The organism is Bradyrhizobium sp. CCBAU 25338, from assembly GCF_028128965.1.
GTDB classification, from domain to species: domain Bacteria; phylum Pseudomonadota; class Alphaproteobacteria; order Rhizobiales; family Xanthobacteraceae; genus Bradyrhizobium; species Bradyrhizobium liaoningense.
In genome coordinates this window covers 56,957-113,438 of sequence record NZ_LFKY01000030.1, presented here as the reverse complement: position 1 = coordinate 113,438, position 56,482 = coordinate 56,957, and the positions used below count along the sequence as shown (strand labels likewise).

Annotated in this window: 52 protein-coding genes, 1 tRNA gene and 1 pseudogene (1 of these 54 only partly in view); 28 read left to right on the top strand and 26 right to left on the bottom strand. The window is 64.7% G+C overall.

The window, feature by feature from the left end; genetic code table 11:
• The 3 genes from ACM42_RS11315 to ACM42_RS11305 form a co-directional block, all read right to left on the bottom strand.
• Positions 1 to 642: the start of a polyhydroxyalkanoate depolymerase gene (locus ACM42_RS11315; RefSeq protein ID WP_271528005.1), read on the bottom strand. It extends 687 nt beyond the left edge of the window; only the first 642 of its 1,329 coding nucleotides appear in the window; its start codon is at positions 640 to 642; its stop codon lies off the left edge, out of view.
• A gap of 121 nt (positions 643 to 763) precedes the next feature.
• The gene (locus tag ACM42_RS11310; protein ID WP_271528004.1) at positions 764 to 1,582 is read right to left on the bottom strand and encodes an ABC transporter permease; all 819 of its coding nucleotides are present in this window, start codon (positions 1,580 to 1,582) and stop codon (positions 764 to 766) included.
• 208 nt (positions 1,583 to 1,790) lie between these two features.
• Positions 1,791 to 2,594 (bottom strand): ABC transporter ATP-binding protein, encoded by an 804-nt coding sequence (locus ACM42_RS11305; RefSeq protein ID WP_271528002.1) that lies wholly within the window; start codon positions 2,592 to 2,594, stop codon positions 1,791 to 1,793.
• Between the two features lie 108 nt (positions 2,595 to 2,702).
• Here ACM42_RS11305 and ACM42_RS11300 point away from each other — a divergent pair, with 108 nt between their 5' ends.
• The 3 genes from ACM42_RS11300 (at position 2,703) to ACM42_RS11290 (ending at position 6,034) form a co-directional block, all read left to right on the top strand.
• On the top strand, positions 2,703 to 4,025 hold the full coding sequence (locus ACM42_RS11300; protein WP_271528001.1) for an ActS/PrrB/RegB family redox-sensitive histidine kinase: 1,323 nt from the start codon (positions 2,703 to 2,705) through the stop codon (positions 4,023 to 4,025).
• 102 nt (positions 4,026 to 4,127) lie between these two features.
• Entirely contained in the window at positions 4,128 to 4,682 is a 555-nt protein-coding gene (locus tag ACM42_RS11295; protein ID WP_028176842.1) for an ActR/PrrA/RegA family redox response regulator transcription factor, read from the top strand.
• Between the two features lie 362 nt (positions 4,683 to 5,044).
• Positions 5,045 to 6,034 (top strand): c-type cytochrome, encoded by a 990-nt coding sequence (locus tag ACM42_RS11290; RefSeq protein WP_271527999.1) that lies wholly within the window; start codon positions 5,045 to 5,047, stop codon positions 6,032 to 6,034.
• A 66-nt stretch (positions 6,035 to 6,100) separates the two neighbouring features.
• On the opposite strand, the gene ACM42_RS11285 is transcribed toward ACM42_RS11290, so the two are convergent.
• The gene (locus ACM42_RS11285) at positions 6,101 to 6,592 is read right to left on the bottom strand and encodes an MmcB family DNA repair protein (RefSeq protein ID WP_271527998.1); all 492 of its coding nucleotides are present in this window, start codon (positions 6,590 to 6,592) and stop codon (positions 6,101 to 6,103) included.
• A gap of 99 nt (positions 6,593 to 6,691) precedes the next feature.
• Positions 6,692 to 8,293, bottom strand: a complete 1,602-nt coding sequence (locus ACM42_RS11280) for an alpha-amylase family glycosyl hydrolase (RefSeq protein ID WP_271527997.1) — start codon at positions 8,291 to 8,293, stop codon at positions 6,692 to 6,694.
• A gap of 183 nt (positions 8,294 to 8,476) precedes the next feature.
• On the opposite strand from ACM42_RS11280, the gene ACM42_RS11275 reads away from it, so the two are divergent.
• Complete coding sequence (locus ACM42_RS11275) at positions 8,477 to 9,157, top strand: MBL fold metallo-hydrolase (protein ID WP_271527995.1); 681 nt, start codon at positions 8,477 to 8,479, stop codon at positions 9,155 to 9,157.
• Positions 9,158 to 9,219: 62 nt separating this feature from the next.
• On the opposite strand, the gene ACM42_RS11270 is transcribed toward ACM42_RS11275, so the two are convergent.
• Both ACM42_RS11270 and ACM42_RS11265 read right to left on the bottom strand, forming a co-directional pair.
• A complete protein-coding gene (locus tag ACM42_RS11270; protein WP_271527994.1) occupies positions 9,220 to 10,395 on the bottom strand; it encodes an extracellular catalytic domain type 1 short-chain-length polyhydroxyalkanoate depolymerase in 1,176 nt (391 codons plus the stop codon).
• Between the two features lie 141 nt (positions 10,396 to 10,536).
• Positions 10,537 to 11,949, bottom strand: a complete 1,413-nt coding sequence (locus tag ACM42_RS11265) for an MFS transporter (RefSeq protein ID WP_271527992.1) — start codon at positions 11,947 to 11,949, stop codon at positions 10,537 to 10,539.
• Between the two features lie 273 nt (positions 11,950 to 12,222).
• Between ACM42_RS11265 and ACM42_RS11260 the strand changes: the two genes are divergently transcribed.
• A complete protein-coding gene (locus ACM42_RS11260) occupies positions 12,223 to 13,464 on the top strand; it encodes an LLM class flavin-dependent oxidoreductase (RefSeq protein ID WP_271527991.1) in 1,242 nt (413 codons plus the stop codon).
• 184 nt (positions 13,465 to 13,648) lie between these two features.
• Positions 13,649 to 15,025 (top strand): cytochrome P450, encoded by a 1,377-nt coding sequence (locus ACM42_RS11255; protein ID WP_271527990.1) that lies wholly within the window; start codon positions 13,649 to 13,651, stop codon positions 15,023 to 15,025.
• A gap of 138 nt (positions 15,026 to 15,163) precedes the next feature.
• Here ACM42_RS11255 and ACM42_RS11250 read toward each other — a convergent pair whose 3' ends face one another.
• Complete coding sequence (locus ACM42_RS11250) at positions 15,164 to 16,003, bottom strand: SDR family NAD(P)-dependent oxidoreductase (protein WP_271527989.1); 840 nt, start codon at positions 16,001 to 16,003, stop codon at positions 15,164 to 15,166.
• Positions 16,004 to 16,182: 179 nt separating this feature from the next.
• Here ACM42_RS11250 and ACM42_RS11245 point away from each other — a divergent pair, with 179 nt between their 5' ends.
• The 12 genes from ACM42_RS11245 (at position 16,183) to ACM42_RS11190 (ending at position 32,695) form a co-directional block, all read left to right on the top strand.
• On the top strand, positions 16,183 to 17,148 hold the full coding sequence (locus ACM42_RS11245) for a sensor histidine kinase (protein WP_271527988.1): 966 nt from the start codon (positions 16,183 to 16,185) through the stop codon (positions 17,146 to 17,148).
• A 319-nt stretch (positions 17,149 to 17,467) separates the two neighbouring features.
• Entirely contained in the window at positions 17,468 to 19,204 is a 1,737-nt protein-coding gene (locus tag ACM42_RS11240; RefSeq protein WP_271527987.1) for a putative bifunctional diguanylate cyclase/phosphodiesterase, read from the top strand.
• Between the two features lie 258 nt (positions 19,205 to 19,462).
• Positions 19,463 to 20,905, top strand: a complete 1,443-nt coding sequence (locus tag ACM42_RS11235) for a sigma-54 interaction domain-containing protein (RefSeq protein WP_271527986.1) — start codon at positions 19,463 to 19,465, stop codon at positions 20,903 to 20,905.
• A gap of 241 nt (positions 20,906 to 21,146) precedes the next feature.
• Positions 21,147 to 23,171, top strand: a complete 2,025-nt coding sequence (locus ACM42_RS11230; RefSeq protein ID WP_271527985.1) for an acyl CoA:acetate/3-ketoacid CoA transferase — start codon at positions 21,147 to 21,149, stop codon at positions 23,169 to 23,171.
• Positions 23,172 to 23,278: 107 nt separating this feature from the next.
• Positions 23,279 to 24,463 carry a substrate-binding domain-containing protein gene (locus ACM42_RS11225; protein ID WP_028176856.1) on the top strand — a complete coding sequence of 395 codons (1,185 nt, stop codon included), beginning with the start codon at positions 23,279 to 23,281 and terminating at the stop codon, positions 24,461 to 24,463.
• A gap of 171 nt (positions 24,464 to 24,634) precedes the next feature.
• A complete protein-coding gene (locus ACM42_RS11220) occupies positions 24,635 to 25,411 on the top strand; it encodes an ABC transporter ATP-binding protein (protein ID WP_271527984.1) in 777 nt (258 codons plus the stop codon).
• The gene (locus ACM42_RS11215) at positions 25,408 to 26,130 is read left to right on the top strand and encodes an ABC transporter ATP-binding protein (protein WP_271527983.1); all 723 of its coding nucleotides are present in this window, start codon (positions 25,408 to 25,410) and stop codon (positions 26,128 to 26,130) included. Before ACM42_RS11220 ends, ACM42_RS11215 begins: the two co-directional genes overlap by 4 nt.
• Entirely contained in the window at positions 26,127 to 27,137 is a 1,011-nt protein-coding gene (locus ACM42_RS11210; protein WP_028176859.1) for a branched-chain amino acid ABC transporter permease, read from the top strand. The genes ACM42_RS11215 and ACM42_RS11210 overlap by 4 nt, the downstream gene beginning before the upstream one ends.
• Positions 27,134 to 28,219 (top strand): branched-chain amino acid ABC transporter permease, encoded by a 1,086-nt coding sequence (locus ACM42_RS11205; protein ID WP_271527981.1) that lies wholly within the window; start codon positions 27,134 to 27,136, stop codon positions 28,217 to 28,219. The genes ACM42_RS11210 and ACM42_RS11205 overlap by 4 nt, the downstream gene beginning before the upstream one ends.
• 174 nt (positions 28,220 to 28,393) lie before the next feature.
• Positions 28,394 to 31,504 carry a bifunctional diguanylate cyclase/phosphodiesterase gene (locus tag ACM42_RS11200; protein ID WP_271527980.1) on the top strand — a complete coding sequence of 1,037 codons (3,111 nt, stop codon included), beginning with the start codon at positions 28,394 to 28,396 and terminating at the stop codon, positions 31,502 to 31,504.
• Positions 31,504 to 32,559, top strand: coding sequence for a sensor domain-containing diguanylate cyclase (locus ACM42_RS11195; protein ID WP_271527979.1), 1,056 nt, complete (start codon positions 31,504 to 31,506; stop codon positions 32,557 to 32,559). Before ACM42_RS11200 ends, ACM42_RS11195 begins: the two co-directional genes overlap by 1 nt.
• A gap of 59 nt (positions 32,560 to 32,618) precedes the next feature.
• Positions 32,619 to 32,695: transfer RNA gene (locus tag ACM42_RS11190), tRNA-Arg, on the top strand.
• Positions 32,696 to 32,723: 28 nt separating this feature from the next.
• On the opposite strand, the gene ACM42_RS11185 is transcribed toward ACM42_RS11190, so the two are convergent.
• Both ACM42_RS11185 and ACM42_RS11180 read right to left on the bottom strand, forming a co-directional pair.
• Complete coding sequence (locus ACM42_RS11185) at positions 32,724 to 32,933, bottom strand: hypothetical protein (protein WP_271527978.1); 210 nt, start codon at positions 32,931 to 32,933, stop codon at positions 32,724 to 32,726.
• 95 nt (positions 32,934 to 33,028) lie between these two features.
• On the bottom strand, positions 33,029 to 33,472 hold the full coding sequence (locus ACM42_RS11180) for a TspO/MBR family protein (RefSeq protein WP_271527976.1): 444 nt from the start codon (positions 33,470 to 33,472) through the stop codon (positions 33,029 to 33,031).
• Between the two features lie 43 nt (positions 33,473 to 33,515).
• Between ACM42_RS11180 and dinB the strand changes: the two genes are divergently transcribed.
• Together dinB and ACM42_RS11170 are read left to right on the top strand one after the other, a co-directional pair.
• Positions 33,516 to 34,616, top strand: coding sequence for a DNA polymerase IV (gene dinB / locus ACM42_RS11175; protein ID WP_271527975.1), 1,101 nt, complete (start codon positions 33,516 to 33,518; stop codon positions 34,614 to 34,616).
• 105 nt (positions 34,617 to 34,721) lie between these two features.
• Positions 34,722 to 36,134: a sensor histidine kinase gene (locus ACM42_RS11170; RefSeq protein ID WP_271527974.1), complete on the top strand. Its 1,413-nt coding sequence runs from the start codon at positions 34,722 to 34,724 to the stop codon at positions 36,132 to 36,134.
• A gap of 98 nt (positions 36,135 to 36,232) precedes the next feature.
• On the opposite strand, the gene ACM42_RS11165 is transcribed toward ACM42_RS11170, so the two are convergent.
• Together ACM42_RS11165 and ACM42_RS11160 are read right to left on the bottom strand one after the other, a co-directional pair.
• Positions 36,233 to 36,532, bottom strand: a complete 300-nt coding sequence (locus tag ACM42_RS11165) for a hypothetical protein (RefSeq protein ID WP_271527973.1) — start codon at positions 36,530 to 36,532, stop codon at positions 36,233 to 36,235.
• Positions 36,533 to 36,740: 208 nt separating this feature from the next.
• The gene (locus ACM42_RS11160; RefSeq protein ID WP_271527972.1) at positions 36,741 to 37,427 is read right to left on the bottom strand and encodes a DNA-3-methyladenine glycosylase I; all 687 of its coding nucleotides are present in this window, start codon (positions 37,425 to 37,427) and stop codon (positions 36,741 to 36,743) included.
• 157 nt (positions 37,428 to 37,584) lie between these two features.
• Between ACM42_RS11160 and ACM42_RS11155 the strand changes: the two genes are divergently transcribed.
• Positions 37,585 to 38,412, top strand: a complete 828-nt coding sequence (locus ACM42_RS11155; RefSeq protein ID WP_271527971.1) for a metallophosphoesterase family protein — start codon at positions 37,585 to 37,587, stop codon at positions 38,410 to 38,412.
• Here the strand turns inward: ACM42_RS11155 and ACM42_RS11150 are convergent.
• The 4 genes from ACM42_RS11150 to ACM42_RS11135 all read right to left on the bottom strand — a co-directional run bounded on the left by ACM42_RS11150 (position 38,351) and on the right by ACM42_RS11135 (position 40,691).
• A complete protein-coding gene (locus ACM42_RS11150) occupies positions 38,351 to 38,836 on the bottom strand; it encodes a Crp/Fnr family transcriptional regulator (protein WP_271527970.1) in 486 nt (161 codons plus the stop codon). The genes ACM42_RS11155 and ACM42_RS11150 overlap by 62 nt on opposite strands.
• A 104-nt stretch (positions 38,837 to 38,940) precedes the next feature.
• Complete coding sequence (locus ACM42_RS11145) at positions 38,941 to 39,681, bottom strand: di-trans,poly-cis-decaprenylcistransferase (protein ID WP_271527969.1); 741 nt, start codon at positions 39,679 to 39,681, stop codon at positions 38,941 to 38,943.
• Between the two features lie 31 nt (positions 39,682 to 39,712).
• Entirely contained in the window at positions 39,713 to 40,087 is a 375-nt protein-coding gene (locus ACM42_RS11140; RefSeq protein ID WP_028181243.1) for a transcriptional regulator, read from the bottom strand.
• Positions 40,074 to 40,691 carry a hypothetical protein gene (locus ACM42_RS11135; protein ID WP_271527967.1) on the bottom strand — a complete coding sequence of 206 codons (618 nt, stop codon included), beginning with the start codon at positions 40,689 to 40,691 and terminating at the stop codon, positions 40,074 to 40,076. The genes ACM42_RS11140 and ACM42_RS11135 overlap by 14 nt, the downstream gene beginning before the upstream one ends.
• 204 nt (positions 40,692 to 40,895) lie before the next feature.
• On the opposite strand from ACM42_RS11135, the gene ACM42_RS11130 reads away from it, so the two are divergent.
• Entirely contained in the window at positions 40,896 to 42,143 is a 1,248-nt protein-coding gene (locus tag ACM42_RS11130; RefSeq protein ID WP_271527966.1) for a S1C family serine protease, read from the top strand.
• On the opposite strand, the gene ACM42_RS11125 is transcribed toward ACM42_RS11130, so the two are convergent.
• The 5 genes and pseudogenes from ACM42_RS11125 to ACM42_RS11105 form a co-directional block, all read right to left on the bottom strand.
• Entirely contained in the window at positions 42,055 to 42,276 is a 222-nt protein-coding gene (locus tag ACM42_RS11125; RefSeq protein WP_271528032.1) for a DUF899 family protein, read from the bottom strand. The genes ACM42_RS11130 and ACM42_RS11125 overlap by 89 nt on opposite strands.
• Positions 42,277 to 42,306: 30 nt before the next feature.
• Positions 42,307 to 42,642: pseudogene (locus ACM42_RS11120) on the bottom strand (SRPBCC family protein); the annotation flags it as partial.
• 8 nt (positions 42,643 to 42,650) lie between these two features.
• Positions 42,651 to 43,103, bottom strand: coding sequence for an ArsR/SmtB family transcription factor (locus ACM42_RS11115; protein ID WP_271527965.1), 453 nt, complete (start codon positions 43,101 to 43,103; stop codon positions 42,651 to 42,653).
• Positions 43,104 to 43,199: 96 nt separating this feature from the next.
• Positions 43,200 to 43,478, bottom strand: coding sequence for a DUF3551 domain-containing protein (locus ACM42_RS11110; RefSeq protein WP_442868920.1), 279 nt, complete (start codon positions 43,476 to 43,478; stop codon positions 43,200 to 43,202).
• Between the two features lie 151 nt (positions 43,479 to 43,629).
• Positions 43,630 to 44,604, bottom strand: a complete 975-nt coding sequence (locus ACM42_RS11105; RefSeq protein ID WP_271527964.1) for a Bug family tripartite tricarboxylate transporter substrate binding protein — start codon at positions 44,602 to 44,604, stop codon at positions 43,630 to 43,632.
• A gap of 119 nt (positions 44,605 to 44,723) precedes the next feature.
• On the opposite strand from ACM42_RS11105, the gene ACM42_RS11100 reads away from it, so the two are divergent.
• Both ACM42_RS11100 and ACM42_RS11095 read left to right on the top strand, forming a co-directional pair.
• Positions 44,724 to 45,143 (top strand): VOC family protein, encoded by a 420-nt coding sequence (locus ACM42_RS11100; RefSeq protein WP_271527962.1) that lies wholly within the window; start codon positions 44,724 to 44,726, stop codon positions 45,141 to 45,143.
• A 168-nt stretch (positions 45,144 to 45,311) separates the two neighbouring features.
• On the top strand, positions 45,312 to 46,892 hold the full coding sequence (locus ACM42_RS11095) for an AMP-binding protein (RefSeq protein ID WP_271527961.1): 1,581 nt from the start codon (positions 45,312 to 45,314) through the stop codon (positions 46,890 to 46,892).
• 193 nt (positions 46,893 to 47,085) lie between these two features.
• Here the strand turns inward: ACM42_RS11095 and ACM42_RS11090 are convergent, their stop codons facing one another.
• The 3 genes from ACM42_RS11090 to ACM42_RS11080 all read right to left on the bottom strand — a co-directional run bounded on the left by ACM42_RS11090 (position 47,086) and on the right by ACM42_RS11080 (position 51,338).
• A complete protein-coding gene (locus tag ACM42_RS11090) occupies positions 47,086 to 48,180 on the bottom strand; it encodes an HD-GYP domain-containing protein (protein WP_271527960.1) in 1,095 nt (364 codons plus the stop codon).
• 384 nt (positions 48,181 to 48,564) lie between these two features.
• Positions 48,565 to 50,850: a xanthine dehydrogenase family protein molybdopterin-binding subunit gene (locus ACM42_RS11085; protein ID WP_271527959.1), complete on the bottom strand. Its 2,286-nt coding sequence runs from the start codon at positions 50,848 to 50,850 to the stop codon at positions 48,565 to 48,567.
• Positions 50,847 to 51,338: a (2Fe-2S)-binding protein gene (locus tag ACM42_RS11080; RefSeq protein ID WP_271527958.1), complete on the bottom strand. Its 492-nt coding sequence runs from the start codon at positions 51,336 to 51,338 to the stop codon at positions 50,847 to 50,849. The genes ACM42_RS11085 and ACM42_RS11080 overlap by 4 nt, the downstream gene beginning before the upstream one ends.
• Before the next feature lie 358 nt (positions 51,339 to 51,696).
• On the opposite strand from ACM42_RS11080, the gene ACM42_RS11075 reads away from it, so the two are divergent.
• The 3 genes from ACM42_RS11075 (at position 51,697) to ACM42_RS11065 (ending at position 53,691) form a co-directional block, all read left to right on the top strand.
• Positions 51,697 to 52,461: an alpha/beta fold hydrolase gene (locus ACM42_RS11075; RefSeq protein WP_271527957.1), complete on the top strand. Its 765-nt coding sequence runs from the start codon at positions 51,697 to 51,699 to the stop codon at positions 52,459 to 52,461.
• Positions 52,462 to 52,485: 24 nt separating this feature from the next.
• Positions 52,486 to 52,821: a hypothetical protein gene (locus ACM42_RS11070; protein ID WP_271527956.1), complete on the top strand. Its 336-nt coding sequence runs from the start codon at positions 52,486 to 52,488 to the stop codon at positions 52,819 to 52,821.
• A gap of 198 nt (positions 52,822 to 53,019) precedes the next feature.
• Complete coding sequence (locus ACM42_RS11065; protein WP_271527955.1) at positions 53,020 to 53,691, top strand: dienelactone hydrolase family protein; 672 nt, start codon at positions 53,020 to 53,022, stop codon at positions 53,689 to 53,691.
• A gap of 135 nt (positions 53,692 to 53,826) precedes the next feature.
• On the opposite strand, the gene ACM42_RS11060 is transcribed toward ACM42_RS11065, so the two are convergent.
• Complete coding sequence (locus ACM42_RS11060) at positions 53,827 to 54,570, bottom strand: polysaccharide biosynthesis/export family protein (RefSeq protein WP_271527954.1); 744 nt, start codon at positions 54,568 to 54,570, stop codon at positions 53,827 to 53,829.
• A gap of 135 nt (positions 54,571 to 54,705) precedes the next feature.
• Entirely contained in the window at positions 54,706 to 55,023 is a 318-nt protein-coding gene (locus ACM42_RS11055; RefSeq protein WP_027563964.1) for a hypothetical protein, read from the bottom strand.
• 422 nt (positions 55,024 to 55,445) lie between these two features.
• Between ACM42_RS11055 and rpsT the strand changes: the two genes are divergently transcribed.
• Positions 55,446 to 55,712 carry a 30S ribosomal protein S20 gene (gene rpsT / locus ACM42_RS11050; protein WP_035704405.1) on the top strand — a complete coding sequence of 89 codons (267 nt, stop codon included), beginning with the start codon at positions 55,446 to 55,448 and terminating at the stop codon, positions 55,710 to 55,712.
• The last annotated feature ends 770 nt before the right edge of the window (positions 55,713 to 56,482 follow it).

Here is a 56,482-nt window from a genome sequence, read left to right as displayed (position 1 = left end):
CTCCATGATCGAGACGGCCGCGACGACGGGCACGGAGGGCTGGCACACCGCCATGACATGGGTGTTGCCGCCGAGGACGTGCAGCATCTCGATGACATAGTCGATGTAGTCGTCGAGATCGAAGCGGCCTTCACTCAAGGGGACCATGCGGGCATCGGCCCAATCGGTGATGTAGACCTCATGCGCCGGCAGGAAGGCCTCGACGGTGCCGCGCAGAAGCGTCGCATAATGGCCGGACATCGGGGCCACGATCAGCACGCGCGGCTGCGGGCTACGCAGCGGGCGGGTGAATTTGCGATCGAAATAGAGCAGCCTGCAGAACGGCTTTTCCCAGACCGAGCGGATCTCGACGGGGACGCGGATGCCGTTGACCTCGGTGTCGTCGAGACCCCATTCCGGCTTGCCGTAGCGGCGCGTGGTGCGCTCGAACAATTCGCAGGCCGCGGCGACCGACTTGCCGACCTCGGTGCGCGCCCAGGGGTTGAGGGGATTCTGAAACAGCAGCTTGGTCGCGTCGGTGACCGCACGTGCCGGATTGAGAGAGGCATGAGCCATCTCGTACATCCAGTACATCGGCGTCGTCAGGACCGGACTGCCTTCTGCCGCCAGCGGCGGCGCGCCGCCGAACTCACCAATGGGCATCGCTATATTCCTCTTCGCATCGCAACATACTGCCGAATGCGTAATATTGCGTCAATGCATGGTTCCGTACATCTACGTAGCCGAAGCGGCCAAACCAGCCTGAATCCACGGGAAAGTGACGTTATTCGCCGCCTGCCAGCAGCGAGCCGTGCTTTCTGGCGCTGCGCAAAAGGGCAAGGAATGCCCCAAAAGATGCAACCAGAAGCACCCCGTTGATGGCCAACGCAGCCAGCATCAGGTCGGTCCTGAAGGTGCGCTCGATCAACAGGGCCCGCATTCCCTCGAACACGTAGGTCGGCGGCAACGCCCAGGCGACGTATTGCAACCAGACCGGCAGCACGCTGACGGGATAGTAGACGCAGGCGAGCGGCATGACCGCGAACATCAGGGTCCAGACGATGCTTTCGGCGCCAAGGCCGTTTCGCAGCACCAGACCCGAGACGAAGATGCCGACCGACCAGCTCGTGAAGATCAGATTGCAGAAGAAGGCGATCAGCGGCAGGCCGAGGGCATAGACGTTGAAGTGAAACAGGAACAGCGCGAGCAGCGTCATCGGGATGACGCCGATCGCGAGCCGGATCAGGCTCATGACCATCAGCGACAGCAGAAACTCGATCGGCTTGAGCGGGCTCATCATGAGATTGCCGAGGTTGCGCGCCCACATCTCTTCCAGGAACGAGATGGAGTAGCCGAGCTGCCCCCGGAACAGGATGTCCCAGAGGATGACGGCGCCGATCAGCGTGCCGCCGGCGCGCGCGAAGAAACTGGCGTTCTCGGCGATGTAGAGCTGGAGGAAGCCCCAGGTGATGACCTGCAGCGCCGGCCAGTACAGCAGCTCGAGCAGCCGCGGCCAGGACGACAGCAGGAGATACCAGTAGCGCAGGATCATCGCGCCGATGCGATGGACGGAGATGCCGCGATGGAGGGAGAGCTCGGTCATCGCACCCTCGCGTAGCCCGGATGAATCCTGTCATCCCGGGGCGCGACATAGTCGCGAGCCCGGGATCCATAACCACAGGATTGAGTTTGGCGAAGACTGGGTCTCGGCCCATAACCGCCGCTTGTGGTTATGGATTCCGGGCTCGCGCTCCGCGCGCCCCGGAATGACGGTAATCCATCATGGCTGCGGTCGAGACGTGAGACCTCCCTCATCGCGCCGGCTCCTTCGCGCCATTCACCCGGCCACGCGCGACGTCCAGAAACACCTCTTCCAGGGTGGTGCGGTTGTAGCGGGCCATGATCGCTTCCGGCGCGCCGTCGTCCTCGATGCGGCCGCGCTTCATGATGATGACGCGGTCGCAGAGCCGTTCGACCTCGAGCATGTTGTGCGACGCCAGGAGAATGGTGGCGCCGTTGTCCCGGCGGTAGCGTTCCAGGTGCGCGCGCACCCAGTCGGCGGTATCCGGGTCGAGCGAGGCGGTCGGCTCGTCCAGGAGCAGCAGCTCGGGCTGGTTGATCAGCGCCTTCGCCAGCGCGACGCGGGTCTTCTGACCGGCCGAGAGCTTGCCGTTGGCGCGGTCGATGAATTCGGTGAGGTCGAGATCCTCGGCGAGCTTCGCGATGCGGTCAGAGAGATTCTTCACCGCATAAAGCTTGCCGAACACGGTGAGGTTCTGCCGCACCGTGAGCCGCATCGGCATGTCGACATAGGGACTCTCGAAATTCATCCGGCCCAGCACGGCCGCGCTCTCCTCGGGCATGCGATGCCCCAGCACCTGCACGCGGCCGGAGGTCGGCAGCACCAGGCCCATGATCATCGCGATGGTCGTGGTCTTGCCGGCGCCGTTGCCGCCGAGAAGGCCGGTGATGCTGCCGCGCGGAAGCGAAAAGGAGATATCGTCGACGGCGCGGGTCTGCTTGTAGACCTTGACGAGGTGATCGACCGCGATTGCCGCGGACGAGCTGCGATCCGCGACAGTCGGCCGACTTGAAGCCTTGTCATTCTCGGTCATGCTGGCCGTTCTTCTGCTATTGCAGCCGATAGCGCAAGGCTTGTAATGCCTGCGTGGTTCCGCGAGCCCAGCGTTTGTGATCGAGAAAGCACCAGCACATTGTCCGATATGAACGAAATTGCCGCTTCCGACTTCCGCCACGCGCAGCGGCACATCCGGTTGGACACGATCCTGCGGCTGCGCTGGCTCGCGGTGCTGGGCCAGCTCGCCGCAATCTTCATCGTGGCACAGGGGCTGGAGTTCAACGTCGAGATCGTCCCCTGTGTCAGCATCATCGCTTTGTCGGCGGCGCTCAATCTGGCGCTTCAGACCGCGGCCAATCCGATGCAGCGACTGGAGCCGATGCAGGCGGCCGGGCTGCTCGCGCTGAACATCGTGGAGCTGGCTGGCCTTTTGTTCTTCACCGGCGGCCTGCAGAACCCGTTCTCGTTCCTGTTCCTCGCGCCCGTGCTGATCTCGGCCACCGCGCTGCCGGCCCGTTTCACCTTCGGCCTCGGCCTGCTCGCGGTCGCCTGCGCTTCGCTCCTGTTCTACTTCCATTTTCCGCTGCCGTGGGATTCCGACGATCCGCTGGTGCTGCCGCCGATCTATCTCGTCGGCGTCTGGCTCTCGATCGCGCTCGCGATCGGCGTCACCAGCCTCTACTCGTTCCAGGTCACCGAGGAGGCGCGCAAGCTCGCGGACGCACTGGCCGCGACCGAGCTGGTGCTGACGCGCGAGCAGCATCTGACCCAGCTCGACGGACTCGCCGCCGCCGCCGCGCACGAGCTCGGCACCCCGCTCGCGACGATCTTCCTGATCTCGCGCGAACTGGAAAAGACGGTGAAGGATCCAAGCTTTGCCGCCGACCTGAAGACCTTGCGCGAGCAGACCCAGCGCTGCCGCGACATCCTCAGCAAGATCACCCAGCTCTCCTCCACCGGCGCGCCGTTCGACCGCATGAAGCTGTCGGAGCTGATCGAGGAGGTGGTGGCGCCGCACCGCGATTTCGGCGTCGAGATCAAGGTGCGGATCGCGGTGGCCGTCGCGGCCGAGCCGGTCGGCTCGCGCAATCCGGCGATCCTCTACGGCATCGGCAACATCGTCGAGAACGCGGTCGATTTCGCCCGCACCACCGTCGAGGTGAACGCATGGTGGAACAAGGACACTATCGAGCTCGTGATCTCCGACGACGGACCGGGCATTCCGCCCGACATCCTCAACCGGATCGGCGAGCCCTATCTGTCGCGGCGCCGTACCCAGGACGATGGCGGCGGCGGACGACGCGGCCTCGGCCTCGGTGTGTTCATCGCGCGTACCTTGCTGGAACGCACCGGCGCCAAGGTCTCGTTTACCAATCGGACCTTTCCGGAACACGGCGCAGTGGTCCAGATCTCATGGCCCAGGCAGCGTTTTGAGGCTATCGAGACGCACGAAGAAACAATAGGATAGCCGCGACCTTGCGTCGCACAACAGGGCCGATCGACTATCGGCGACCTTGGCACCGCGTGATTGCGAGGCCATATGTCGATGCGCTGGAGAGAGGACAAAACCTTGAACGCCATTGCCGAACTGAACGAACAGAGCGACCGCTCGCTTCTCATCGTGGAAGACGACAAGCCGTTTCTGGAGCGGCTGTCGCGCGCCATGGAAACGCGTGGCTTCTCGGTGACATCGTGCGACACCGTCTCGGACGGACTTGCGCAGATCGGCAAGTCGGCGCCGGCATTCGCGGTGGTGGATTTGCGGCTCGGCGACGGCAACGGCCTCGACGTGGTCTCGGCGCTGAAGAAGAAGCGCCCCGATGCACGCGCGATCGTGCTGACCGGCTATGGCAACATCGCCACTGCCGTTACCGCGGTGAAGATGGGCGCGATCGATTACCTCTCCAAGCCCGCGGATGCCGACGACGTCGTCGCGGCACTGCTGTCGACCAGCGCGGAGAAATCCGAGCTGCCGACCAACCCGATGTCGGCCGATCGCGTGCGCTGGGAGCACATCCAGCGCATCTACGAGATGTGCAACCGCAACGTCTCGGAAACGGCGCGCCGGCTCAACATGCACCGTCGCACGCTGCAGCGCATTCTGGCCAAGCGCGCGCCGAGATAGTCTCGGCGTTCACTCTTGAGAACGCAGATCTCCGGCCTCTGAGGCTGAGGCGGGGATGCCTGGCGTGGTCAAGGCGTTGCCGTTGATCCGGGATGGTCGTTTCCGCGGAGGTAATCGGCGGCAGCGAAAGCCGGGTCAGCTGCGGATTTCGCAACTCGACGGACGCCGCCCCCATGACTCACATGCCGAAGTCGGTCGGCCCCTGAACGCGCCCGGCCTGACGTCCCAGCGTAGTGTCGGTAAACCCGGGTGTTGGCCTCGCGAGTTCGTTGAACCCGGCGTTAACCTCGGACGGCCGATCATAGTGCCGACCTGGCGCATCGAATTGGCGCATCGAATATCCACCTGATGTCGAGAGATCGATGGTTCACCCTACACCGCTTCTTGCTTTGCTTTGCTTCTGGACGGTGCGCGCGGTGGCCGTCGCTGTCATCGCCGTAGCCGCGCCGGCCGCGGTGCGAGCGCAGCAGGTATCCGCTCCAGTCTGGACGGTGCCGGAAATCGGCGCGCTGCCTGATGACGCTCATGGCCGGCTCGTGCGGCGCGGGCGCGACCTCATCACTGCGACCTATGCCCATATCGGGCCGGAGGTGCCGGATCCAGCCAAGCGTTATGCCGGCAACAATCTCGCCTGCAGCAACTGCCATCTCGAAGCCGGTACGAAAAAATTCGGCTTGCCGATCTTCGGATTGGTCGAGCTCTTCCCGCAATACAGCGCCCGGCTCGGCGCCGAGATCACGATTGAGGACCGAGTGAACTCGTGCATGACGCGCAGCATGAATGGCCGCGCGCTGCCACTCGAGAGTCCGGAAATGCAAGCCATCGTGGCTTACATCAAATTTCTGTCGTCCGGCGTGCCAGCCGGCAAGGCATTGTCAGGACTCGGCGCCGGATCGATGCCTGAGCTCGATCGGGCGGCCGACCCGGTTCGCGGCAAGGCGATCTATGCGAAGGCTTGTCTTTCCTGTCACAATGAGGACGGCTCCGGAATACGCCGCAGCGTGCCGAGCGTCGATCTCGGCTACATGGTGCCGCCGCTCTGGGGCCCGGATAGTTTCAATGATGGCGCCGGCATGGCGCGGTTGATTACCGCGGCGAACTTCGTGCACTTCAACATGCCGCACGGGACGGACTATCTGAATCCGCAGCTCACGGTCGAGCAGGCATGGGATGTGGCTGCTTATATGATCTCTCAACCGCGTCCGAAAAAGGCCGGTCTCGACAAGGACTATCCAGACCTTTCGACCAAGCCGGTCGATGCGCCTTACGGACCGTACGCCGACGGCTTCGATCAGCAGCAGCATATGTACGGACCTTTCGGTCCGATCCGGGCGGCGCACGCCAAAAAGTAGTCCCGGCGGAAGGGAAACCGGCGACCTCGCATCACGAGGAGACCGGATCACGCCGCGCTTCGCCGCCTATTCCCAGAAATCCGCGTGGCCCTGCGGGTCGACCAGCCGGTTGATCCGCAAGGCTGCCGCCATCGCGAACCGCACGGTCATCTGCTTGCGCGTCGGTGCTGCCATCTTGTGCTCGGGCGCCTCGCAATGCAGATGCGCGCCATAGGCGTCGGCGATGATCAGGCCGGTGCCATCAGGGAAGATCTCGCACGGCAGATCCTGCGTGAAGGCGAAGAACAGCCGGTCGCAATGGGCGCGGTATTCGTGCCATTTCTGGTCGGCGCGCAGATCCTCCACCGATGATTTGATCTCGACGATCCAGATCTCGCCGCGCTCATTGAGCGCCACCAGATCGGCACGGCGGCCCGACGGCAGCGGCAATTCGCTGATGCAGGAGAAGCCGAGCGAACGTAACAGCCGCGCCGTGCCGCGCGCGATGGCGAGCGCGGTCTCAGACTGGCGACGGTCCGGCGGCGGCACGAGGGCGATGTTGCGAGCGGTGTTGTCCATGGAGGGAGAATAGCCGATTCCGGTCGTGTGCACACGGCCCGATAGAGGTAAGTCGCGGCCGCATTTTCCACTGCCGTGCCGCGTTTGCGGGGACGACAGTCAGGCGGGCGGCGCCACCACGACGCCCTCGTTGCCGCGCAAATTCAGCACGCCTTCGGTCCCCTCACCTTCGCGATCCAGAAACGTCGACAGCAATATCTCGCTGCCGAATCGGATCGCGCTGGTGGTCACAGCGACCGGCTCGGGCCCGAGATTGAGCGCTACGATGACCGCCCTGCCGCCGGCGTCGCGGCGGTAGATCAGAAGATCGCCTTGCGCCGAGATCGGGTGGTAGTCGCCCGCGATCAACGGGGGGCAGTTCCTCCGCAGGGCGATCAGGCCCTTGTAGAGATTGAGGATCGAGCGCGGATCGGCTTCGAGATTGGCGACATTCTCGCGGATATGATCCTCCGGCAGCGGAAGCCACGGCCTCACCTGCGAAAAACCGGAGAAGCTCGACGAATCCCATTGCATCGGCGTGCGGCAGCCATCGCGGCCGACGCCGATGCCGGGCACGTTCTTCTCGAATGGATCGCGCACGTCCTCCGGCGCGATCGCGAGCTGGTGCATGCCGATCTCGTCGCCGTAGTAAAGCGTCGGAGTGCCGCGCAGCGTCAGCAGCAGCATGGCCGCGACGCGGGCCTGCTCGGGACCGACGCGGCTCGCCACGCGCGGCCGATCATGATTGCCGAGCACCCAGTTCGGCCAGGCGCCCTTCGGCAGCGCCTTCTCGTAGTCCTCGATGATCTTCTCGATCGAGCGTGCGCTCCAGAACGTCGAGAGCAGCGCGAAATTGAACGGCATCTGCGCGCCGGTGAGATCGTTGCCGTAATAGGCCATGAGGCGGTGCAGCGGCAGATAGATCTCGCCGATCAAGACGCGGGCGCCGTAAGTATCCGTGACGCGCCGCATCTCGGCGATCACGTCATGCACTTCCGGCTGGTCGGTCGAGTACTGCGTCAGGATCTTCTCGTTGGGCGGCCGGCCCTCGACATAGTGCGGGTTGGGCGGGTTGTCGCGGAATTCGGCGTCCTTGATCAGGTGCCAGATCACGTCGACACGAAAGCCGTCGACACCCTTGTCGAGCCAGAACCGCATCACATCATAGATCGCGGCGCGGACATCCGGATTGCGCCAGTTCAGGTCCGGCTGCCGGGCGAGGAAGGCGTGGTAGTAATATTGACCCGTGGCCTCGTCGAATTGCCACGCGCTGCCGCCGAACTCGGACAGCCAGTTGTTGGGCACGCCGCCATCGGGGGCCGGATCGCGCCAGATGTACCAGTCGCGCCTGGGATTGTCGCGCGACGACCGGCTCTCGATGAACCAGGGATGCTGGTCCGAAGTGTGGTTCGGCACGAGATCGAGGATCAGCTTCAGGCCATTGTCATGGGCGGTCGCGAGCAACGCATCGAAATCGGCCATCGTGCCGAACAGCGGTTCGATGCCGGTATAGTCGGAGATGTCGTAGCCGAAATCCGCCATCGGCGAGGGAAAGATCGGCGACAGCCAGATCGCGTCGACGCCGAGCGATTTGACGTAAGGCAGCCGCCTGAGGATGCCGGCGAGATCGCCGACGCCGTCGCCATCGGAGTCCTGAAACGAGCGCGGATAGATCTGATAGAAGATGCCGTCGCGCCACCAATTCTCGTTGCCTTGAGCCATGCCGAAGACCACCCAAAATCTGCGCCTTGCGCGGGAGAGCGCGACAGCATCGCCCCGGTTCAGATTGGCAGGCCAATTGGGACGGCCGTGTGACGAGAACCGCGGCTGTTCCCGAACCTCTCGGACCGAGTCTTTTGCGAATCTTTTGCTTGGCGGACCGACAAAAATCGGCATTGTGGCGCCATGACCGAGCAAACTGACACCCAGGACTCCTCGCCACCCAAGGCGGGCGCGATCATCGTTCCCGTGACGCTGTTCGAGCAGAACTGCACCATCATCTGGGACGAGCCCGGCAAGAAAGCCGTCGTGATCGATCCCGGCGGGGACGTGCCGAAGATTCTGGACGCGATCAAGCAGACCGGCGTCACCGTGGAGAAGATCTGGCTGACTCACGGCCACATCGATCACGTCGGCGGCGCGGCCGAGCTGCGCGAGGCGCTGAAGGTGCCGATCGAGGGCCCGCATGTCGCGGACAAGTTCCTGCTCGACAATGTCGTCGCGAGCGGCGCGCGCTTCGGCATGACCGGCGTGCGCGATTTCGCGCCGGACCGCTGGCTCGACGAAGGCGACACCGTGTCGATCGGCGAACTATCCTTCGACATCCTGCACTGCCCGGGTCATTCGCCCGGCAGCGTGGCGTTCTTCAACAAGGCGTTACGTTTCGCCCATGTCGGCGACGTCCTGTTTGCGGGCTCGGTCGGGCGCACCGATCTGCCCGGCGGCAGCCACGCCACGCTGATCAATTCCATCAAGACAAAACTGCTGCCGCTTGGCGACGATGTCGGCTTCATCTGCGGCCATGGCGCTGGCTCGAGCATCGGCCAGGAGCGGATGACCAATCCGTTCATCACCGGCGAGATGTAGCCACAAGCTCCGCTGGCGTCCCGGACAAGCGTCAGCGCAGATCCGGGACGAAAGGGCGGGAGCTACTTCATCAATCCCGCGGCCGTGAGCGCGCGCGTGATGATCTGGCCGAGATCGAAGCCGCGAGCGTTCTCGCGCTGCGGCTCCGCCGGCTCTTCGGCAATTGCTGCACGGATCGAGCGGGCGAGATGCGGCGCGGGCGACAGCGCCGGCTTCATTGCAGGCTTGGCCTCCGCCTTCTTCGTCGCGGCGTCCGGAATCCAGCCGGTGAGGCCGAAGAACTTTGCGATGTGGTAGGACGAGGAAATGCCGGCCTCGATCAGGAATGCGCCTTCGACGCCGTAGCGGTGATCGTTGTCGGCCAGCCCGAGCGGCGTGCCATGCGCCATATCGGCGATGGCGAAGGATTCGACCAGCGTCTCGCCGTCCTTGTTCCACCAGGCCTGGCGCGGATGGCCGTCGACGACCGTCTCCGCCATCGGCGCGTCAGGCAGGTCGTGCAGGTCGAGCCATTGCTTGACGATCTCGTTGGCATTGCCGGGATTGACGGTGCGGTCGGCGCTGCCGTGCCACACGGAGACCTTCGGCCAGGGCCCGCGATGATCAGAGGCGCTGCGCACGAGATCGCCGAGCTCGCGCGCGGGACGCGCTGGGGAATGAAACATGCCGTCGAGCGCCTCGCGCAGATTCGAGGCGATGCCATAGGGCAGTCCGGCAATGACCGCGCCGGCCGCGAAGACTTCCGGATAGGTCGCGAGCATCACCGACGTCATGCCGCCGCCGGCCGACAGGCCGGTGATGAAGACACGCCTGGAATCGATGCGGTGCGCCTCGACCATGTGCGCGATCATCTCGCGGATCGAATGCGCCTCGCCGCCGCCGCGCACGGTGTCTTCCGGATTGAACCAGTTGAAGCAGGTGTTGCCGTTGTTGACACGCTGCTGCTCGGGCATCAGCAGCGCGAAGCCATAGTGCCTTGCCAGCGTCGACCAGCCCGCGCCGAGATCGTAACCGGCTGCCGTCTGCCCGCAGCCATGCAGCACGACGACCAGCGCGCGCGGCTTCTGCAGGTGCGCCGGCACGAACGTGAACATGCGCAAGGCTCCGGGATTGTCGCCGAAGCCAAGCACCTCCTCCAAGGGGCTCGATGATTCAGCGCTGCGGCCGAGCTCGGCAAAGCGCAGTCCGTCCAGCCTCGGCAGACGTCTCAAGAGATCGATATTCTTGGCTAACGACACGGCAACTTCCTGGTGAGCGACGTTCAACGTCCAGCCCAACCAGATAGTTGCTGCATTGCAAAATAAAAAGACCGTGCGCTGTCAATCTCGCGAAAAGGCCACGGATTCCCGCAGGAATCCCCACGTATTAACCGCAATGCCTCAACATCGTGCAGATGCACGGCGCATCCACGCCAGAAATGCGGCGCAGATCATGATCAATGTCACAAACAGCACGAGCGACGCGAGGAATCCTGCGCGCGCTGATTGCAAGGCTTCGACCGCGAAGAATACCGCGCCGATTGCGGCCACTCCGGCCGCATTTCCGACCTGCGCCGTCGTGCCGTAGATGCCGGAGGCCGAGCCTGCGGCGACAGGCTTCACCGTCGAGAGCACGGCGCCCGAGAGCGGCGCCATCACCAGTCCTTGACCATAGCCGAAGACGATCGTGGTGAGCGCGAGCAGGAGCGGCGACGGCGCATCGATACAGCTCACAACAAGCGCCAGTGCGACGAGGCCGACGATCTGAAGCGCGCAGCCTTCGAGCAAAACCCTGGTGCCGCGATGGCGCGCCCGCACCCCGCTGTGGCGCGAGGCCACGACGAAGGCGAGCGCGAGCGGAATGAAGGACATGCCGGCCGCGAGCGGCGGGAACTTCAGGCCGCGCTGCATGAACAGCGTCATCACCAGATAGAACGAGAGATTGGCGACGAAGAAAAAGAAGGCGGCGCCGAGGCCGCGCAGAAAGGCGGCGTCCGCCAGCAGCGTGAGATCGATCAACGGCATGCCGCCGGCGCGTGCGACCACTTGCTCCAGCTTCAGGAACGCGGCGAGGATCATGCCGCCAGCCGCCATCACCGCCCACAGCCACGGCGCCCAGCCGACATCGTGACCGAACAGCAGCGGGCCGATCAGGCACAACAGCCCCGCGAACAGCACCACACTGCCCTTGATGTCGAGCCTCGTACCGGCCCGCCGCGATGACGATGGCATGATGCGCCATGCGGCAGCCGCGATGACGACGCCAAACGGTACGTTGACGAAGAACACCGAGCGCCAACCAGTGCCGGCGAGGTCGATTGTGACGAGAAGACCGCCGAGCAGGAAGCCTGCGGCGCCCGCAAGCCCGAGCACGATGCCGTAAATAGCGAAGGCGCGGTTGCGCTGGCCATCGGTGAACAAGAGATGCAGCGTCGCAAGCACCTGCGGCACCATCAGCGCCGCGGTCGCGCCCTGCGCCAGCCGCGCGACGATCAGTTCCGCCCCAGATTGCGAGAGGCCGCACCAGAGCGAGGTCAAGGTGAAGCCGAGCAGGCCGGCCAGGAACACGCCCTTCGTGCCGTGGATGTCGCCGAGCCGGCCGCCGGTCACGACCAGCGTGGCATAGGCGATCAGGTAGATCGCGATGATGGCTTCGATCTGGGCCGGCGAGGCCTTCAGGTCGACCGCAATCGTGGGAATGGCGACGTTGACCACGAAGGCATCGACGCCGAACATGAACTGGGCGGCCACGACGATTGCGAGGACCCACCAGCGGCGGGAAGAATCAGTTTGTTTTGTGATGATTTGATGCATTGGCGCGCGGATCTGGACTCGTGACCCGATGATTTCAGACCGCGTGCGGTGTCGCTATTACCTCACAGGTAGGATTCGTGTGCGCTTAGCCACTGGCGGAGGGGAAAGCCCGGCCATGGTGGTGCGGAGCGCCTGCACGCAAGCACGAGAGCAGGAAGAAGTCACACGCATGCCTGCATTCCGCAACACGGGACATCGTGCGATTGCCTTCGTGCCATCGGGCACGTAGCCTCCCCCTCTCAACAAACAGAAAATTCAGCCGGAGAGACCGCCATGGCGCGCCTGAAGTTCGGAGCCTTCCTTGCCCCGCATCACCCGATCGGGGAGCACCCAATGCTCCAGTTCCGGCGCGATCTGGACCTCGTCGAGCAGCTCGACGCGCTGGGCTATGACGAGTTCTGGTGCGGCGAGCATCATTCGTCCGGCTGGGAGATGATCGCCTCACCCGAGATGTTCCTGGCTGCGGCCGGCGAGCGTACCAAGCGGATCAAGCTCGGCACCGGCGTGGTGTCGCTGCCCTATCACCATCCCTTCAACGTCGCCCAGCGCATGGTGCAGCTCGACCACATGACCGGCGGCCGCGCCATCTTCGGCTCCGGCCCCGGCGCGCTCGCCTCGGATGCGCACACGCTCGGCATCGATCCGATGACGCAGCGCGACCGCCAGGACGAGGCGATCGGCATCATCCGCCGCCTCTTCAACGGCGAGCGCGTCACCGCCAAGAGCGACTGGTTCACGATGAACGACGCCGCGCTGCAGATCCTGCCCTTGCAGGAGGAGATGCCGTTCGTGGTGGCCTCGCAGATCTCGCCCTCCGGCATGACGCTGGCCGGCAAATACGGCATCGGCATCATCTCGCTGGGCTCGATGACGACGCAGGGCCTGATGTCGCTGCAGCAGCAATGGCAGTTCGCCGAGGATGCCGCCAGGAAGCACGGCACCAAGGTTAACCGTGCCGACTGGCGCGTGCTGCTGACCTTCCACATCGCGGAGACCCGCGAGCAGGCGCGCCGCGAAGCGGGCGCCGGGCTGATGCGTTGGCACAACGAATATAATGTCGGCACGTTGCAGCGGCCGGGCCTCACCGCGTTCTCCTCACCCGACGAAGCGGTCGACAAGACCGCCTTCGTCGAGGGCGCCGCGTCCACCATCGGCACGCCCGACGATCTCGTCAAGACCATCAAGAACGTGATGCAGGTCTCCGGCGGCGTCGGCGCCATCATCGGCTTCGTGCACGACTGGGCCAATCCGGAAGCGACGCGGCGGAGCTGGGACATGGTGGCGCGCTACGTCGTGCCCGAGATCAACGGTTACATCGACGGCCTTCGCAAATCGCAAAAATTCGTGATCGAGAACCGCGCGATCTTCGAGCGCGCGGGGCAGGCCGTGATGGCCAAGATCATGGAGAACGAAAAAGCCGCCGAGGCGCTGAAGGTCACCGGCCCCGGCCGCGTCGCCATTCCCGCAGTCAACGCCCCGGATCTGCAGAAGGAAGCGGCGAAGCGGCAGGCCTAAAGCGATGTAAAATCGGTACGAGCGGTTGGCTGGGTTCACCTCTTCCTACGGGAGAGGTGAATCGCGCGCCCGCGGCGCTTTTGCACGTGAGAGCCGCCACATCATCCTCGTCAAATCGTGCTATGCTGTCTCTCAGTCGAGCGCGATCGCGCGCCTGTTTGGTCAGCCAACCGGAGCAATCGTCATGTCGATGCAGAATGTGGCCGTCCCCGCGCTTCAGTTCAGCCCGCCCAGACGCAATGAGCTGACCCACATTCCTGGCGACGAAGGCTGGCCGATCATCGGCAAGACGTTTCAGGTGCTCGCCGATCCCAAGGGCCATATCGAAGCGAACGGCGCCAAATACGGCCTGGTCTACCGTACGCATTTCTTCGGCGAGACCAATGTCGTGCTGCTCGGGCCCGAGGCCAACGAGCTCGTGCTGTTCGACCAGCAAAAGCTGTTCTCCTCGACGCATGGCTGGAACAAGGTTCTGGGCCTGCTATTTCCGCGCGGATTGATGCTGCTCGATTTCGACGAGCATCGCCTGCATCGCAAGGCGCTGTCGGTGGCGTTCAAGTCCGGGCCGATGAAGTCCTATCTCGGCGATCTCGACCGCGGCATTTCTGCGCGCGTCGCGCAATGGAGGGCAAAGCCCGGCGAGATGCAGCTCTATCCCGCGATGAAGCAGCTCACGCTCGATCTCGCTGCGGCTTCGTTCCTCGGCGCCGATATCGGGCCTGAGGTCGACGAGATCAACCGCGCCTTCGTCGATATGGTCGCCGCCTCCGTCTCGCCGGTCCGCCGCCCTCTGCCCGGCACCCAGATGGCGCGAGGGGTGAAGGGACGCAAGCGCATCGTTGCCTATTTCCGGGAGCAGATTCCGCTCCGCCGCGGCAATCATGGCGGCGACGATCTGTTCTCGCAGCTCTGCCGCGCCACCCATGAGAACGGTGCGTTGCTCTCGGAGCAGGACATCATCGACCACATGAGTTTCCTGATGATGGCGGCGCACGACACGCTGACGTCGTCGCTGACGTCCTTCATCGGCGAGCTCGCCGCCAATCCGGACTGGCAGGACAGGCTGCGCGCGGAGGTGCTCGCGCTCGGGCTTGCCCCGGGGGCGCCGAGCAGCTTCGACGATCTCGAGAAGATGCCGCTGTCGGAGATGGCGTTCAAGGAAGCGCTGCGGATCAGGCCGCCGGTGCCGTCGATGCCGCGCCGCGCGATGCGCGATTTCAGCTTCAAGGGCTTTGCGATCCCCGCCGGCACGGCGGTCGGCATCAATCCGCTCTATACGCACCACATGAAGGACATCTGGCCGGAGCCGGGCCGCTTCGATCCGCTTCGCTTCACCGAGGAAGCGCAGCGCAACCGCCACCGCTTCGCCTTCGTGCCGTTCGGCGGCGGCGCGCATATGTGCCTCGGCCTGCACTTCGCCTACATGCAGGCGAAATGTTTCGCGCGGCACTTTCTGCAGAACATCGAGGTGTCGCTCGCGCCCGGCTACAAGCCGGACTGGCAGATGTGGCCGATCCCGAAGCCGCGGGATGGGCTGCGGGTGACCGTGAAGGCGGTTTAGCCTCGCCTCTCGTGTCCCGGACGCGCGAAGCGCGAGCCGGGACCCAGAAGCAGACGCGGTCGGCTGCGGCGAGATGGGCCCCGGCTCTGCGGGGCGGCACTTCGCGCCGCACCGCGTCCGGGGCACGAGACCTATCCGCTACGCCCCCTGATCGAACGCCTTGCGCAGCGCCACGTAGCCCTGCTGCTGCTGGCTCCAGTTGCGGCCGCCGGTGATGGCGCCGTCGACGACGAGGTCGTGGCCGTTGACGAAGCTGGATTCGTCGCTGGCCAGGAACACCGCGGCCTGGGCGATGTCGTCGGGAAGGCCGGCACGCGGGATTGGCTGCGCGGTCTTGTAGACCTCGCGCATCACCGCCGGCGTCTTCTCCGCTGCGTCGGTCGAGAGCCCCAGCGCCTTGCCGAAGATGCCCGTTGCGATCGCGCCCGGCGAGATCGAGTTGACGCGGACGTTGGATTCGCCGAGCTCCATCGCCACGCATTTGGTGAGATGGATCACCGCCGCCTTGGCCGCGCTGTAGACCATCGACGACGAGAAGCCGGCGAGGCGGCCGGCGATGCTGCCATTGTTGATGATGCTGCCCGCCCCCTGCTTCTTCATGTAGGGCGCGGCGTGCTTCATGCCGAGCATGACGCTGCGCACCAGCGTCGCCATCGCCGCGTCGAACCGCTCGGCCTCGAGGCCCTCGATGCCGCCGGTCTGCGCCGGCCCGCCGGCATTGTTGAACAGGCAATCGATCCTGCCGAACTTGTCGACCGCGAGCGCGATCAGCGCCTGCATCTGCGCCTCGACCGTGACGTCGGTCTGGCGGAAGATGCAATTGGCCCCGAGTTGCTTTGCCAGTGCCTCGCCTTCCGGTACGCGCCGGCCCGCGATCACAATTTTGGCACCTTCGGCAACGAAGACTTCCGCAGTGCGCAATCCGATCCCGCTCGTCGCCCCCGTGATCACCGCAACCTTGCCGTCCAGCCTGCCCATGGAATGTTCCTGTTTTCGAGTGATTTGATGCCAAATGGCGCATGTCGGCCGCCGCCGTCGCCGGAGCGGCCACTATCCCTGCCCGCTTCCGACAAGGCAAGCTATGCTTGTGCGGGCGGCATGCGTAACGTTCTCACGGGCCGCTCGATGTTCGAACGCATATCGCAACTGGGCTGCGCATGGGGAAGCTGATCGACGAGTTCCGCAAGGGCTGGCAGGGCGCGGCGCCGCCCTCGCTCGGTCTGAGCATCTCGTTTGCGATAGTCTGCCTGTTGGCCGCAACCCTGGTCCGCTGGGGGCTCGCTCAGGTTCGCCCCGACATCTACTTCACGCCGTACTTTCCGGCCGTGTTCTTTGCAGCTGCCCTGGGAGGATTCCGGATCGGCGTGGTCACGGCGCTGATCGGCGGCGTGCTTGGAGTCGTCCTGAATTTCGGCGATGCCTTTGCCGATCGCGCTCGGTTTGCCCTGCTGGCCCTTTACTGGGCCGTCTGCGCGATCACCATCTGGGGTGTCGAGCACTATCGTACCATGCTGGCAGAGCAGCGCCGGATCTCCAAACGCCTGATCGAGGAAGAAGAGTATCGCAAGCTGCTGGTCGAGGAGCTGCAGCACCGGCTGAAGAACAAGCTGTCGACTGTGCATGCCGTGCTGCACCAGGTGCTGCACGACCACCCGCAGGTCTGGGCCCGGGTCGATCCCCGGCTGCGCTCGCTGGCCGCAACGGACGATCTGATCTCGCGGATCGACAAGGGCGGCTGCGATATCCGCGACCTCCTGATCTCGGAGCTCGGCCCCTATGGCCATGTCCGCTTCACCCTCAATGGCGATCGATTGTTCCTGCCGCCGAAGCTCGCGGTCACGCTGTCATTGATGTTTCACGAGCTTGCCACCAATGCGGGCAAGTATGGCGCATTCTCCTCGCCGCGCGGCCTGTTGCAGGTGTCCTGGACCATCAGCGACGATCGCCTGACCATCACCTGGGACGAAACCGAGGGGCCGAGCGTGGACAAGGTGTCCGAGCCCGGTTTCGGCACCAAGTTGCTGAAATCAGCATTGTCGTCCTTCGATGGCAGGACCGAGATCTCGTATCTGAAGACCGGGCTGCATTGCATCATGCACTGCCGGGTCCCGCGCAGCGAATAGAGAATGATGAAACGGCCCCGCCCCCGGATCACCTTTCCGCAGCGGAGAAGGGTGTCGACTGCGGCTCGCACCGTTCAATCAAGGTTCATACGCAGCCGGACTCGATCCAAGCGAAAGCGCAGCCACGCCCTCCGTTCGCAGTTTCACTTGACGCGTTGACCCTCTGTTAATGACGATCGTCAGCGCGCGTCGCATCGTCGCAAGTTTTCTCCAAAACACCCCCGTATTTCTCCCGCCCCCTTAACCAAACTTAAGAGGGAGCTGCGCAAGATCGCGCCCATTGCAAAGGCGCGCCGAAACAACAAGATTCATGACTTGTATGAACGACAATCAATATTCCGGCGCGACTGAAGCCGAGCTCAGTTTTCTCAAGGAAATCGTTAGAATGCTGCCGGCCGGCCTCACCGTGCAGGACGCGCATGGCGAGCTTCTGCTGGTCAACGATGCCGCCGCCGCCCAGCTCGGCATGGACGGCAGCCGCCCCTCACCCGATCTGACTCCGCGACACGAAGCCTGCCGGCAGGCACTGAGCGCCGGCCAGGCGGTCGTGACCGAGGAGGCGCTTCACGTCGGCGCCGCACGCCAGGTGCTGCTCACGACCCATCGTCCCGTTCGCCTCGCCGGACGCGAGCTCCTGATCTCGGCGTCCTCCGACATCACCGAACAGAAGAATTTCGAAGACCAGCTGTTCCGCTCGGCCTACTTCGACGAGCTGACCGGATTGCCCTCGCGGCGCGTGATCGAGCATCACGCCAATAATCTGCTCGCGAACGGTCGTGGCGGCGAGCGTTTCGCGCTTGCCTTCCTCGACGTCGACAATTTCAAGCACATCAACGACTATTACGGCCACTCGGTGGGAGACGCGCTGCTGGTCGAGCTGTCGAGGCGGCTCGGGCGCGACCTGCGCGATTCCGACATGCTGTCGCGCATCTCCGGCGACGAATTCCTGCTGCTGCTCTCCCCGATCCAGAGCCAGGAGGAAGTCGCCGAGTTCATGCAATCGACGCTGGAACGGCTGACCGCACCGTTCTTCATCGACAATTCGGAAGTCTTCGCCTCGACCTCGGTCGGCATCAGCCTCTATCCCGACCACGGAAGCAGCTTCGAGACGCTGCGGCAGAACGCCGACATCGCGATGTACCGCATCAAGAACAACGGCAAGGGACTGGCGGCCTTCTTCGACACCGGCATGGAGCGCGAGGCGCAGGCGCGGATGAAGGTCGAGCAGTCGCTGCGGCTCGCTATCCTGGAAAAGCGCTTCTGCTGCGCCTTCCAGTCCAAGGTCGACATCCGCACACAGGCCGTGAAGGGCATCGAGGCCCTGGTCCGCCTGCGCGACGACGAAGGCGTGATCCAGGCGCCCGGCTCGTTCATCAATCTTGCCGGCGAGCTCGGGCTGATCGACGAGCTGACCCATCTCGTGCTCGCCGAGATCGTCAAGTCGATCGACCTGATCAACGACACGTTCGGCGCGGATGCGACCATCAGCATCAACGTTGCCGCCAAGCAGGCCGGCAATCCCGAATTCATGCGCAGCTTCGCGCGGGCGCTGGACGACACCGGCTTTCCCCAGCGCTTCATGATGGAGGTGACGGAAGACGCCTTCGTCGCCAAGAATCATTTCCAGGCCGAGATCCTGCCGATGTTCCGCAAGCTCGGCGTCGGCATCTCCATCGACGATTTCGGCACCGGCTATTCCTCGCTCTCGGCGCTGGCCGACATCACCGCGGACGAGATCAAGATCGACCGCTCCTTCATCACCGACATCCATAAGCGCCCGCGCAGCCAGGGTATCCTGCGCGCGATCGAATCCTTGAGCGAAGCGCTCGGCATGACGGTGATCGCCGAAGGCCTCGAATCCTACGAGGAGCTCGCCTACCTCCAGGCGGCAACGAAGATCCGCTACGCGCAGGGCTACTACTTCTCCCGGCCGATCTTCCTGGAGGAGCTGAAGCTCGCAACGCCCGTCTCCAGCGAGGCGCGGATCAGCGTGGCGAGCCGCCCGATGCAGCAAAACCGCCAGGGCTATTCGCGGGCGAGCGGGTATCGGCGGTAGGGCTAAAGCGGCGCAACGCACACCGCTGTCGTCCCGGGCTAGCGACAGCGCAGACCCGGGATCCATAACCACAGGGAGCCGTGTGACGCGAAGCTCCCACTCCGAGTCTTCGCCAAACATCTTCCTGTGGGTATGGGTCCCGGGTTCGCTTCGCGCCCCGGGACGACAGCAATTGCCGAGCTCGCTGAGTGCCCATTTCCCCCCTTTGAAATTGCTGGCCTTTTGCTAATACACAGGCGAACCTCCCCGAGGTATCTCATGTCTGCGCCTTCCTCCTCGATCAGCGACCCCGTCTATCTCCGTGCGCGCGCGATGGAGACGCTGTTCGCGCGGCTGGAACAGCTCTGTGAAGGTGCGATTGCGATCGACCGCGGCGGGCGCGTCGTCTACGTCAACGAAAAATATCTCGCAGCGCTCGGCCTCGGGCGCACCAGTGAGGCGATCGGCCGGCCGATCGAGGAGGTCATCCCGAACAGCCTGATGCGGAAGGTGGCCGAGACCGGCGAGCCGATCCTGCTCGACATCATGGAGCTCGGCGGCGAGCAGCTCGTCGTCACCCGCATGCCGATCGAGGACGAGAACGGGACGGTGATCGGCGCCATCGGATTCGTGCTCTATGATCATCTCGAAAGCCTGAAGCCGCTGCTCGCCCGCGTCACCCAGCTCGAGAGCGATCTGCGGCTGGCGCGGCGGCAATTGTCCAACGCCCGCGCGGCGCGCTTCACCTTCGCCGATTTCGTCGGCAAGACGCCGGGTATCGCGCAGGCCAAGGAGCTCGCAAGCCGTGCCGCGCGGCAGAGCGTCACTGTGCTGGTCACCGGCGAGACCGGAACGGGAAAGGAGATGCTGGCGCAGGCGATTCACAACGCCTCCTCGCGCGCGGAGAAGCCGTTCGTCAGCGTCAACGTCGCCGCGATCCCCGAAACGTTGATCGAGTCGGAGTTCTTCGGCACCGCGCCGGGCGCCTATACCGGCGCCGACCGCAGGGGGCGCGAGGGCAAATTCCGCATTGCCGACGGCGGCACGCTGTTCCTCGACGAGATCGGCGAGATGCCGCTGCAATTGCAGGCCAAGCTGCTGCGCGTGCTCCAGGAGCGCGAGATCGAGCCGCTCGGTTCGGACAAGGTCTCGAAGGTGGACGTGCGCGTGATCGCCGCCACCAATGTGGATTTGCGCAAACGCGTCAGCGACGGCGCGTTCCGGCCCGACCTTTACTATCGGCTCAACGTGCTCTCGATCGAGCTGCCGCCGCTGCGCCATTGCCTCGACGATCTCCCGGACATCTGCGCCCGGCTGCTCGACGACATCAGCGGATCGGGCGACTACGTCAAGGCGAAGATCACGCCGAGCGCGCTCGCCGCGCTCGCGCGCTATGACTGGCCGGGCAATGTCCGCGAGCTCCGCAACATCCTCGAGCGCGCGCTGATCCTCAGCGATTCCGGGCGGCTGACCGGCGAGGATGTCGCGCGCATCCTCCCCGTCGACACCGAGGTCAGGCTTGCGCCGCCCGCGCGCCCGGCCGGAGCGGTGGTGCCCTATGCCGAAGCCGAGGCGGAGTTCGAGAAGCACACGCTCGAACAGGCGCTCGCCGCCAGCAACGGCCAGATCACGGAAGCCGCCAGGATGCTGCGGATCTCGCGCGCGACCTTCTACAAGAAGCTCGCCAAGTTCGGCCTCGCCACGGGACCGGCTGCCGTCTGAGTTTCGAGACTCCCCATGTCCGGAGTCTCGGATTCCGGACACGGTGCTTGGCTACTCTTTGACTGCAGACATACGGAAAATGCCGCAGCTTGGCCACTTTCCGCAAATTAACGGCCTCTGGCGCGGACCTTGCTCTCGTCTGCCTTCTCTCGTGGGGAGCGGCTGTTCCACGGCCGATCCCCACGATAAGATCAACGCAAAACAATAACGGCATGCGGTCGAAGGAATCGGGAGGAACGCCGTGAGCCAGCACCCAGCTCTGCCTTACTTGCGCAATTCCGAGAAGGGCAAGGTCGTGTCGGCGACTGAGGCCGTCATGCTGATCCGCGACGGCGACACCGTGGCGACCGGCGGCTTCGTCGGCATCGGCTTTGCCGAGGAGATCGCGATCGCGCTGGAGCAGCTCTATTTGTCCCACGAGGGCGATGCGCCCTACACGCAGGGCAAGCCGCGCAATCTGACGCTGGTCTATGCGGCCGGACAAGGCGACGGCAAGCAACGCGGCCTCAATCATTTCGCGCATGAAGGGCTGGTCCGGCGCGTGATCGGCGGGCACTGGGGCCTTGCGCCGAGATTGCAGCAGCTCGCGATCGCGAACCAGATCGAGGCCTACAACCTGCCGCAGGGCGTGATCACGCATCTATTCCGAGACATCGCCGCGCACCGGCCCGGACACATCACCCGCGTCGGATTGAGCACCTTCGTCGACCCCAGGCACGGCGGCGGCAAACTGAACGCGCGCACCACCGAAGACATGGTGGAGCTGATCAGGATCGGCGGCGAAGACTGCCTGCTCTACAAGACGTTTCCGATTCAGGTCGGGATCATCCGCGCCACCACCGGCGATCCCGACGGCAACCTCACCATGGAGAAGGAGGCGCTGACGCTCGAGGCGCTGGCCATCGCCATGGCGGCGCATAATTCCGGCGGCATCGTCATCGCCCAGGTCGAGCGCGTCGCCGAGGCCGGCAGCCTTAATCCGCGCCAGGTCAAGATTCCCGGCATCCTCGTCGACTGCGTCGTCGTGGCAAGGCCGGAGAACCACTGGCAGACGTTCGGCACGCAATACAATCCGGCTTTCAGCAGTGAGATCCGCGTCCGCGCCGCCTCTCTGCCGGTGATGCCGATCAGCGAGCGCAAGATCATCGCCCGGCGCGCCGCGCTCGAGCTGAAAGCCAACAGCGTCGTCAATCTCGGCATCGGCATGCCCGAGGGGATCGCCTCGGTCGCGAATGAGGAGCGGATCATCGATCTCATCACGCTGACGGCGGAGCCGGGCGTGATCGGCGGCATCCCGGCGAGCGGCATCGATTTCGGCGCGGCGATCAACACCCAGGCCGTGATCGACCAGCCCTACCAGTTCGACTTCTACGACGGCGGCGGTCTCGATGCCGCCTTTCTCGGGCTTGCCCAGGTCGACCGCGTCGGCAACCTCAATGTCAGCAAGTTCGGGCCGAAGCTTGCCGGTGCCGGCGGCTTCATCAACATCAGCCAGAATGCCAAGGAGGTCGTCTTCGTCGGCACGTTCGGTGCGGGCAAGCAACGCATCGCGGTGCGCGACGGGAAACTCGTCATCCTCGACGAAGCCAAGTCGCGCAAGTTCGTCGATAGCGTCGAGCACGTCACCTTCAGCGGCCCGTTTGCTGCCGCGCGCAAGCAACGCACGCTGTACGTCACCGAGCGCTGCGTGTTCGAGCTCAGGGACGAGGGGCTCGAGCTCACCGAAGTCGCGCCCGGCATCGATGTCGAGCGCGACATCCTGCGCCTGATGGATTTCAAGCCGCTGATCCCGCGCGACCCGGCGCCGATGGACGCGCGCATCTTCGGCGACGGCCTGATGGATCTGCGCGAGCGCCTGCTCACCATCCCGCTCGACCAGCGCTTCACGCTGGACGAGCAGCAGAACCTGTTCTTCGTCAACCTGGAACGCTATCCGCTACGCAGCAAGGCCGAGATCGACACCATCGCGTCCCTCGTCGAGGCCAGGCTGGCGCCGCTCGGACGCAGGGTCTACGCCATCGTCAATTATGACAACTTTTCCATCCTGCCGGAGCTGATGGACGATTATTCAGCCATGGTGCGCAGCCTCGTCGACCGCTTCTATTCCGGCGTGTCGCGCTACACCACGTCGGGCTTCCTGCGCATCAAGCTTGGTGAAGCCCTGGAGAAACGCGGCGTCGCGCCGCACATCTTCGAAAGCGCGGAGGAAGCGCAGTCGGACTGGCGCCAGGTCGAGGCCGGCGCAGCGAGGCAGGCCCAAAAATGATGCATGCCCGCAAAGGCCGGCCCGCTCCATCGGAAGGTTCAATTGCAATGTTCGCAAGCTTGTGCAAATCGCTGTTACCGAGAAACTTCAAATCAGGAGGGACCATCGTGCGTCGATCACTCATCATAACAACAACCATTGTCGCGCTCGCCGCGGGCGCCTCCGCACAGGCCGACGATCTCAAGATCGCGCTGATCTACGGCAAGACCGGTCCGCTCGAGGCCTACGCCAAGCAGACCGAGACCGGCCTGAAGATGGGCTTTGAATACGCCACCAAGGGCACCATGACGCTCGACGGCCGCAAGATCGTCGTCATCACCAAGGACGACCAGGGCAAGCCGGATCTGGCCAAGGCCGCGCTCGCGGAGGCCTATCAGGACGACAAGGCCGACATTGCGATCGGCACGACCTCGTCGGCGGCAGCGCTCGCCATTCTCCCGGTCGCCGAGGAGAATAAGAAGATCCTGATCGTCGAGCCCGCGGTCGCGGACCAGATTACCGGCGAGAAGTGGAATCGCTACATCTTCCGCACCGGGCGCAACTCGTCGCAGGACGCGATCTCCAACGCGGTCGCGATCGGCAAGCAGGGCGTCACCGTGGCGACGCTGGCGCAGGACTATGCGTTCGGCCGTGACGGCGTCGCCGCCTTCAAGGAGGCGCTCGCCAAGACCGGCGCGACGCTCGCCGCCGAGGAGTACGCCCCGACCTCGACCACCGACTTCACCGCGGTCGGCCAGCGCCTGTTCGACGCGCTGAAGGACAAGCCGGGCCGCAAGGTGATCTGGGTGATCTGGGCCGGCGCCGGCAATCCGCTGGCCAAGCTGCAGGACATGGACCCCAAGCGCTACGGCATCGAGCTCTCGACCGGCGGCAACATCCTGCCGGCGCTCGCCGCCTATAAGGGCCTGCCCGGCATGGAAGGCGCGACCTACTACTTCTATGACATTCCGAAGAACCCGGTGAATGACTGGCTGGTCGCCGAGCACCAGAAGCGCTTCAACGCGCCGCCGGACTTCTTCACCGCGGGCGGCTTCGCCGCCGCGATGTCCGTCGTCGCCGCCGTCACCAAGGCGAAGTCGACCGACACCGAGAAGCTGATCACGGCGATGGAAGGCCTGGAGTTCGATACGCCGAAGGGCAAGATGGTGTTCCGCAAAGAAGACCATCAGGCGCTGCAGAGCATGTATCACTTCAAGGTCAAGGTCGATCCGAACGTCGCCTGGGCCGTGCTCGAGCCGGTGCGCGAGCTGAAGATCGAGGACATGGACGTTCCGATCAAGAACAAGCGGTAGGTGCTTGCTTCCCCTCTCCCGCTTGCGGGAGAGGCCGGGAGAGGGGGCTCTCACCTCTTGGGGGCTCTCGCCAGCAGAGACAGCCCTCCCCCCGACCCTCCCCCGCAAGCGGGGGAGGGAGCCCACTGTGATCGTAGATAGATCGTCATCCAAATCCGATCGAAATTTCTCATGCCGCTCACCCTCGAAACCCGCGACCTCACCATTCGCTTCGGCGGCCATGTCGCGGTCAACAACGTCTCCTGCACGTTTCGGCCGGGCGAGCTCACCGCCATCGTCGGGCCGAACGGCGCCGGCAAGACCACCTATTTCAACCTGATCTCGGGCCAGCTTCGCGCATCGAGCGGCAGCATCCTGTTCGACGGTACCGACATCACGGGGCAGTCCGCGCCCATGCGCACCCGCGCCGGCCTCGGCCGCGCCTTCCAGCTCACCAATCTATTCCCGAACCTGTCGGTCGAAGAGAACGTCCGCCTCGCAGTGCAGGCCGCGAGCGGCACCCATTACGACATGCTGCGGCCCTGGATGGTCCGCCGCGACCTGATCGCGCGCGCCGACGCCATCCTCGACCGGGTCGCGCTCGGCGGCCGCCGCGGCGTCGCCGCGACCGCGCTGTCCCATGGCGACCAGCGCAAGCTCGAGGTCGCGCTGATGATCGCGCTGGAGCCGAGAGTGTTCATGTTCGACGAGCCGACCGCCGGCATGAGCATCGACGAGGTGCCCGTCGTCCTCGACCTCATCGCGCAGCTCAAGCAGGACAAGAGCAAGATCATCCTTCTCGTCGAGCACAAGATGGACGTGGTGCGCTCGCTCGCCGACCGCATCATCGTGCTGCATAACGGCCAGCTCGTCGCCGACGGTCCTCCGGCCGAGGTGATCGCCTCGCCGATCGTGCAGGAAGCCTATCTCGGCGTCGCGCCCAAGAACGCTGCAGAGAGCGCAGCATGACCGATCTCCTGACGCTCTCCGGCGTGCACACCCATATCGGCCGCTACCATATTCTCCAGGGCATCGACCTCGTGGTCCCGCAAGGACAGGTCACGATGCTGCTCGGACGTAACGGCGCCGGCAAGACCACGACGCTGCGCACCATCATGGGCCTGTGGCAGGCCTCGAAGGGCGAGATCACCCTCGCCGGCGAACGCATCGAGAGCCTTGCCACGCCCGACATCGCGCGGCGCGGCGTGGGTTACGTGCCGGAGAGCATGGCGGTGTTCTCCGATCTCACGGTGAAGGAGAACCTCGTGCTCGCGGCCCGCGACGGGCCGCTCGACGACACTCAGCTCGACTGGATCTTCGGTTTCTTTCCGGCGCTGCGCCGCTTCTGGCTGTCGCGCGCGGGAAGCCTCTCGGGCGGGCAGAAGCAGATGCTGTCGATCGCGCGCGCCATCATCGAACCGCGCAAGCTGCTGCTGGTCGACGAGCCGACCAAGGGGCTCGCGCCCGCCATCGTGATGGCGCTGATCGAGTGCCTGAAGGAGATCAAGCGCAAGGGCGCCACCATCCTGCTGGTCGAACAGAATTTCTTCGCCGCCCGCGAGCTCGGCGACAGCGTGCTGGTCATGGACAACGGCACCATCGTCCATCGCGGCGAGATGGCGGCGCTCGCCGCCGACGTGCCGCTGCAGGAGCGGCTGCTCGGCCTGAGCCTGGAGACGCATCAGTGAGTGACATTGCCGCAACCGATCCGCTGCCGAAGCCGAAGCGGGATCTCGCACCGATCCTGCTGCCGGTCGCGCTCGCCCTTCTGATGATCCCGCTGATCGGATCGACTTCTTCCTGGCTCACGCTGACCGTGGCGAGCCTCGCCATGGGCATGATGATCTTCATCATGGCCTCCGGGCTGACGCTGGTGTTCGGCCTGATGGACGTGCTCAATTTCGGCCATGGCGCCTTCATCGCCGTCGGCGCCTATGTAGCCACGCTGGTTCTGGCCCCGTTCGCAGCGTCCATTCAGGCAGATTCGCTCTGGATGAACCTCGCGGTGCTGGCCCCGGCCGCGCTGCTGTCGATGGCGGTGTCCGGCGCGCTCGGCCTGGTCGTCGAGCGCGTGCTGATCCTGCCCGTCTACGGCCAGCATCTGAAGCAGATCCTGATGACGACCGGCGGCCTGATCGTCGCCGAGCAGACGCTCTATGCGCTGTGGGGACCGCAGATCATCCCGATGCCGCTGCCCACCTCGCTGCGCGGCTCGTTCATCCTCGGCGACGTCGCGATCGCCAAATACCGCGTGCTGGCGATGCTGATCGGTCTCGCCATCTTCATCGCGATCCAGCTCGTGCTCAACCGCAGCAAGGTCGGCCTCCTGATCCGCGCCGGGGTCGAGAACCGCGAGATGGTGGAGGCGCTCGGCTACCGCATCCGCCGCCTGTTTCTCGGCGTGTTCATGACGGGATCGGCGCTGGCCGGCCTCGGCGGCGTGATGTGGGCGCTCTATCGCGAACAGGTGCACGCCTCCATGAGCGACGACCTCACGGTGCTCATTTTCATCGTGGTCATCATCGGCGGCCTGGGGTCGATCGGCGGCTGCTTCATCGGCGCGATCCTGGTCGCCATGGTCGCCAATTACGGCGGCTTCCTGGTGCCAAAACTCGCCCTCGTCTCCAACATTCTGCTGATGGTCGCCATTCTGATGTGGCGGCCGCGCGGCCTCTATGCGGTGACCAGCCGATGATGATCCTCTCAGGCGATCCGCCGCGGAGCCGCGTGCTCACGCTCGTTCTCGTCGTCATCATCCTGGCGCTGGCGGCGACGCCGTTCCTGTTTCCGGGTGCCAAGGCGCTGAACGTCGCGGCCAAGATCTGCGTTTTCGCCGCGCTGGTCGCCTCCTACGACCTCCTGCTCGGCTATACCGGCTCGGTGTCGTTCGCCCACACCATGTTCTACGGCATCGGCAGCTACGCCATCGCGATTGCGCTGTACGGGATGGGCCCGAACTGGGCTGCGGTCGCAACCGGAATCGTCGTCGGCCTGCCGCTCGCAGCGCTGCTCGCGCTCGCCATCGGGCTCTTTTCTCTGCGCGTCGCGGCGATCTTCTTCGCCATGATCACGCTCGCCGTGGCGTCCGCCTTCCAGGTGCTGGCCTCGCAGCTGTCCTGGCTGACGGGGGGCGAGGACGGACGCAGTTTTCAGTTGCCGGAGCTGCTGCGCCCCGGCACCGTGCTGATCCCCAAGAGCCTGTTCGGCTTCGAGATCAACGGCCGGATCCTGACCTTCTATCTGGTGTTCGCCGTTTCGGCGCTGATGATCCTCGCCTTGCTGCGCGTCGTGAACTCGCCGTTCGGGCGTGTGCTGCAGGCGATCCGCGAGAACCGGTTTCGCGCCGAGGCACTCGGCTTCCGCACCGTGTTCCACCTGACCTACGCCAACTGCCTCGCGGCACTCGTGGCCGCCAGCGCGGGCATCCTGAACGCGTTGTGGCTGCGCTATGCCGGCCCCGATACCTCGCTGAGCTTCTCGATCATGCTGGACATCCTGCTGATGGTCGTGATCGGCGGCATGGGCACGATCTACGGCGCGCTCATCGGCGCCACCATCTTCATCCTCGCCCAGAACTATCTGCAATCGCTGATGGGCGTTGCCTCCAACGCGGCGGGCGAAGCCGGCCTGCCGCTGCTGCCGGGGCTGCTCCATCCCGATCGCTGGCTGCTGTGGCTCGGGCTGCTGTTCATCGCCAGCGTCTACTTCTTCCCGACCGGCGTGGTCGGGCGGCTGCGCAAGGCCGGCGGCGACAAGAGCGCCGGCAGCTCGCATTAAGCCGTTAGTAATGATGCAGCGCGGCGCTTGCTGCGCGCGCCGCACAACCGTGACGGGCTTCCCGCTGCGCGACATGCGGACGCCGTTGCTCAACCGGATTAATACTTGGGTAACTTGCTTTCCTAAGGTTTGCGCCATTTGTGCGGTGTATTCCTGTTCCTCGTGTGAGGTGGAATGCGCCAGGTCCTTTCTACGGTGGCTGCCGGAATGTCTCTAGCCGCAAGGAACGGCTGGGAGGCCTTGGCGCGACGTAGTCCCGTCCTGTGGTTGACGCTGTGCGGCGTGTTGCTGGTCGCCGGAATCTTCGCCGTCACAGCCATGGCCGTCGGCGAATTCCGCGAGCGGACCCTCGCCAACCGCGAACGCGAGCTGGAAAACACGGTGCAGCTGATCGCGCGGCATTTCGATCAGCAATTCGAAGACTCCGACGTCGTCGCCGCCGATCTGATCGGGCAGATGAACCTTGCCGACATCACCTCCCCGGCAATGTTCCGCGAGCGCATGTCCGGACCCGACACGAACCAGATGCTGCGCGGCAAGATCAGCTCCGTGTCCCATCTGGGCGACATCGCGATCTATGATGCCGACGGCGAGCTGATCAACTGGTCGCGGGCCCACCCGCTGCCCAAGATCAATGTTTCGTCCCGGGCCTACTTTCAGACGTTCAAGACAGATCCGCAGTCCGAAACGGTGCTGCTGGAATCCGTCCGCAGCTTCATCATCAACAAATGGACCACGATCGTCGCACGCCGGTTGACCGGCGCCGACGGCACCTTCCTCGGCGCGATGGTGCGCCGGATCGACCCGGACAGCTACCGGCAGTATTTCGCGTCTGTCGCGCTCGCCGAGGGTACGGCCATCTCGCTGTTCGACCGCCACGGCAAGATGCTGGCGCGCTATCCGCATGTCGAAGAGCTGATCGGGCGCAACCTCAGGGATGCGCCACTGATGCGGAAGGTGCTCACCAAAGGCGGCCAGCAGACTCTCCGCGTCAGGGGCCTCATCGACGGCGAGGAGCGGCTCGGTTCGGCGGCGTCGCTGACGCATTTCCCGCTGGTCATCGTCGGCACCAACACCACGGCGGCGGCCCTTGCGGACTGGCGGCAGCAGACCGGCTTCATGGTCACGACTGCAGCGCTTTCAGCCGCCGTCATCGTGCTGATCCTGTATCTGATCATCCGCCAGATCAACCGGCAGAACCGTGAGGCGCAGGAGCGGATCGAAGCGAAGCGGCTTCAGCTCGACACCGCCCTCAACAACATGTCGCAAGGGCTGATCCTGTACGACGCCGCCGGTTACATCGTCACCTGCAACCGCCGCTACGCCGACATGTTCGGCCTCTCCCACGACGTCATCAAGCCGGGCTGCCACATCCGCGAGGCGATGTATCATCGCAAGGAGCGCGGCGCGTTCGACGGCGATGTGGAGGCATTTTGCGCCGACGTCATGAGGATCGTCGCCGAAGGTACGGTCTCGACGAGAATTCATCAGTTGGCCAGCGGCCGCGCCTTCCAGGTCATCAACACGCCGCTCGCACAGGGCGGATGGGTCGCCACGATCGAAGACATCACCGAGCGCCGCAACCTGGAACGGGAGCGCGACCGCAACTACACCTTCCTGCGCGAGATCATCGACCATATCCCCTCGCAGATCACCGTGAAGGATGCGCGCACGCGGCAATATCTGCTGCTCAACGGCGTTGCCGAACAGCTGTTCGGCAAGTCCCGCCAGGATGTCGTGGGCAAGACGGCGTTCGACATCTTCCCCGAGGCGCTCGCCGTCCGTATCACCCAAGACGACAGCAGTGCGCTGGAATCGGCCAGGGGATTGTTCAAGGACGAGCACGCCTGGCAGATGCCGGGCACGGGGCCGCGCTACATCACGTCGAGCCGGATCGGTATTCGCGATGAGGCCGGCGAACCGCGCTATCTCATCCATGTCATCGAGGACGTCACCGAGCGCCGCCGCGCCGACGAACAGATCGCGCATCTGGCGCACTACGATGCGCTGACCGACTTGCCGAACCGAACCCTGTTCCGCGAGCAGATCGAACGCGAGCTGGCGAAGGTCGCCGGCGGCGAGCAGTTCGCGCTGCTCTACATCGACGTCGACGAATTCAAGGGCATCAACGACTCGCTCGGCCATCACGTCGGCGACGAGCTGTTGAAGGCGATCGCGGACCGTCTCCGCGGCTGCCTCAAGCCGGGCGACCTGATCGCGCGGCTCGGCGGCGACGAATTCGCGGTGATCCAGACCGGGATCGAATCCCCCGCCGACGTGCTGTCCTTCCTGACGCGGATCTACCAGGCGATCCGGCAGCCCTATCGTTGTCTCGGCCATCAGCTCTCCACCGATGCCAGCATCGGAATTGCGCTGGCGCCGCAGGATGGCGCCGATCTCGATCAGCTGATCAAGAACGCAGACCTTGCAATGTACGGCGCCAAGGCCAATGGACGTCGCACCCACCGCTTCTTCGAGCCGGAGATGGATGCGAGCGCCAAGGCGCGCCTGAGCATGGAGCTGGATTTGCGGCAGGCCCTCGTGAATGGCGGCTTCGAGATTCACTATCAGCCGCTGGTCGACCTGCGCACCAACGAAGTCTCTGGCTGCGAGGCGCTGCTGCGCTGGCGGCATCCCGAGCGCGGCATGGTGTCGCCCGCGGAGTTCATTCCGGTCGCCGAGGACACCGGCCTGATCAACGAGCTCGGCGACTGGGTGCTGCGAATGGCGTGCAACGAGGCCGCGACCTGGCCGGCGCATGTGCGTGTCGCGGTCAACGTCTCGCCGGTGCAGCTCAAATGCGACACGCTGGCGCTGCGGATCGCGGGCGCGCTCGCCGCCTCCGGCCTGAACCCGCGTCGGCTCGAGCTCGAGATCACCGAGGCCGTGCTGATCCGCGACGACGAGGCGGCGCTCTCCATCCTGCATCAGCTCCGCTCGATCGGCGTGCGCATCGCGCTCGACGATTTCGGCACCGGCTACTCCTCGCTGAGCTATTTGAAGCGCTTCCCGTTCGACAAGATCAAGATCGACCGCTGCTTCGTCGCCGACATCGCAGAGGCGAGCGGCTCGCCCGTGATCGTGCAGGCGGTGGTGAACATTGCCGCCGCCAGCAGCATGACCACGGTCGCCGAGGGCGTCGAGACCGAGGCACAGCGCGACATGCTGCGCGCGCTCGGCTGCACGCAGATGCAGGGCTATCTGTTCAGCGCGCCGAAGCCGGCCAGCGAGGTGCGAAAGCTGTTCGGCCCTGGCGACTCCGCGCCCGTGGCTGCGGTGGCCTGATGGCGAAGTCGAGGACAGCTCTGGCCAAAGCCGTCGACGTTGCGGATTCCTACGCCGTGCGGCTGATGCAGCATCTGGTGGTGCCGACCTTCGTGATCGACCCCAAGCGCCGCGTGGTGATCTGGAACAGGGCCTGCGAGCGGCTGACCGGCGTCGCCGCCTCCGAGCTGATCGGCACTGGCAAGCACTGGCAGGCCTTTTACGAGACCAGGCGCCCTTGCCTTGCCGACCTCGTCGCGCTCGACCGTCCCGAGCAGCTGCCGGAATACTATTCGGAATATGCCGCGCGCGGCCATAACGGGCTCGGCTTTTCCGCGGAGAACTGGTGCGTGATGCCGAAGCTCGGCAGCCAGCTCTATCTCGCCATCGACGCCGGCCCGATCCACGACGAGGCCGGCCAGCTGATCGCGGTGGTGGAGACGCTGCGCGACCTCACCGACCAGAAGCGCGCCGAGATGGCGCTGAAGGAGCTCGCCACCAAGGACGGGCTGACCGGCCTGGCGAACCGCCGCTCCTTCGACCAGATGCTGTTGGGCGAATGGGCTCGCGCCCAGCGCACGCAGAAGCCGCTGGCGCTGCTGTTCGTCGATGTCGATCATTTCAAGCTGTTCAACGACCGCCACGGCCACCAGAGCGGCGACGAGTGCCTGCGCGCGGTTGCCGCTGTCGTCAGCCGGCACGCGGGGCGCCCGCTCGATCTCGCCAGCCGCTATGGCGGCGAGGAGTTCGCGCTGATCCTGCCGGACATGGATTGCGACACCGCCTGCACTGTGGCCGAGGCGATTCGCTGCGCGGTCACGGCCTTGCAGATCGCCCACGGCGCCACGGGCGCCGGCGACCACGTCACCCTCAGCGTCGGTGTCGCCAGCCACATCCCCGGCGGTGCCGACGGCGGCCCCGACCGGCTGCTGGGCGCGGCCGACGAGGCGCTCTATGTGGCCAAACGCCTCGGCCGCAACCGCGTCATGTGCGCCGAACGGGTGCTGGCCGAATTCGCCGCCCTCGGCCGGGACGCGGCAACGGTTCCGGCCCCTGTCCGGCGCAAATCGGCTTGAGCGCATGCGGCGAGAAGCGGTTGCCCGCCCCTCGCCAATCGGCTAAATGAAATCCCACTGCACCCGTAGCTCAGCTGGATAGAGCGTTGCCCTCCGAAGGCAAAGGTCACACGTTCGAATCGTGTCGGGTGCGCCAGTGTTATCAGCCGTTGTGATACCGGCACTCACGTCAGCATCGCGACAATCGCCTGGATCTGGTCGGAGGCGGACGTCACCAGTCCGTCATATGACGTTTGGCCGTGTGCGGCGGCTTTCAGGATGCATTCGGCCACGGCCGCTTTGAGACCGAAGACCGATTGATGGGCCGGCACGCTCGCCATCACGGTTTCCAGGGCCTGACGCATGGTCTGAATGAGCTGGGAGCTGTATTGCATTGGCTGTCCTCCGCGGGCTCATATTAGATCGCGTGCTGATGCCTGCCACTCACAAGCCTGGGATTGCTGTTTGAGATTGATTGAGAATGATCGTCTCAATTCAAACGCCAGATCGCCGCATTGAGCACGCCGGCAAACGCGACCCACGCCGCGTAAGGCACGAACGAGGCGGCTGCCAGCCTGTCTCGTGATATCTCGAGGCTGATGTAGGTCACGATCGCGACGAACAGGCAGATGAGGATGACGAGCGCGGCTCCGATCTGGTGCATCGTGAACATGACCGGAGACCAGGTGAAATTTAGCGCCAGCTGGGCCGTCCAGACCAGCATCGCCTTTCCCGACGGAGCACGACGAAAGGTCCGCCAACCCGCAACGGCGATCATGATGTAAAGGATGGTCCAGGCCACCGGAAACGCCCAGTTCGGCGGCACGAAATCCGGCTTGGCCAGGCCCGCATACCACTCTCCGGGCAGATTGGTCGCGCCGATCAGCCAGCCGATGCCAACCACGGCGACGACGAAGACCAATAACTGAAACATCCATCACCTCGCGCTTCCCCTGGCTCGATTGTATCATCTTTCCATGAGCGAATCCGACATGGTGACCGGCGCAGCCTCGCCGGTGCGCAAGATCATCCATATCGACATGGATGCCTTCTATGCGTCGGTGGAGCAACGCGACAATCCGCAGTTGCGCGGAAAGCCGGTCGCGGTCGGAGGCTCCGCGGAACGCGGCGTCGTCGCGGCTGCCAGCTACGAGGCTCGCAAGTTCGGCGTTCGCTCCGCCATGCCGTCGGTGACGGCGAAGCGTCAATGTCCCGATCTGATCTTCGTCAAGCCGCGCTTCGAGGTCTACAAGGCGATCTCGCGGCATATCCGCGAGATCTTCGCCGAGCACACACCCATCGTCGAGCCGTTGTTGCTGGATGAAGCCTATCTCGACGTGACGGAGAACCTGCAAGGCATCCCGCTGGCGCGGGACATCGCGCTGAAGGTCCGCGAGAAGATCAAGGCCGAGACGGGGCTCAACGCTTCGGCGGGCATCTCTTACAACAAGTTTCTGGCCAAGCTCGCCTCGGATCATCGCAAGCCCAACGGTCAATTCGTGATCTCGCCGGAGATGGGGCCGGCCTTCGTCGAGACGCTGCCGGTCGGCAAGTTCCACGGGATCGGCCCGGCGACAGCCGCGAAGATGAACGCGCTCGGCCTGTTCACTGGTCTCGATATCCGTAACCAGACGCTGGAGTTCATGAACGCGAATTTCGGCAAGTCCGGCGCCTATTACTATTGGATCTCACGCGGCGTCGACGAGCGGCCGGTGCGGGCCAACCGGATCCGCAAGTCGATCGGCGCGGAGAACACGTTCTCGATCGACCTCGACGCATTCGACGCGCTGGTCGCCGAACTCAGGCCTCTCGTCGACAAGGTCTGGCGCCATTGCGAGGCGACGGGCAATCGCGGCCGCACCGTTACCCTGAAGGTCAAGTTCGCCGACTTCGAGATCATCACGCGCAGCAGGTCCGTCGCTGCGGCCGTCGCGGGCCGGGACGAACTGGAGCGGCTGGCCTGCGGCCTGCTCGAAGCCGAGATGCCGCTGCCCAAGCGCGTCAGGCTGTTGGGGGTCTCGCTGTCTTCGCTCCAGGTCGGCGGCGATTCGGAGCCGCAGTTGACGCTGGGGATCTGAATCGGGCCAGAGGGGCCCTCCGGCGAACGCGACATCTTTTTCGGCGACGCGGCGCAGAACCTGTCGTAGAGACGTCAAACGGGTCTTTTCGCGATTGATGTTGGAATGCTTGCCTTATTGATACGCCTCGGACTGCGCTTCGAAGACCGCATCGAGGAGCGGCGGTTTGTCGACCAATATGTCCGGGGCAGCCTCGGATGGACGCAGATCGCGATGCTGCTCGGCGCCGCCACCTATGCCGGCTACACGCTCTGGGATTGGGTGTTGTACCCCGAAGTGGTTCCGATCACGCTCGCAATCCGCGGCGGCACGGCCGTATTTATCCTGCTGCCGCTGACGGCGCTGCTGTCGCGGCGATGGATGAAGCCATGGGCAGAGACGATCTTCCTCGTCTATTGCGTCATTCCCGGCTGCATCCTGCCCAGCATTTATCTCGTGCTGCCGTCGGGCTTCACGTTTGCCGCGCCCGGCATGATGATGATCATCCTGTTCGTCTCGACCATGCTGCCACTACGTATCGGCTCGCTGGCGATTTTCTGCGTGCTGTCGTGGCTGGCACTGATCGTCGCCGAGACGCTCGCGCCGACGCTGCCGACGGGCTTGAGATTCATCAATCATTCTCTCGTCGGCAACGCCTACGCCTTGTCGCTCTACGCCGTGGCTGCGCGCGAATACCGGGCGCGAAGACAATTCCGGACGTCGGAGGCGCTGCAACGGGAAAAGGAACGCTCGGAGAAATCGCTGCGCGATCTGCGCGCGACCCAGGAGCAGCTCGTGCAGGCGGAAAAGCTCGCCTCGCTCGGCCAGTTGGTTGCCGGTGTCGCGCACGAGGTCAGCACCCCGCTCGGCCTCGCTTTGACGACCTCGACCACCATGCAGACTGACCTGCAAACGATGGCTGACGCATTGGGTGGAGCCTCGGTCCGGCGTTCCGATCTGACCAAGGGCATCGACAGGCTCAAGCAGGGGCTCAATCTGACCTTCGACAATCTGCACCGCGCATCCGAGATGGTGCACAGCTTCAGGCAGGTCGCCGTCCATCAGGCCGACGAGGACCGGCGGACCTTCGAGCTCAAGGACTGGCTGTCGGAGTTGACCTCCAAGCTCGGGCCATTGCTGTCGCATCATGGCCTGACGGTCGAGGTCCGATGCCCGGCGGGAATCAAGCTCAACAGCTACCCCGGAGCGCTTGCTCAGGTGATCAGCAATCTCGCTCTCAACAGCGCAGGCCATGCCTATCCTGACAAGAGAGGCGGCCGATTTGTCATCACGGTCAGCCAGCCGGACCCGGCATCCGTCCGCCTCGTCTGCGCTGATGAGGGCGTCGGAATTCCCGACGAATTACAGGCGCACATCTTCGATCCGTTCGTCACGACTGGTCGGGAGAGCGGCCATGCCGGCCTGGGGCTCCACATCGCCTTTAATCTGGTGGCTTCATCGCTGAACGGACGCCTGCGGCTCGAGAGCACGACGGATCCGGGTACTCAGATCGCCATCGAGATTCCGCTCCAGGCATGACTCCGGCGGCCAGGTTGGAGCCGCCGCGATTGAACGCTCGGTGAGCGCGACTGTCGGTGACGGATTTTCAGGCCCGCCACCGATGAAAGTCGACTCGCTCAATGCCTCACGTGCTCGAACACCACGATCACGCCGGTCGGCTCGGGCTCATGCGCCATCAGGCGCGTCAGGTCGGAATCGCCCCAATCGGCGAGGCTGATGACCTCGCCGCTCGGGCGGTCGGTGTCGGCACCAGGCAACGCTGTAGGCTCGAGGACCTTGAGGCCCCTCTCGTCGACGAAGAAGGTGTGCTCGCCGAACATGCTGTTGAGCTGCGGCATCGCGGGATGCTCGTCGGGCAGCACCTGAGCGCCGAGTTGGTTGACGGTCTGCTTCACCTGTTCGGATGTGAGCTTCATGAGCTGCTCCGTTTCTGTCTGCGGTTTCATTGACCCAGGCGGGAGCATGCGTTCCCTGCCCTTGTCCGCCTGGCTCAAAGTCCCGAACAGGCGCTGCGGACAAATGTTCCTGCAAAATGTATTTCGTGATCGCGCGCGGCATCTGCCGCGTTCGCGGCACGAGATCGCCACAGGATGCACACGATCTCGACGTCAGCGCGCTCACGCGCTACTCGCCGCGGTTCTCGCCGACCGACAAAGCGCAGATGCGTGACAGATAAGTGTAGGGCAGGCCGGTCTCCTCGGCCCAGGCGTTGAACTGCGCCTGCACCTTGGCGAGATCGCCCTTCGACTTGACCTCTTCGGCGATGTCGAGACCTGCATCGCGCAGGCAGACCACCACGTCCTTGGACGTCACGAAACCGTCCCAGCCGACGAAGCGCAGCAGCATCTGGCCGGTGTTGCCCCCTAACCGGCTGCCGCGCTTGTTGAGCAGATCGAGCAGGCCGATCTCGTCGGACGACGGCCACTTCGCCAGAAACTTGCCGAAGCTGCCGTGCTGCTTCGCGATTTCCTGCACGAAGGCGGCGTTGTCGCGCACCGACATGATCTTGGCGCCGTTACGCACGATGCGCGCGTCGCGCAGCAGGCCCTCCCAATAGTCTTCGGGCTGGAAGGTGAGCTTGGCGGGCTGGAAATGCAGGAAGGCGTCTTCAAAACCGTCCCATTTCGAATCGATCACGCTCCAGGCGAAGCCGGCGCAGAACACCCGCCTGGTCATCTCGGCGAGGATACGGTCATCGCCGAGCCCGGCCAGCCGCTCGAGGTCCGGCCTGGCCGGCATCAGTTTCTCCAGCGCCCTGGGCCCGCCCTTGCGCTTCTCGGCCCGCGCGCGAATGGTCTTGAAGGGGGTCATACGGGCATCCGCGTTACGGTGCCCACGACATCAGAATTCGATCAACCGGTCCAGCCCCGCGACGATGACGCGCTGGGGGCAGCCATGCTGGTCCGCTTCTTGCTTCATGACGCCTGGAATTCCCAGACATTTTCGAGCTCTCGCCGACGGATTTTCGATGCGTTGCCTGGTCGTGGCCGACCTGCACTATTCGCTGCCCCAGCTCGACTGGCTGGTCAGCGCGGCGCCGCAATTCGACCTCGTGATCTTCGCCGGCGACGCGCTCGACATCGGCTCGATCGTGGACTTCCGCGCCCAGATCGTGGTGGTGAAGAAGTACCTCGCGCTGCTTGCCGCGCAGACCCGCGTGATCCTCTGCTCCGGCAATCACGACCTGGACGAGCGCAACGCCGAAGGCGAGAAGGCCGCGCGCTGGATTTCGGAGGTGCGCGAGCTGGGCATCGCCTGCGACGGCGACAGCCTCGGCATCGGCGACACAATGTTCACGGTGTGCCCGTGGTGGGACGGGCCCCTGGTGAGGCAGCGCATCGTCGAACAGTTGCGCGATGCCGCCACCGGGCGGCTGCGGCGCTGGATCTGGGCGCATCACGCGCCGCCGGCGGATTCACCGACGAGCTGGGGCGGCAAGCGCTTCTTCGGCGACGTCGAGCTGGTGCAATGGATCATGCAATACCAGCCGTCGATGGTGATCTCGGGCCATGTGCACCAGTCGCCGTTCATCACCGGCGGCTCGTGGTTCGACCGGCTGGGCAAGACCTGGGTCTTCAACACCGGCCTGCAACCGGGCCGGCCGCCGACCTGCATCGTCCTCGACCTCGACGCGGACAAGGCGTTCTGGCTTGCGGCCGGCGAAGCCCAGTGGATCGACCTGAATGCGCCGCTGAAACGCCCCGCCGCCCCCATCGAGGCGGCGCCCGACTGGCTCACATTCTTGGATCGGATTTCCGATCCGAGCCTGGCGAGACCTCAAGCGGCGGCAGGTTGATCATGCTCTGGAGCACCTCGCCGACCATGGCCAGATGCGTGCCCTGGCCGGCATATTGCCGCTTGAGATCGGCGAGATAGGTGTTGGCGACATTGAGCCGCTGCGCCAGCATCTTTGCGATCAGCAGGGCCACACCCGGCTCCTTCTCCAGGAACGAGGCGGCGTCCTCGAACTCATAGACGATCGCGTCGGAGCAGGCCCGCACGGTTGCGGTGTGCGGCTGGCCCAGCAGCACGGACATCTCACCGAGCACTGCGCCGGGTTCGGTGACGGTAGCCACCACCATCTCACCCTTGAGCACCTCGAGCTTGCCTTGCATCAGCACGTAGAGATGGCCGCTGGTGCCACCCTCGTTGACAATCAGCGTGCCGGCGGCGACCTGCCGCTCCGTTCCGCCGGTGCAATAATCCAGGACTGCGCGCATCGCAGAAGCTCCCGTCGCTGCGGACCCCATCGCCCCAGACCAGAGCATGATCCGTGCCACGCGGCAAATCAACGCGTATGAGGGGTGCGCCCGCGCGCCGTGCGTCACACCCGGGAGAGCGAAGGCACCTCTTCCGGTACGATCGCTGGAAGGCCGCCGAAGCGGCGCTCGCGGCCGTGGAAGGCGGCGAGCGCCTCGGCAAGATCGCCCGCGTTGAACTCGGGCCACATCCGCTCGGTGAAGTGCAGCTCGGCATAGGCGCCCTCCCAGAGCAGGAAGTCGGACAGCCGCTTCTCGCCCGAGGTGCGGATGATGAGATCGACGTCGCGAAGGTCAGCCTCGCCGGTGACGAGCTGCGAGAACGCTTCGCGGGTGAGGCTGGTGAGCGCGGCCGCTTTGGCCGCCGCGCTGAGGATCGCATCGCGAGCCGAGTAATCCACGGCGATGCGCAGATGCAGCGCGCTTCCGCGGGCGGTCGCCTCTTCGGCGCGCGAGATCGCGGTGGCGATGCCGTCAGGCAGCCGGTCGCGGCGGCCGATCACGGTGAGACGCACGCCGTTCCTGACCAGGCTCTGCACCTCGTTGGCCAGATAGAAGCGCAGCAAGGTCATCAGCGCCGCGACCTCGGCCCTCGGCCTCCGCCAATTGTCGGCCGAGAAAGCGTAAAGCGTCAGCGTGCCGATGCCCTGCTTGGGCGCGGCCTCGACGATTCGGCGGATGGTGTCGACGCCGGCCTCGTGGCCGCGCACGCGGGACAGGCCGCGCCGCGTCGCCCATCTGCCGTTGCCGTCCATGATGATGCCGACATGAAGCTTCTCGTTGCGCGACGTGGATTCGCTTTGCATTGCAAAGTCTCCGGTCAATAAAAGGGGAGAATCAGGTCGAGGCGATACCGAGGCGGCCGAGCGGCGGCGCCTCGCGGCCGGCGGCTTTCGCCGCGTCGCGCACCAGCCGCTCGAGCACAGCGAGATAGTCGAGGAAGCGGCGGCGGCCGGCCTTGGTCAGGCGACAGGTCGTGTGCGGGCGGTTGCCCTCGTAGCCCTTGGTCATCTCGACGAGGCCCGCCTCCTGGAGCACGGCGAGGTGCCGGCTGAGATTGCCGTCGGTGAGGCCGCAGAGCTGCTTGAGATCGCCGAATGCCAGCCCCTTGGGATGCGCCATCAGCGAGGTCAGAAGCCCGAGCCTCGCCTTCTCGTGGATGACGCGGTCGAGTCCTTCATAGGAGAAGGGCGCGCTGTCAGTCTTCGACATCGTTGTCTCCGGACGCGAAATGCAGAATGGCCGCCATCACCGATTGCCCGATCACGAAGGGCAGCCCCATGGTCCATGGCGACAGCGTATGGGTTCGGCTTGCCAGCACCACCACCGCAAAGCCGGACACGAAATACCAGGCGCCGGCGAGTGCGACGGTGCGCGGCAGTGAGCGGACCGAGGCAAAGATGCCGAGCGACACCAGGATCTGCCACAGGCCCGGCAGCAGCCACAGCGACTCGCTCGCGAACTTCCACATCACCACCGCGAGCAGCACGCCGGCAACGCCTGCCGGCAGGAACTGCTCGACGGCCTGGTGGATCATGGCATCCGCCAAGCCCGAATGGTGACGGCGCGAACGCGCCCGCATCTCGATGCCGATCATCAGCCCCGAGAGCACGGCGGCACTGAGCCAGCCGATGAAGAATCCGAGCGGCTCGCCGGTGGGGTCATCCAGCAGCCAGAACTGCAGAACCGCGGTGATGAGCGCGACAGCGCCGGTCGCCACCATTGTCGCCGGGCCGTAGCCGCGGAAGGCGGTGCCCGCCGCGATCTGACTGCGGATCGCCACGATGTCGGCCAGCGCCTTGTCGAGATCGCGCATCGGCAACGTAAATCCTCGTTCCACCCGGGGGCGTTTCCGGGACTGCAGGGCCCCGTTACTTTGTATTGCAAAGTATATGGCACGGCAAAGTAAAGGCAAGCCCGAATGTCGCGGCGGCCCGACCGACGCGAGCGGACAACTGGCGGTTGCGCGCTACATATCCTGACGGATAAGATGGACCCGGAAGCGTTCCAGGGGGCTGGTATGTGGCTGAGGTCGTTTGTCGTTGCGTTTGTTTTCGAGGTGATGCTGGCCGGGTTCGTTCATGCGGCGGGGCCTTTCGGCACAATCCACGTCGGCAACTGGAACGGTGGCGCTTTCACCAATGACTCGACCGGCGCGTTCTCTCACTGCGCTGCAAGCATGCCCTACGCCAATGGCATGACCTTGCTTGTCGGCCAGGATTCGAACAACGCGTGGCTGCTCGGTTTTGCCAATCCAGCGTTTCGTTTCAAGAAGGGCGAGAACCTGACGATCGACCTGACCTTTGACGGTCAGGCCGAGGTGAGGCTGTTTGCGACCGCCTTTTCCGAGGTCATGGTCTCAGCCGTTCTGCCGACAAACGTCGCGCGCGCTTTCCAGAAGGCGAGCCTGATGGTGGCGGTGGCGAGAGGCACGCCCTTCCAGTTCAGCCTGACCTCGACTGCCCCTCTGATTGCCGCCGTCAGCAATTGTGTAACCCGGGTCAAGGCCGACGGGCTGGACAAGGTCGGCGATTTCACCAAGATGACCGCCAAGCCGCAGGCCGCGCCGGACAAGCAGGCGGCATCGCCCGCCGGCGGCAAACCCGCCAGGGCCAAGAGCGGCACCGGCTTCGTGGTGAGTACGAGCGGACACATCGTCACCAACCACCATGTGATCGACGGCTGCGCCGGCGACATCAAGGGCAATCTCACCGGCGAGGCCGCAACGGTGCTGCGCGTCGTGTCGAGCGACTCCAACAACGATCTCGCCCTGTTGCAGGCGCCGTCGACGACGACATTCAAGGACTTCGCCCGAATTCGTGACCGTTCCATCCGTTCCGGAGATTCCGTGGTCGCGATCGGCTTTCCCTACCATGGACTGCTGACCTCGGACTTCACCGTGACGACCGGCATCGTGAGCTCGCTCAGCGGCATGCGCAACGACTCGCGCTTCCTGCAGATCAGTGCACCCGTACAGCCCGGGAATAGCGGCGGCCCGCTGTTCGATAGCACCGGCCATGTCGTGGGCGTGGTCACCGGAAAGATCCCGGCATTGCGTATCGCCGCTGCGACCGGCAACATTCCCGAGAACATCAATTTCGCCATCAAGACCGGCGTGCTGCGCGACTTCCTCGACAATTCCGTGGTGCCCTATCAGACCGCCGAACCAAAGGGCGAGCTCAAGACCACCGACATCGCCGCCAACGCCCGGCCGTATACGATGCTGATCTCGTGCAATGCGACGGAGCAGGCGGACGCGAAGCGGTAGCGTGAGCCTTGTCGACCTTGACCCGGGGCAAGGCGCGGCGCTCCTCGGCGAGGCGCTCGCGGGCCGCCGTGAGCTCCTTCTCGCGCGCCAGATGGGCCCTGCGCGCGATGATCCATTGCTCGCGCGGGACGATCTGATGGTGCTGCGTGGCGTTCTCCTGGCGTCAGGCGACGAAGGCGTCGAGCTTGTCGAGGAACGAACTCCAGCCGCGCTGGTGATTGTCGCGTGCGGTCTCGTCGAAGAACTGGGCGTGATGGAAGATCATCAAGGTGCCGGCACCGTCCGGCTTCAGCGAGATCGTCACAAGCGATTCGCGTTCCGGCGTCGAGTGCCAGGCCCAGGTGAAGACGAGCAGCTCGTTCGGCACCACCTCGCGATAAAGGCCGCCGGCCTCGAAATATTCGCCGTCGTCGCGGGTGAAGCTGATGCGGTAGCGGCCGCCGACGCGAACGTCGAGCTCGGCCTGAAGCGTCGCCTGCTGCATGTTCGGCGGCCCGAACCATTGCGCTAGCTGCGCGGCTTGCGTCCAGGCGGCGTAGACCTTTTCGGGCGGCGCGCGGAGCCGGCGCGTGAGCGTGAGGCTTGGACGTTCTGCCGGGCGTTCGGCGGCGTTGGCGGCGGCGTTGGCCATTTCTCATCCTCCACGAAGGCGGCGAGACGATCGAAATTGTGGGACCAGAACTGCGAATAGCGATTGAGCCAGCTCATCGCCTGCTCCATCGGCTGCGCGGTGAGCCGGCAGGCGACCGTGCGTCCCGTCTTCTCCCGCATGATCAGGCCGGCATCCGTGAGCACGTCGAGATGCTTCATGATCGCCGGCAGCGAAACCGGAAACGGGGCCGCCAGCTCGCTCACCGTTAGGCCGTCCTGCTCGCCAAGGCGTGCGAGCAGCGCACGCCTTGTCGGGTCGGACAGCGCCGCAAAGGTCCGGTCCAGCGTCTCGTCCCTATACTTAACCATATGGTTTAGTATAGCCCCGAACGGAAAGGCGTCAAGCAGGAACCCGTTCGCACGGGTCCGCGCGACTGCGTGATCGGGCGAGCGTGCGGAGCCCGATCAGTACGGAGTGACAGGCCGCGCGCGCCGGTGCGGCCGCGGTTGAGGGACCTGTTGCTGGCCGTAGGCAAAGCGAGGATTGCGATCGCAGAACAGCAGGCGGCCGGAGACGCTGGCCTGGCACTGCTCATAGGTGCTGTAGGCGCATTCGCCGGGATAGTCGTACTCGCCTCCCTGCGCGCACCAGGGATAATCGCGCGCCGTGGCGGGGGTGCTGGCGGCGAAACCGACGAGAAACATGGTGGCCAGCGCCGGCAGCGCCAATTGCATCATGCGCATGAGTTCGAATTCCTCTCTTTGTGACGCGAGATACGGCCCCACATATCATCAGGTTTCGTTGCGGCCTTTTATTCCAGATCAACTGGCATTGAGCGCGCAAGAAAAAAGCCCTGCCGAACGGCAGGGCTCCATCTCGATCATCACAAGATCGCTACTCGACCTTCAGGCCGGCGAACTCGACGACCTTCTTCCATTTCTCGGTCTCGGCCTTGATCTCCTCACCGAACGCTTCCGGCGTCTGCACCCGCGGCTCGCCACCGAGCTCGACCAGACGCTTGGTCATGTCGGGCTCCTTCATCAGCGCGTTGACCTCGGCATTGAGCTTGGCGATGATCTCCTTCGGCGTGTTCTTCGGCGCACCCATCCCGAACAGCGCGCTGGCCTCGTAGTCCTTGACGGTCTCTGCGATCGCCTGCACGTCAGGCAGTTGCGGCGAGCGCTGCGCGGTGGTGACGCCGATCGCCCGCAGCGAGCCGGAGCGGATGTGCTGGATGATCGAGGGCATGTTGTCGAAGATCACCTGCACCTGGCCGCCGAGCATGTCGGTGATCGCGGGCGCGGCGCCGCGATAGGGCACGTGCTGCATCTTGCAGCCGGTCATGGCCATGAACATCTCGCCGGACAGATGCACCGAGGTGCCGTTGCCAGACGAGGCCATGTTGACCTTGCCGGGATTGGCTTTCACATATTCGATGAACTCGGCGACGTTCTTGGCCGGCACGTCCTTGTTGACGGTCATCACGTTCGGCACCCGCTGGAACGAGGCGACCGGCGCGATGTCGCGCACGAAATTGAACTTCAGGTTGGCGTAGAGCGAGGCATTGATGTAGTTGGCCGGATTGACCAGCTGCAGCGTGTAGCCGTCGGGCTCGGCATTGACGACCGATTCGGTGGCGATATTGTTCCCGGCGCCCGGCTTGTTCTCGACCACGAATTGCTGGCCGAGCTTTTCCGAGAGCCGCTGGCCGAGCAGCCGCGCCAGGATGTCGGTGGCCCCGCCCGGCGGATAGCCGACCACCCATTTCACCGGACGGGCCGGGTAATCGGCGGCAAGGGCCTTCGACAGCGGGGTGGCTGCAAGCGGACTGGCGGCGAGCAGGCCCAGCGCGGTACGGCGAGTGATCATCTCAAGGGTTCTCCCAGTGTTGTTCTTGAAAGTCGGATAGCTTGAAAGTCGCGTCGGTTGTAACAAAGCTTGCTACAGGCGGAAAGTGCGCAGCGCGCATCACGACGAAAGGATGAGACATGCCGGTCAAGGTTCACGCCCTGGATCATCTCGTGATCAATGTCAGCGATGTCGCGGTGACCGCGGAGTGGTATCGCAAGATTCTCGGCATGGAAGTCAAGCTGTTCGATCCTGGCGGCGGCAAGCCGCCCCGCACTTTGCTTGAATTCGGTAACCAGAAGATCAACGTCCGGCAACGCGATGCAGATAAAGTGGAGTGGTTCACCGCCGGCCACCCGACCGCCGGCAGCGAGGATCTGTGCTTTCTCACCTCGGCCACACCGGACGAGGTGGTGGCGCATTTGCAGGCACATGGCGTCGCGATCGAAGCAGGCCCAGGCCCAAGGCAAGGCGCGCGCGGCACGCTGCGCTCGGTCTATTGCAGGGACCCGGATGGCAGCTTGATCGAGATCTCGTCGTACGAGGACGATGGCCGTTAGGACTCGCTGCCTGCCCTAAACACCGTCGCTGCGAGGAGCCCTTGCGGCGAAGCAATGACGGGGGAGCGCGGACTGACCCCCAATTTGCTTCCCACGCCATCGGATGGCAGGAAGACACAATCATCGAAAAGCAGCCGCCAGCAAGATGCAGGCTGCACGGGAGGACACATGGCTATCCAGAAAACCGCCGCCGGAATCGTGAGCCCCTTCGACGGGCTCGACGTACCCTGGCTCTTGAGGATGCGCGCCGAGGTGCGCAGCTCCCATCCGTTCCTGATCTGGGCGCCGTTCGACGCGCCGGCGCGGCACTGGAGCTATGGCGAATTTCACGAGCGAGTCGGTGCGCTCGCGGCAGGGCTGGCCAGGCGTGGCGTCAAGCCCGGCGAATATGTGCTCATTCACCTGGACAATTGCATCGAGGCGATGCTGGCCTGGTTTGCCTGTGTCGAGCTCGGCGCCATCGCGGTCACCACCAACACCCGCTCGGCGCCGGCCGAGATCGAGTATTTCGCCGATCATTGCGGCGCGGTCGCCGCGATCACGCAGCCGGCCTATGCGGAAGTGGTCGCGCAGAACTGCCGCAACATTCGCTGGATGGCAGTGACGTCGCATGACGCCGGCACGGCGCCTGCGCAGGCCGTCTCGCGCGGCGACAGTTTCGAGGCGCTGTTCGCCGACAGCGCCGACCGCCCGCAGCGGGCGACCGATCCGCTGGCGCCTTGCAGCGTGCAGTACACGTCCGGCACCACGTCGCGGCCGAAAGCGGTGCTATGGACCCATGCCAACGCGCTGTGGGGCGCCAAGATCAACGCCGCGCATGAGGATCTGCACGCGAGCGACGTGCACCAGACCTATCTGCCGCTGTTCCACACCAATGCGCTGGCCTACTCCATGCTGGCGACGCTGTGGGTCGGCGGCTCCTGCGTGATCCAGCCGCGCTTCTCCGCCAGCCGGTTCTGGAGTGTCGCGCGCGAGCACGGCGCGACCTGGACCTCGACCATTCCGTTCTGCATGAAGGCCCTGCTCGAGCAGGAAATCCCGAAGGACCACAAATTTCGCCTGTGGGGCACGGCGATCAACGAGCCGCCGGCCTTCGCCGCGTTCGGCGTCAAGGTCATCGGCTGGTGGGGCATGACCGAGACCATCACCCACGGCATCGTCGGCGAGGTCGATCAGCCCAACATCCCGATGTCGATCGGTCGCGCCGCGCCCGAATACCAGATCCGCATCGCCGACGACGACGGACGGCCGACGGAAGTCGGCGGCACCGGCAATCTCGCGATCAAGGGCATCCCCGGCCTGTCGCTGTTCGCAGAATATCTGCACAACGAGAAGGCGACGCGCGAGAGTTTTGACGAGCACGGCTTCTTTCTCACCGGCGACCGCGTCGAGCGGCTTCAGAACGGCCACATCAAGTTCGGCGACCGCGCCAAGGACATGCTGAAGGTCGGCGGCGAGAACGTCGCGGCCTCCGAGATCGAGCAGGTGATCGCGCTGGTCCCCGGCGTGCGCGAGGCGGCGGTGGTTGCGAAGACGCATCCGATGCTGGACGAGGTGCCGGTCGTCTTCATCATCCCGCAAGGCGGCGTCGCGGGCGCCGCGCCCGACCTGCATGACAGGGTGATGGCCGCCTGCCGCAAGGGCCTCGCCGACTTCAAGGTGCCGCGCGAGATCAGGCTCGTCGACGACATGCCGCGCTCGACGCTGGAAAAGGTGGCGAAGGCGGAGCTCAGGAAGATGGTTGGGTAGCGCAAGCTATCGCCCCAACGTCGTCCCGGCGAAAGCCGGGACCCACACCGCGTGATCTATCGATGGTGGATGGCCGCAGTCCCGAACGACCAGTCTTCGCAAAACTACTCCCCGGCTTATGGGTCCCGGCTTTCGCCGGGACGACACCGAGAGTGCAGCGCCGTCGCCGATTAAATCGGAGACGACGCCAAGATCAGAACGATCCCAGCGCCACCGGCCTGAATGCCTGCAACAGCTGCTGGTCGAGCTTGCCGCCCATGCCTTCCATCATCGTGAACGCGCGGGAGTGGGTGAAGGGCATGCGGTAGGCGCGCTTCTCCACCAGGGCGGCGTAGATGTCGACGATCGTCGTCAGCCGCACGATGTCGCTGATCTGGTTCGACGACAGGCCGTTCGGATAGCCGGAGCCGTCGAGGAATTCGTGATGATGCAGCACCACGTCCAGCATCTCTGGCGGGAAGCCGCCTTGTGCGGCGAGCGCTTCATAGCCGCGACGCGGATGCTGGCGCACCTCTTCCATCTCCTCGTCGGTGAGCTTGCCGGGCTTGTCGAGCAACGCGGCGGGAACGAAGGCCTTGCCGACGTCGTGCAGCAGCGCGGCGCGGGTCAGGCGGCGCTGGTCGTCCTCGCGCATGCCGAGATGCTGGGCGAAGGCGACGGCGAAGCCGGTGACGAACAGGCAATGGCGATAGCTGCCGACATGGTGGCAGCCGACCGTGGTCAGCCATTCGCGCAGCGAGGAATGCTTGATCGCCTTCAGAATCTTGCTCTCGGCCGCAATGACGTCATCGAAGGTCAGGGGCACGCCGAGCGGCATCTTCTCGAACATCTTGGCCAGCACCGCGTGCGCCGCCTCGACGCCGCGGTTGAGCGTCTTGCCGCGATCGGTCGCGTCATAGGCGGCAGTGTCCGGGAAGGCGGCGCGGACGCGCTGCAAGATGGCGTCGGCCTGAAGCGGCCGCGAGATGGTGTCGGTGGCCCCTAACGCCCAGGCCTGCATGGTGCCGTGATGCAGGGCGTCTGCGAGCACGAACAGCCGCGGCATCGAACGGTAGGCATCGCCGCGCAGCTTGTTGCGGACCCGCTGCACGCTTTCGGGCGAACGCAGGTTGATGTCGACCACAAGGCCGGAGAGATCGCGCGCGGGTTGGGCGGGGATGGCCTCTGTCGTCACTGTCGAGACGTCGCCGACCGCTTTCAGAATGCTGGCGAGCTCGCTGCTCTCGTCGCTGCGATCGGAGGCGAGCAGAAGCCGACGTTTGGCGGCGGGTTTCGCTGAGGCGTTCATGACTTCCCCAAGGCACGGGACGGGATTTGGCGTCAGCCTAAGCCGGATCAGGTTCTCTGGCCCTTAAGAGGCGTGCTCAATGGAACCCTGCGGAATTGCGTCCAATTTTACGGGTTTCGTCTCCCCGTCGGCGGGAACTTCAAAACCGCGAAAACAACCCCATGCACAGTAGAACGGTCATTGATAATAAAGGGGAATTTTTGGCTCCGAAGTCTCCGTCATGGCAGGCCCGTCCCGGCCATCCACGGCCTGAGCCGGGACACGAAGAACGTGGATGCCCGGGACAAGCCCGGGCACGACGGTGAACGCGACTGCAAAGGCTCGGAACAAATCCGCCGGAGGTTGGCCCTCCGGCGGATTGTCTCAAGCAGCCTTCATCCAACCCTACGCCTTCATGCTCGCCTTCACGGCCTCGGCCGTGATCGGCAGCGCCCGGACGCGGGCGCCACTGGCATTGAAGATGGCGTTGCCGATGGCGGGGGCCACCACCGTCACCGCGGGCTCGCCGACGCCGGTGGCCTTCTCGCCATTGGCGATCACGGCAACCGCAACCTCGGGCGTCTGGCTCATGCGCAAGGGCGCGTAGCTGTCGAAATTGGTCTGCTCGATGCCACCGTCCTTCAGCGTCGCCTTCTCGTACATCGCCAGAGACAGGCCCCACAGCGCCGCGCCCTCGACCTGGGCGCGGATGTTGTCGGGATGCACCTGCGTGCCCACGTCGGTTGCGATCGTGAGCTTCTTCACGGTCACCGCGCCCGACGGCGCGACGGCGACGTGAGCCACGCACGCCGTCCAGCTCGCGCTCGCGCGTTCCTGCGACGAGACGCAGGCAACGCCCATGCCCTCGCCTTTCGGCAATTGCCTGGTGCCGTAGCCGGACAGTCCCATCGCGGCGAGCAGCGTGTTGCGCAGCCGCTGCGCGCCGCCATCGTTCTTGCCGGCGCCGTCGAGCAGCGAGATGCGGAACTGCGCGGGATCCTTGCCGGTCGCAGCCGCGATCTCGTCGATCATGCTTTCGACCGCCCAGAAGGTCCAGCCCGGCGCCACCGAGCGAAGCTGGCCGGACGGCGTGGCATTGTGCGCGAGCTCGTTCTTGATCGCACGCACGTAATGGTTGGGCACCGTGTAGAAGAAGTCCGCTCCATTGACCGTGAAGGAATCGAGCGGCCCCTTCTTGTCGACCGAGGGCGTCAGGAAATCGGGGATTCCCCAGCGCGCGGTCGGCCAGGCCGAGACCACGTCGTGGCTGATGGCGATGAGCTTGCCGTCGCCGTCCACGCCGGCCTTCACCTTCTGATAGGTGAGCGGACGCGAGAAATCCATCGTCATGTCGTTCTCGCGCGAGTAGATCACCTTCACCGGCTTGCCGACCGCCTTCGCCGCCTGCACGGCGGGAATCATCATGTCGGCATCGAGACGCCGGCCGAAGCCGCCGCCCAGCCAATGCTGGTGCATCACCACGAACTTCGGATCGATCCCGGCGGCGCCTGCGGCGATCGCACCGGAGCGCGTCGCGAACTGGTTGCCGGAATAGATGTGCAGGATGTCGCCCTTGAACTCCGCGGTGGCGTTCATCGGCTCCAGCGGCGCGTGGATGTTGATGCTGGTGGTGTACTCGGCCTCCACTACCTTGGCCGCGGAGCCGAACGCAGCGACGGGATCGCCGTCCTTGACGAAGAACTGGCCGGAATCCTCCAGCTTCTGAAGCCGCATGGCTTCATCGAGCAGCGACTGGCTCGACAGCTTCGCGTTTGGACCGCCGTCATAGGCGATTTTCAGCGCCTGCGCCGCCTTCCTGGCGTTGGCATAGGTGCTGGCGACCGCGACGACCCAGCCCGACGTCGTGCCGGTCTTGTCGTCGAGCGTGACGGCCTTGATGAAGCCCGGCACCTTCTTCGCCGCGCTGTCGTCGACCGATTTCACCGTGGCGCCGAAGCGCACCGGCGGCGTGACCACCGCACCGTAGGCCATGCCCGGCAGCATCACGTCGATGCCGTACTTGGCCGTGCCGTTGGTCTTGGAGGGGATGTCGAGCTGCGGCACCGACACCCCGATCAGGGTGTATTGATCCGGCGTCTTCAGCTTGATCGCCTTCAGCTCGTCCGGCGTGAAGGTCTTGGTCGCCTTGCCGCTCTTCACGACGTCGGCGAACGACATCTGCTTCTTCGACTTCGGATGCACGATCGTGGAATCGCGCACCACGAGCTCCGACGCCGGCACGCCCATTGCGGCGGCCGCACCCTCCGTCAGGGCCATGCGGCCGGCGGCGCCCGCGCGGCTCATGGCGTCAAAGTTCATCATGGTCGACCAGCTGCCGCCGGTGATCTGCGCCCCGAGCACGGGATCGTTGAACTTCGGATCGTTGGAGGCGAGCGATACGCGCATGTCGCTCCACTTCGCGCCCAGCTCCTCACAGACGAGCTGCGCCATGGTGGAGGCGACGTGCTGGCCCATGTCGGCCTTGCCGCAGGTCACGGTGACGAGACCATCCGGCGAGATCGCATACCAGACGCTCGGCTCGAAACTGGCGGGCGCCGCGGCAGCCGCAGCATCGATGCCGGGCACGCCGGCATAGCCGAGCACGAGGCCGGTCGCGGCGGAGCCGACCAGGAAGGAGCGGCGGCTGAGATCGGTCGTCGCGGGGACGACGTTCTTCACATGCTCGTTCATGTGGGCCTCCGCTCGCTGGAGGTGGTGGACGCGGTGCGCATCTCGGAGGCAGCGCGCATGATCGCCTTCTGGATCCGCGAATAGGTCATGCAACGGCAGAGATTGCCGTCCATATGCGCGACCACTTCTTCCCTGGTCGGATTGGGATTCTTCGCGAGCAGCGAGGCCGCCTGCATGATCTGCCCGGACTGGCAGTAGCCGCATTGCGGCACCTGCTCGGCGATCCACGCCTTCTGCAAGGGATGATCGCCCTTGGCGGAGAGGCCTTCGATAGTGGTGATCTTCTTGCCGGCGACGTCGCCGATCATGGTCTGGCACGAGCGCACGGCTTCGCCGTTGACGTGCACCGTGCAGGCACCGCACAGCCCGGCACCGCAGCCGAACTTGGTGCCCGTCATCTGCAATTGCTCGCGGATCGCCCAGAGGAGCGGCGTATCATTCGCCGCATCCACGGACAGACTCCGCCCGTTGATGGTGAGTGTTGGCATAGGCGTCTTCCCCTGCCGGTGCATGAAGCCGCTTACGGCGGCAATTTGTGCGGCTGACACCCACCGGGCTGGCGTCAGCCTTGCCCGGAAGAATGATCGCGTTCAGACGGAGAGGCAAATGCAATTTGGAAGCAGTCGAGAAAACCACCTTCACACCCGCTCGTTGTGCGCCGCGCCAACGGCGCCGGCGCAGCTACTGGACACAACAGCGAGCACACCAGACATGCGTGCCATCGCATTCCGGCGGTTTCTTCGAGGTAACTTCGCAAAGTAGAATGGAGCCAATCGCGACCCTTACCCTCCCATGGAGGGTGAAGCACTGAAGTCGCGGCTGGAATAAAACGAAAGGGCGGAAGCAATGCCGAGGATCGATCGGGACGGCGTCAATATCTACTACGAGGTTCATGGCGAAGGTCCGCCGTTGCTGCTCACCCACGGCTATTCCTCGACCTCGGCGATGTGGCATGGGCAGGTCGATGCGCTCGCGAGGGATCACAAGCTGATCTTGTGGGACATGCGCGGCCACGGCCAGTCCGACTATCCCGATGATCCGAACGCATACAGCGAAGCGCTGACCGTCGGCGACATGGCGGCAATCCTCGATGCGGTCGGCGCCAAGCGCGCCATCATCGGCGGCCTCTCGCTCGGCGGCTACATGTCGCTCGCGTTCTATCGCGCGCATCCCGAGCGTGCCCGCGCGCTGCTGATCATCGACACCGGTCCTGGCTTCAAGAAGGACGACGCGCGCGAGGCCTGGAACGCGCGGGCGCTTGCCACCGCCGACAGGCTCGACCGCGAAGGCCTCGAGATGCTGAAATCGGCGACGCGCGAGCGCGCCACCGCCAGCCATCGCAACGCCAGGGGGCTGGCGCTTGCCGCGCGCGGCATGCTGACCCAGCGCGATGCGCGCGTGATCGAGCTGCTGCCCGACATCAAGGTGCCGTCGCTGATCGTGGTCGGCGCCGACGACACGCCGTTCCTCGCCGCGTCCGACTACATGGCGGCGAAGATCCCCGGCGCACAAAAGGTCGTGATCCCCGCCGCCGGGCACGCCGTCAACATCGATCAGCCCAAGGCTTTTGTTGACGCGGTCGAGCCTTTCCTGAAGAACTTGCCGGCATAGGTCGATCAAGCAAGGACGTAGGCGATGAAGCGGGCGATGCTGGCGGCGGGCGCGATGTTGCTGTCGATATCCGCGCAGGCCGAACCGTTCGGCGCCATGCCGCCGCGCCGACCCTTCGTCGCGACCCTGTCGAACAACACGCCGCTCGCCTTCGGGATGGATGCCGAGCAGACCGCGCGCGCCCTCGGCCAGCCGCTGCAATATGTTCGCGGGCGCCCCGGCAACGAGATCTATCTCGCACTGCGCAACATCGGCGGCAGCGGCCTGATCCCCTACCGTCACCGCCTGTTCCTGCAATTCCGTCACGGACGGCTGGCAGGATGGAAGGAGGACTACGGCGAGAACTGGATGTGGGAGTGATGGCGGCCCTTCATGACACAGAGAAATCGTATCCGCGCTGGCGCGCATTGAAGTTGCCACATCGTCATGGCCGGGCTTGTCCCGGCCATCCACGATCTTTCGTGCGGCGCCATGAACGTGGATGCCGGAACAAGCCCGGGCATGACGAGATTGTGGCGCGAGTAGAATTCCCGACCATCAAGAAGAAGGACAATTCGCGTGGGACAGGACATCAAGCTGACGGCCTCCGACAATTTCCAGCTCGGCGCCTATCGCGCTGACCCCTCCAGCACGCCGAAGGGCGCGGTGGTGGTGATCCAGGAGATATTCGGGGTCAATCACCACATCCGCTCGGTCTGCGACCGGCTGGCGAAGGAAGGCTATGTCGCGATCGCGCCGTCGATCTTCGACCGGACGTCACCGAACTTCCAGTCGGGCTATTCGCCCGACGAGATCGCGGAGGCGCGCAAGTTCGTCGCCAATCCGGATTGGGCCGCGATGCTGCGCGACACGCAAGCCGCGATCGATGCAGCGAAGAGCGTTGGCCCCGTCGGCATCATCGGCTTCTGTCTCGGCGGCAGCGTCGCCTTCGTCGCGGCGACGCGGCTGTCGGGGCTGAAGGCCGCGGTGGGCTATTACGGCGGCGCGGTCGTGCGCTTTGCCGACGAGACGCCGAAGGTGCCGACGCAGCTGCATTTCGGCGAGAAGGATGCCGGCATCCCGCTGACCGACGTCGAGACCATCAAGTCGAAACGGCCCGACGTCGAGGTCTTCGTCTATCCGGGCGCCCAGCACGGCTTCCATTGCGACGAGCGCGCCAGCTACGACAAGGCCAGCGCCGACATCGCCTGGCCGCGCAGCATGGCGTTCTTCGCGAAGCATTTGAAGTAGGACGCGCTTCTCTCTCCGCTGTCATTCCGGTAGGCGCAGGCCCGGAATCCATCGTGCCACCATCTCTGTGGACCGATGGATTCCGGGCTCGCGCTACGCGCGCCCCGGAATGACGAGGAGAGAGTTGGCCGAAACCTAGAACCAGCGCTCGCCGACGAACACGGTGTCGCCGGGGCTGAGGGGTGTGCCGAGCGGCACCACGGCGCGCATGGCGCCGCCGTTCTCCGTGTGCGTGATGGTGACCAAGTCGCGCTTGGCGCGCGGCGAGAAACCGCCGGCGATGGCGACCGCGCTCTCGACCGTCATGTTCGGCACGTAAGGATATTGGCCGGGCGCGAGGACCTCGCCCAGGATGAAGAACGGGCGATAGGCCTCGATCTCGACCGCCACCGAGGGCTCGCGGATGTAGCCGTTGCGCAGGCGCGCGGCGATCTCGCCGGCAAGCCCCGCCGTGGTGCGGCCGCGCGCCGGCACCGCACCGATCAGCGGCATGGTGATGGAGCCGCCGGCATCGATGGAATAGCTGTTGGTGAGACCTTCCTGGCCGTAGACGACGACGCGAAGCTTGTCGCCGGCGTCGAGATGGTAGGAGGCGCCATGGCGCACCGTCATCGGCGCCGCGTAGCCGATCGGCATCGGTGCGGGTGACGCCCCAAAGGAGTTGCTGAGCGCCGCGATGGCGCCACCGCCGTTGTTGGCAACGACGACCGGCTGCGGCGCACTGTAGGGCTGGCCATAGGCCATGGAGTCGAGATCGGCGCGCGGCTGCATCACCGCGACGGGACCGGCGGTCTGCATGCAGCCGCCGAGGGCAAGCGCGGCGGACGCTGCCAGGGATGCTGCCAAGATCGACCATCGAAACGCGCGTGCAACCGGCACCGGACTTATCCCTCGAAACGAGACGGCTCCAGTGATGCACCGGTTATGGTTAATAAAGCGTTGAGTGGGGGCGGTGCGCGGCAAGGGGCAGCCGCGTTACGCCGCTGCCAGCTCAGCCCCTGCGGGAATTGAAGATCAATCCCGGGAATAGCCGATTAACGGCTTGCGCGGGCGGAACAGGATCATCAGGAGAATGCCCAGAATGCCGAGCACGGCGAAGACCGGCTGATCCAGCACGAGGCGGATCACCGAGGTCCAGAGCCAGGGCGCCTTGGCCTCGACCCAGGTGCGGAACGCCGACTGGCTGGCCTGATTGATGTCGTTCCAGAACTGGCCGAACCGGGTGAACCTGAGGGTCTGGTCGGCCACCCAGCGGGCGCCATCATAGACCATGAAGATGAACCCGCCGGCGAGCAGCAACAGCCCAATCAGTCGGAAAAAGCCGCGGATCATGCCTCACCTACGATGGTCGTCCGATCGGATGACCTCTTGGAACGTTGCCAGCCAATAGCCGGACGACGGCAGAAATTCAACCTCTTCAGGGCGTTACGGCTCCATCGAGGCCGTCAAAGGCCGGATTTCCGGCTCCCGAAAGCGTTGACGGTGCCAAAGACCCTCTCTATAAGGGCGCCAATTGGCGGTGGGCGCAATCCTGCCGCCGCTGTTCTTTGAGCAGTTGCAGGCACCTTGAGCTTGAAGACTCTCTCGAGCTTGAAGACTCTTTGGAGCCTCAGAGACAGCCGCAAGGCCGTCGCTCATGTTCCGGGAACGGCCCAGCAACCGAACACCCTAAATCCGAGCGTCGATTACGCGGTCAAGCAAGCCGGCGCTACCCGACCAAGACGCGACCGGTACCCGCAAAGGACATTGAGACCATGGCCAATACCACTTCCGCCAAGAAAGCGACGCGCAAGATCGCCCGCCGCACCGCCGTCAACAAATCGCGCCGCACCCAGATGCGCGGTGCCGTGCGCACCGTCGAGGAAGCCATCAAGACCGGCGATCGCGCCGCCGCCGTGAAGGCACTCGCGACTGCCGAGCCCGCTCTGATGCGCGCCGCCCAGCGCAACATCATTCACAAGAACAACGCCAGCCGCAAAGTCTCGCGCCTCACCGCGCAGATCGCCAAGCTCGCGAAGTAGTCTCGCGACATCATCTGATCGGTCGATCCGGTCAGCGCGTCAAACAGCCCGGCATCGCGCCGGGCTTTTTTGTTGACTGTCATATTCACGCAAGCGGTCATGCGAAGCTCGATCGTGGACGCATCGTCTGCGTTATCTTGCCGACAAGTTGCAACGGCGGAAGCTTTCACCGCGTTGCAAAAACCCCTGCGCTGCGGGCTCGAATTGAATCGGCGGCGGACGAGAGTTCTGCACACCGTAGATTCACTGGGCCACGTGTGCCGTGGAGTTACCCTGCAAAACCAGTCTCGAAAAGCGATGCACCAATAATCACTTATCAACATAGCAGCGACAAGCATTTGGAAAATTCGCTCGCACGTCGGGCGCGTGACGAATTTGTAAAAAAATTTTGGCGGTGGCCGAAAATTGTCACACGCTGCGCGACATTCTCGATTCTACGCACGGATTCAAAAACTTGCTTCGGAGCCTGTGAACAACTCACGCGCGGCGTTAACCGAGGTCAAGTTTTTTGACGCCTCAAGTGTGAATCAATTTCGTTGCGAGTCTTTCCGCTTAGTGTATTCCTTAAGTCGTCAGCGGCGCCCACGATCTTCAGACCAGTGCGGTTTAGGAAACGGGGCGAACGTGCAAATCGGCGGCGGTGTGCACGTAGGCGACGCTTCAACAAGCGATGTCGGTTCAAAACCCATAGCAGTATGGGAATGGTAGCTGTTTGTCTGAATGTCTCCAAGCGGGATCTTCCCGCTCGCGCCCGGCGCAACACGAGAGAC

Bases quoted from the DNA above. Each gene is read 5' to 3' on its own strand.
- ACM42_RS11105 (WP_271527964.1), bottom strand. From the start codon at position 44,604: ATGATCACTCGCCGTACCGCGCTGGGCCTGCTCGCCGCCAGTCCGCTT.
- ACM42_RS11220 (WP_271527984.1), top strand. From the start codon at position 24,635: ATGCCGCTCACCCTCGAAACCCGCGACCTCACCATTCGCTTCGGCGGC.
- ACM42_RS11250 (WP_271527989.1), bottom strand. From the start codon at position 16,003: ATGGGCAGGCTGGACGGCAAGGTTGCGGTGATCACGGGGGCGACGAGC.
- ACM42_RS11150 (WP_271527970.1), bottom strand. From the start codon at position 38,836: ATGCGCGCAGTCCTGGATTATTGCACCGGCGGAACGGAGCGGCAGGTC.
- ACM42_RS11245 (WP_271527988.1), top strand. From the start codon at position 16,183: ATGGGGAAGCTGATCGACGAGTTCCGCAAGGGCTGGCAGGGCGCGGCG.
- ACM42_RS11135 (WP_271527967.1), bottom strand. From the start codon at position 40,691: ATGCGCGATCTCGACAAGGCGCTGGCCGACATCGTGGCGATCCGCAGT.
- ACM42_RS11085 (WP_271527959.1), bottom strand. From the start codon at position 50,850: ATGAACGAGCATGTGAAGAACGTCGTCCCCGCGACGACCGATCTCAGC.
- ACM42_RS11215 (WP_271527983.1), top strand. From the start codon at position 25,408: ATGACCGATCTCCTGACGCTCTCCGGCGTGCACACCCATATCGGCCGC.
- ACM42_RS11070 (WP_271527956.1), top strand. From the start codon at position 52,486: ATGAAGCGGGCGATGCTGGCGGCGGGCGCGATGTTGCTGTCGATATCC.
- ACM42_RS11300 (WP_271528001.1), top strand. From the start codon at position 2,703: ATGAACGAAATTGCCGCTTCCGACTTCCGCCACGCGCAGCGGCACATC.
- ACM42_RS11160 (WP_271527972.1), bottom strand. From the start codon at position 37,427: ATGACCCCCTTCAAGACCATTCGCGCGCGGGCCGAGAAGCGCAAGGGC.
- ACM42_RS11260 (WP_271527991.1), top strand. From the start codon at position 12,223: ATGGCGCGCCTGAAGTTCGGAGCCTTCCTTGCCCCGCATCACCCGATC.
- dinB (WP_271527975.1), top strand. From the start codon at position 33,516: ATGAGCGAATCCGACATGGTGACCGGCGCAGCCTCGCCGGTGCGCAAG.
- ACM42_RS11280 (WP_271527997.1), bottom strand. From the start codon at position 8,293: ATGGCTCAAGGCAACGAGAATTGGTGGCGCGACGGCATCTTCTATCAG.
- ACM42_RS11115 (WP_271527965.1), bottom strand. From the start codon at position 43,103: ATGGTTAAGTATAGGGACGAGACGCTGGACCGGACCTTTGCGGCGCTG.
- ACM42_RS11205 (WP_271527981.1), top strand. From the start codon at position 27,134: ATGATGATCCTCTCAGGCGATCCGCCGCGGAGCCGCGTGCTCACGCTC.
- ACM42_RS11075 (WP_271527957.1), top strand. From the start codon at position 51,697: ATGCCGAGGATCGATCGGGACGGCGTCAATATCTACTACGAGGTTCAT.
- ACM42_RS11165 (WP_271527973.1), bottom strand. From the start codon at position 36,532: ATGAAGCTCACATCCGAACAGGTGAAGCAGACCGTCAACCAACTCGGC.
- ACM42_RS11130 (WP_271527966.1), top strand. From the start codon at position 40,896: ATGTGGCTGAGGTCGTTTGTCGTTGCGTTTGTTTTCGAGGTGATGCTG.
- ACM42_RS11090 (WP_271527960.1), bottom strand. From the start codon at position 48,180: ATGAACGCCTCAGCGAAACCCGCCGCCAAACGTCGGCTTCTGCTCGCC.
- ACM42_RS11200 (WP_271527980.1), top strand. From the start codon at position 28,394: ATGCGCCAGGTCCTTTCTACGGTGGCTGCCGGAATGTCTCTAGCCGCA.
- ACM42_RS11145 (WP_271527969.1), bottom strand. From the start codon at position 39,681: ATGCAAAGCGAATCCACGTCGCGCAACGAGAAGCTTCATGTCGGCATC.
- ACM42_RS11095 (WP_271527961.1), top strand. From the start codon at position 45,312: ATGGCTATCCAGAAAACCGCCGCCGGAATCGTGAGCCCCTTCGACGGG.
- ACM42_RS11240 (WP_271527987.1), top strand. From the start codon at position 17,468: ATGAACGACAATCAATATTCCGGCGCGACTGAAGCCGAGCTCAGTTTT.
- ACM42_RS11170 (WP_271527974.1), top strand. From the start codon at position 34,722: ATGCTTGCCTTATTGATACGCCTCGGACTGCGCTTCGAAGACCGCATC.
- ACM42_RS11185 (WP_271527978.1), bottom strand. From the start codon at position 32,933: ATGCAATACAGCTCCCAGCTCATTCAGACCATGCGTCAGGCCCTGGAA.
- ACM42_RS11155 (WP_271527971.1), top strand. From the start codon at position 37,585: ATGCGTTGCCTGGTCGTGGCCGACCTGCACTATTCGCTGCCCCAGCTC.
- ACM42_RS11310 (WP_271528004.1), bottom strand. From the start codon at position 1,582: ATGACCGAGCTCTCCCTCCATCGCGGCATCTCCGTCCATCGCATCGGC.
- rpsT (WP_035704405.1), top strand. From the start codon at position 55,446: ATGGCCAATACCACTTCCGCCAAGAAAGCGACGCGCAAGATCGCCCGC.
- ACM42_RS11265 (WP_271527992.1), bottom strand. From the start codon at position 11,949: ATGCATCAAATCATCACAAAACAAACTGATTCTTCCCGCCGCTGGTGG.
- ACM42_RS11140 (WP_028181243.1), bottom strand. From the start codon at position 40,087: ATGTCGAAGACTGACAGCGCGCCCTTCTCCTATGAAGGACTCGACCGC.
- ACM42_RS11180 (WP_271527976.1), bottom strand. From the start codon at position 33,472: ATGTTTCAGTTATTGGTCTTCGTCGTCGCCGTGGTTGGCATCGGCTGG.
- ACM42_RS11080 (WP_271527958.1), bottom strand. From the start codon at position 51,338: ATGCCAACACTCACCATCAACGGGCGGAGTCTGTCCGTGGATGCGGCG.
- ACM42_RS11235 (WP_271527986.1), top strand. From the start codon at position 19,463: ATGTCTGCGCCTTCCTCCTCGATCAGCGACCCCGTCTATCTCCGTGCG.
- ACM42_RS11290 (WP_271527999.1), top strand. From the start codon at position 5,045: ATGGTTCACCCTACACCGCTTCTTGCTTTGCTTTGCTTCTGGACGGTG.
- ACM42_RS11255 (WP_271527990.1), top strand. From the start codon at position 13,649: ATGTCGATGCAGAATGTGGCCGTCCCCGCGCTTCAGTTCAGCCCGCCC.
- ACM42_RS11275 (WP_271527995.1), top strand. From the start codon at position 8,477: ATGACCGAGCAAACTGACACCCAGGACTCCTCGCCACCCAAGGCGGGC.
- ACM42_RS11055 (WP_027563964.1), bottom strand. From the start codon at position 55,023: ATGATCCGCGGCTTTTTCCGACTGATTGGGCTGTTGCTGCTCGCCGGC.
- ACM42_RS11305 (WP_271528002.1), bottom strand. From the start codon at position 2,594: ATGACCGAGAATGACAAGGCTTCAAGTCGGCCGACTGTCGCGGATCGC.
- ACM42_RS11195 (WP_271527979.1), top strand. From the start codon at position 31,504: ATGGCGAAGTCGAGGACAGCTCTGGCCAAAGCCGTCGACGTTGCGGAT.
- ACM42_RS11100 (WP_271527962.1), top strand. From the start codon at position 44,724: ATGCCGGTCAAGGTTCACGCCCTGGATCATCTCGTGATCAATGTCAGC.
- ACM42_RS11285 (WP_271527998.1), bottom strand. From the start codon at position 6,592: ATGGACAACACCGCTCGCAACATCGCCCTCGTGCCGCCGCCGGACCGT.
- ACM42_RS11110 (WP_442868920.1), bottom strand. From the start codon at position 43,478: ATGCGCATGATGCAATTGGCGCTGCCGGCGCTGGCCACCATGTTTCTC.